General features: G+C 65.3%; 47 protein-coding genes and 1 pseudogene (1 of these 48 only partly in view). 17 read left to right on the top strand and 31 right to left on the bottom strand.

Annotation, left to right across the window (positions count from 1 at the left end):
- Positions 1 to 472 precede the first annotated feature (472 nt).
- Both FAS41_RS04665 and FAS41_RS04660 read left to right on the top strand, forming a co-directional pair.
- On the top strand, positions 473 to 634 hold the full coding sequence (locus tag FAS41_RS04665; RefSeq protein ID WP_081754002.1) for a DUF1427 family protein: 162 nt from the start codon (positions 473 to 475) through the stop codon (positions 632 to 634).
- Positions 635 to 671: 37 nt separating this feature from the next.
- Complete coding sequence (locus tag FAS41_RS04660) at positions 672 to 1,628, top strand: quinone oxidoreductase family protein (RefSeq protein WP_138520463.1); 957 nt, start codon at positions 672 to 674, stop codon at positions 1,626 to 1,628.
- Positions 1,629 to 1,740: 112 nt separating this feature from the next.
- On the opposite strand, the gene FAS41_RS04655 is transcribed toward FAS41_RS04660, so the two are convergent.
- Entirely contained in the window at positions 1,741 to 2,529 is a 789-nt protein-coding gene (locus FAS41_RS04655; protein WP_138520462.1) for an iron-containing redox enzyme family protein, read from the bottom strand.
- A 76-nt stretch (positions 2,530 to 2,605) separates the two neighbouring features.
- The gene (locus tag FAS41_RS04650; protein WP_138520604.1) at positions 2,606 to 5,056 is read right to left on the bottom strand and encodes an EAL domain-containing protein; all 2,451 of its coding nucleotides are present in this window, start codon (positions 5,054 to 5,056) and stop codon (positions 2,606 to 2,608) included.
- Positions 5,057 to 5,420: 364 nt separating this feature from the next.
- On the opposite strand from FAS41_RS04650, the gene FAS41_RS04645 reads away from it, so the two are divergent.
- Entirely contained in the window at positions 5,421 to 6,524 is a 1,104-nt protein-coding gene (locus FAS41_RS04645; RefSeq protein WP_246084809.1) for a helix-turn-helix transcriptional regulator, read from the top strand.
- Positions 6,525 to 6,648: 124 nt separating this feature from the next.
- Positions 6,649 to 7,536: a class I SAM-dependent methyltransferase gene (locus FAS41_RS04640; protein ID WP_138520461.1), complete on the top strand. Its 888-nt coding sequence runs from the start codon at positions 6,649 to 6,651 to the stop codon at positions 7,534 to 7,536.
- On the opposite strand, the gene FAS41_RS04635 is transcribed toward FAS41_RS04640, so the two are convergent.
- From FAS41_RS04635 to FAS41_RS04615, 5 genes and pseudogenes are all read right to left on the bottom strand, one after another.
- A complete protein-coding gene (locus tag FAS41_RS04635) occupies positions 7,537 to 9,330 on the bottom strand; it encodes an ABC transporter ATP-binding protein (protein WP_138520460.1) in 1,794 nt (597 codons plus the stop codon).
- A complete protein-coding gene (locus FAS41_RS04630; RefSeq protein ID WP_138520459.1) occupies positions 9,323 to 9,958 on the bottom strand; it encodes a DsbA family protein in 636 nt (211 codons plus the stop codon). Before FAS41_RS04630 ends, FAS41_RS04635 begins: the two co-directional genes overlap by 8 nt.
- Positions 9,959 to 9,961: 3 nt before the next feature.
- On the bottom strand, positions 9,962 to 10,897 hold the full coding sequence (trhO, locus tag FAS41_RS04625; RefSeq protein WP_138520458.1) for an oxygen-dependent tRNA uridine(34) hydroxylase TrhO: 936 nt from the start codon (positions 10,895 to 10,897) through the stop codon (positions 9,962 to 9,964).
- A gap of 174 nt (positions 10,898 to 11,071) precedes the next feature.
- A complete protein-coding gene (locus tag FAS41_RS04620; RefSeq protein ID WP_138520457.1) occupies positions 11,072 to 11,380 on the bottom strand; it encodes a BolA family protein in 309 nt (102 codons plus the stop codon).
- A 52-nt stretch (positions 11,381 to 11,432) separates the two neighbouring features.
- A pseudogene (locus FAS41_RS04615) lies at positions 11,433 to 11,991 on the bottom strand (DUF2059 domain-containing protein).
- Positions 11,992 to 12,112: 121 nt separating this feature from the next.
- Between FAS41_RS04615 and FAS41_RS04610 the strand changes: the two are divergent.
- The 4 genes from FAS41_RS04610 (at position 12,113) to aqpZ (ending at position 16,115) form a co-directional block, all read left to right on the top strand.
- Positions 12,113 to 13,126 carry a DUF2804 domain-containing protein gene (locus FAS41_RS04610; RefSeq protein WP_138520455.1) on the top strand — a complete coding sequence of 338 codons (1,014 nt, stop codon included), beginning with the start codon at positions 12,113 to 12,115 and terminating at the stop codon, positions 13,124 to 13,126.
- A gap of 135 nt (positions 13,127 to 13,261) precedes the next feature.
- On the top strand, positions 13,262 to 14,656 hold the full coding sequence (locus tag FAS41_RS04605; protein ID WP_138520454.1) for a class II fumarate hydratase: 1,395 nt from the start codon (positions 13,262 to 13,264) through the stop codon (positions 14,654 to 14,656).
- Positions 14,649 to 15,272 carry an NAD(P)H-dependent oxidoreductase gene (locus FAS41_RS04600; protein ID WP_138520453.1) on the top strand — a complete coding sequence of 208 codons (624 nt, stop codon included), beginning with the start codon at positions 14,649 to 14,651 and terminating at the stop codon, positions 15,270 to 15,272. The genes FAS41_RS04605 and FAS41_RS04600 overlap by 8 nt, the downstream gene beginning before the upstream one ends.
- Positions 15,273 to 15,434: 162 nt before the next feature.
- Positions 15,435 to 16,115, top strand: coding sequence for an aquaporin Z (aqpZ, locus tag FAS41_RS04595; RefSeq protein ID WP_138520452.1), 681 nt, complete (start codon positions 15,435 to 15,437; stop codon positions 16,113 to 16,115).
- Positions 16,116 to 16,276: 161 nt separating this feature from the next.
- On the opposite strand, the gene FAS41_RS04590 is transcribed toward aqpZ, so the two are convergent.
- The 15 genes from FAS41_RS04590 to FAS41_RS04520 all read right to left on the bottom strand — a co-directional run bounded on the left by FAS41_RS04590 (position 16,277) and on the right by FAS41_RS04520 (position 31,029).
- Positions 16,277 to 18,835 (bottom strand): TonB-dependent receptor, encoded by a 2,559-nt coding sequence (locus tag FAS41_RS04590; RefSeq protein WP_138520451.1) that lies wholly within the window; start codon positions 18,833 to 18,835, stop codon positions 16,277 to 16,279.
- Positions 18,836 to 19,110: 275 nt separating this feature from the next.
- A complete protein-coding gene (locus tag FAS41_RS04585) occupies positions 19,111 to 20,061 on the bottom strand; it encodes a FecR family protein (RefSeq protein ID WP_138520450.1) in 951 nt (316 codons plus the stop codon).
- Complete coding sequence (locus FAS41_RS04580) at positions 20,058 to 20,579, bottom strand: sigma-70 family RNA polymerase sigma factor (protein ID WP_138520449.1); 522 nt, start codon at positions 20,577 to 20,579, stop codon at positions 20,058 to 20,060. Before FAS41_RS04580 ends, FAS41_RS04585 begins: the two co-directional genes overlap by 4 nt.
- Positions 20,580 to 20,767: 188 nt before the next feature.
- Positions 20,768 to 21,727 carry a DMT family transporter gene (locus tag FAS41_RS04575; RefSeq protein ID WP_138520448.1) on the bottom strand — a complete coding sequence of 320 codons (960 nt, stop codon included), beginning with the start codon at positions 21,725 to 21,727 and terminating at the stop codon, positions 20,768 to 20,770.
- Between the two features lie 117 nt (positions 21,728 to 21,844).
- Positions 21,845 to 22,264 (bottom strand): MAPEG family protein, encoded by a 420-nt coding sequence (locus FAS41_RS04570; RefSeq protein WP_138520447.1) that lies wholly within the window; start codon positions 22,262 to 22,264, stop codon positions 21,845 to 21,847.
- A gap of 260 nt (positions 22,265 to 22,524) precedes the next feature.
- Positions 22,525 to 22,740 (bottom strand): TOBE domain-containing protein, encoded by a 216-nt coding sequence (locus FAS41_RS04565; protein ID WP_017517652.1) that lies wholly within the window; start codon positions 22,738 to 22,740, stop codon positions 22,525 to 22,527.
- Between the two features lie 33 nt (positions 22,741 to 22,773).
- Positions 22,774 to 23,586: an aliphatic sulfonates ABC transporter ATP-binding protein gene (gene ssuB, locus FAS41_RS04560; protein WP_138520446.1), complete on the bottom strand. Its 813-nt coding sequence runs from the start codon at positions 23,584 to 23,586 to the stop codon at positions 22,774 to 22,776.
- Positions 23,583 to 24,371, bottom strand: coding sequence for an aliphatic sulfonate ABC transporter permease SsuC (gene ssuC, locus FAS41_RS04555; RefSeq protein ID WP_138520445.1), 789 nt, complete (start codon positions 24,369 to 24,371; stop codon positions 23,583 to 23,585). The genes ssuB and ssuC overlap by 4 nt, the downstream gene beginning before the upstream one ends.
- 101 nt (positions 24,372 to 24,472) lie before the next feature.
- Positions 24,473 to 25,621 (bottom strand): FMNH2-dependent alkanesulfonate monooxygenase, encoded by a 1,149-nt coding sequence (ssuD, locus tag FAS41_RS04550; RefSeq protein WP_138520444.1) that lies wholly within the window; start codon positions 25,619 to 25,621, stop codon positions 24,473 to 24,475.
- A gap of 91 nt (positions 25,622 to 25,712) precedes the next feature.
- Positions 25,713 to 26,678, bottom strand: a complete 966-nt coding sequence (locus FAS41_RS04545) for a sulfonate ABC transporter substrate-binding protein (protein ID WP_138520443.1) — start codon at positions 26,676 to 26,678, stop codon at positions 25,713 to 25,715.
- 133 nt (positions 26,679 to 26,811) lie between these two features.
- Entirely contained in the window at positions 26,812 to 27,405 is a 594-nt protein-coding gene (gene ssuE, locus FAS41_RS04540) for an NADPH-dependent FMN reductase (protein ID WP_138520442.1), read from the bottom strand.
- 196 nt (positions 27,406 to 27,601) lie between these two features.
- Positions 27,602 to 28,354, bottom strand: a complete 753-nt coding sequence (locus FAS41_RS04535; protein WP_138520441.1) for an ABC transporter ATP-binding protein — start codon at positions 28,352 to 28,354, stop codon at positions 27,602 to 27,604.
- A complete protein-coding gene (locus tag FAS41_RS04530) occupies positions 28,354 to 29,175 on the bottom strand; it encodes an ABC transporter permease (protein WP_138520602.1) in 822 nt (273 codons plus the stop codon). The genes FAS41_RS04535 and FAS41_RS04530 overlap by 1 nt, the downstream gene beginning before the upstream one ends.
- An 18-nt stretch (positions 29,176 to 29,193) precedes the next feature.
- Entirely contained in the window at positions 29,194 to 30,210 is a 1,017-nt protein-coding gene (locus tag FAS41_RS04525; protein ID WP_138520440.1) for an aliphatic sulfonate ABC transporter substrate-binding protein, read from the bottom strand.
- Between the two features lie 180 nt (positions 30,211 to 30,390).
- Positions 30,391 to 31,029 (bottom strand): peroxiredoxin, encoded by a 639-nt coding sequence (locus FAS41_RS04520; protein ID WP_045212297.1) that lies wholly within the window; start codon positions 31,027 to 31,029, stop codon positions 30,391 to 30,393.
- A gap of 293 nt (positions 31,030 to 31,322) precedes the next feature.
- On the opposite strand from FAS41_RS04520, the gene FAS41_RS04515 reads away from it, so the two are divergent.
- Positions 31,323 to 31,532, top strand: a complete 210-nt coding sequence (locus FAS41_RS04515; RefSeq protein WP_138520439.1) for a DUF6316 family protein — start codon at positions 31,323 to 31,325, stop codon at positions 31,530 to 31,532.
- A 67-nt stretch (positions 31,533 to 31,599) separates the two neighbouring features.
- Here the strand turns inward: FAS41_RS04515 and FAS41_RS04510 are convergent, their stop codons facing one another.
- From FAS41_RS04510 to FAS41_RS04495, 4 genes are all read right to left on the bottom strand, one after another.
- Positions 31,600 to 31,887: a HigA family addiction module antitoxin gene (locus FAS41_RS04510; RefSeq protein ID WP_138520438.1), complete on the bottom strand. Its 288-nt coding sequence runs from the start codon at positions 31,885 to 31,887 to the stop codon at positions 31,600 to 31,602.
- 29 nt (positions 31,888 to 31,916) lie between these two features.
- Entirely contained in the window at positions 31,917 to 32,195 is a 279-nt protein-coding gene (locus tag FAS41_RS04505) for a type II toxin-antitoxin system RelE/ParE family toxin (RefSeq protein WP_138520437.1), read from the bottom strand.
- A 204-nt stretch (positions 32,196 to 32,399) separates the two neighbouring features.
- Positions 32,400 to 33,584: a thiolase family protein gene (locus FAS41_RS04500; protein ID WP_138520436.1), complete on the bottom strand. Its 1,185-nt coding sequence runs from the start codon at positions 33,582 to 33,584 to the stop codon at positions 32,400 to 32,402.
- A 179-nt stretch (positions 33,585 to 33,763) separates the two neighbouring features.
- Positions 33,764 to 42,892, bottom strand: a complete 9,129-nt coding sequence (locus FAS41_RS04495; RefSeq protein ID WP_138520435.1) for a retention module-containing protein — start codon at positions 42,890 to 42,892, stop codon at positions 33,764 to 33,766.
- Positions 42,893 to 43,441: 549 nt separating this feature from the next.
- Here FAS41_RS04495 and FAS41_RS04490 point away from each other — a divergent pair.
- The 3 genes from FAS41_RS04490 (at position 43,442) to FAS41_RS04480 (ending at position 48,430) form a co-directional block, all read left to right on the top strand.
- Positions 43,442 to 44,731, top strand: coding sequence for a TolC family outer membrane protein (locus FAS41_RS04490; RefSeq protein ID WP_425049028.1), 1,290 nt, complete (start codon positions 43,442 to 43,444; stop codon positions 44,729 to 44,731).
- A 178-nt stretch (positions 44,732 to 44,909) separates the two neighbouring features.
- Entirely contained in the window at positions 44,910 to 47,072 is a 2,163-nt protein-coding gene (locus FAS41_RS04485) for a type I secretion system permease/ATPase (RefSeq protein WP_138520601.1), read from the top strand.
- A gap of 5 nt (positions 47,073 to 47,077) precedes the next feature.
- On the top strand, positions 47,078 to 48,430 hold the full coding sequence (locus tag FAS41_RS04480) for an HlyD family type I secretion periplasmic adaptor subunit (protein ID WP_138520433.1): 1,353 nt from the start codon (positions 47,078 to 47,080) through the stop codon (positions 48,428 to 48,430).
- A gap of 79 nt (positions 48,431 to 48,509) precedes the next feature.
- On the opposite strand, the gene soxR is transcribed toward FAS41_RS04480, so the two are convergent.
- Positions 48,510 to 48,971 carry a redox-sensitive transcriptional activator SoxR gene (soxR, locus tag FAS41_RS04475; RefSeq protein ID WP_138520432.1) on the bottom strand — a complete coding sequence of 154 codons (462 nt, stop codon included), beginning with the start codon at positions 48,969 to 48,971 and terminating at the stop codon, positions 48,510 to 48,512.
- 74 nt (positions 48,972 to 49,045) lie between these two features.
- On the opposite strand from soxR, the gene FAS41_RS04470 reads away from it, so the two are divergent.
- A complete protein-coding gene (locus FAS41_RS04470) occupies positions 49,046 to 49,393 on the top strand; it encodes an antibiotic biosynthesis monooxygenase (protein ID WP_138520431.1) in 348 nt (115 codons plus the stop codon).
- 164 nt (positions 49,394 to 49,557) lie between these two features.
- Here FAS41_RS04470 and FAS41_RS04465 read toward each other — a convergent pair whose 3' ends face one another.
- Together FAS41_RS04465 and FAS41_RS04460 are read right to left on the bottom strand one after the other, a co-directional pair.
- Positions 49,558 to 50,001 (bottom strand): acetyltransferase, encoded by a 444-nt coding sequence (locus FAS41_RS04465; RefSeq protein WP_138520600.1) that lies wholly within the window; start codon positions 49,999 to 50,001, stop codon positions 49,558 to 49,560.
- Positions 50,002 to 50,180: 179 nt separating this feature from the next.
- A complete protein-coding gene (locus FAS41_RS04460) occupies positions 50,181 to 51,791 on the bottom strand; it encodes an ABC-F family ATP-binding cassette domain-containing protein (protein ID WP_138520430.1) in 1,611 nt (536 codons plus the stop codon).
- Positions 51,792 to 52,059: 268 nt separating this feature from the next.
- Here FAS41_RS04460 and FAS41_RS04455 point away from each other — a divergent pair, with 268 nt between their 5' ends.
- Complete coding sequence (locus FAS41_RS04455) at positions 52,060 to 52,383, top strand: hypothetical protein (protein ID WP_138520429.1); 324 nt, start codon at positions 52,060 to 52,062, stop codon at positions 52,381 to 52,383.
- Positions 52,384 to 52,539: 156 nt separating this feature from the next.
- Here FAS41_RS04455 and FAS41_RS04450 read toward each other — a convergent pair whose 3' ends face one another.
- Both FAS41_RS04450 and FAS41_RS04445 read right to left on the bottom strand, forming a co-directional pair.
- Positions 52,540 to 53,133 (bottom strand): tRNA-uridine aminocarboxypropyltransferase, encoded by a 594-nt coding sequence (locus FAS41_RS04450; protein ID WP_138520428.1) that lies wholly within the window; start codon positions 53,131 to 53,133, stop codon positions 52,540 to 52,542.
- Positions 53,130 to 54,026, bottom strand: a complete 897-nt coding sequence (locus tag FAS41_RS04445; RefSeq protein WP_024765259.1) for a LysR family transcriptional regulator — start codon at positions 54,024 to 54,026, stop codon at positions 53,130 to 53,132. Before FAS41_RS04445 ends, FAS41_RS04450 begins: the two co-directional genes overlap by 4 nt.
- Positions 54,027 to 54,314: 288 nt before the next feature.
- On the opposite strand from FAS41_RS04445, the gene speB reads away from it, so the two are divergent.
- The 3 genes in view from speB to FAS41_RS04430 are tightly spaced (at most 25 nt apart) and all read left to right on the top strand, a layout consistent with a single transcriptional unit that may run on beyond the window.
- The gene (gene speB / locus FAS41_RS04440) at positions 54,315 to 55,274 is read left to right on the top strand and encodes an agmatinase (RefSeq protein ID WP_015476374.1); all 960 of its coding nucleotides are present in this window, start codon (positions 54,315 to 54,317) and stop codon (positions 55,272 to 55,274) included.
- A gap of 16 nt (positions 55,275 to 55,290) precedes the next feature.
- Entirely contained in the window at positions 55,291 to 55,701 is a 411-nt protein-coding gene (locus FAS41_RS04435; protein WP_138520427.1) for a YybH family protein, read from the top strand.
- A gap of 25 nt (positions 55,702 to 55,726) precedes the next feature.
- On the top strand, positions 55,727 to 56,425 hold the 5' portion of the coding sequence (locus FAS41_RS04430; RefSeq protein ID WP_138520426.1) for a purine-cytosine permease family protein. Its footprint extends 816 nt past the window's final position; only the first 699 of its 1,515 coding nucleotides appear in the window; the start codon lies at positions 55,727 to 55,729; its stop codon lies beyond the right edge, outside the window.

The raw sequence follows: 56,425 nt of genomic DNA, 5'->3' as shown, positions 1-56,425 counted from the left end.
AGGGGTTGAGCGACATGGATGTCGCGAGAGCTGCGATGGGCCAGGGATGGCCCTTCGCAGCGTGCCCCTGAAACTTCGATTCAACGAGGGGATTTTTCGCCTAAGCGAAAAACCGGATGTCCGGGGCAAGACCTTTGCCTTCTTTGGGGCGTTTGCCAAAGAAGGTCGCCCGAGGGGGCGAAACACTGAATTTGCGCGCAAGCCGTCGCGGCGCTGAAAACCTCAAGCCAACGCAGGACCGTAGGCCGCATTACCCGGAACGGGTTATGCGCTGATTACCTCGCGGCGGATAACGCTGGCGCGTTATGCACCCTACGATCGGGCCTCAGCCTTCTCGGGGGCCGGCACGCTCCTCCAATACCCTGTCCATCATCTGTCCGATATTCCGAAGCCAATGACCGGCGGCACCAAGGCGCGGCTCCTAGACTGGCTCCATTCCCGCCAGCCGCCGGAACCATCCACGGAGGACACCATGAGCTACCTGATCTCCCTGGCCATCGGCATCGCCGTCGGCCTCGCCTACCACTTCCTCGACTTCCGCTCGCCAGCGCCACCGCTGGTGGCGCTGGTCGGCCTGCTGGGCATGCAGATCGGCGAGAACGCCCTGCCGCTGCTGACCCGCTGGTTCCACTGATTTCCTCATCTACCACTGATTGCCAAGGACCCGAACCATGAAAGCCCTGCAATTCGACCGCACCGGCGACCTCGCCGCCCTGAGCTTCACAGACATCGCCGACCCGCTGCCCGCCACCGACGAAGTGCTGGTGGAAGTCCACGCCGCCGGCCTGAACCCCAGCGACGTGAAGAACGTCCTTGGCCGCTTCCCCTACACCACCCTGCCGCGCGTGCCGGGCCGCGACTTCGCCGGCACCGTGGTGAAAGGTCCGGCCGAACTGCTGGGCAAATCTGTCTGGGGCACCGGCAAGGGCCTGGGCTTCACCCGCAACGGCAGCCACGCCCAGCTGATGAGCGTGCCGGTCGGCGGTGTGGCGCTGATGCCCGAGCGCATGAGCTTCGCCCAGGCCGCCAGCTGCGGCGTGCCTTTCACCACCGCCTGGGACGCGCTTGAGCGCAGCCAGGTCGGTGCTGGTACCCGCCTGCTGGTGATCGGTTCCGGTGCCGTCGGCGCGGCGGCCATTTCCCTGGCCAAGGCCCGTGGCGCCCAGGTGCTGGGCGCGGTACGTCGTGCCGAATCGCAGGTGGAATTGCAGGCCCAGGGCGTGCCGAGCATTCTGCTGGGCTCGGCGGACACTCTGGCGGCGCAGGTGGAAGAGCACTTCGCCGGCGGCGCCGAGGTGATCTTCGATACCACCGGTTTCTGGCTGCCCGCCGCCGTCTCCGCCTTGGCCACCTTCGGCCGCATCGCCATCATTGCCGCGCCGGTGGACGGCCACGTGCAACTGCCGGCCCTGGCGCTGTATCGCCGTGGCGGTTCGGTGGTGGGGGTGAATTCGCTGCTGTACGACACAGTCGCCTGCGCCGCGATGCTGCGCCAGTTCGGCCAGTGGTTCGACGACGGCAGGCTGCCGCTGCCCACCGGCCTGCGCGAAGTGCCGCTGAGCGAGGGCGTGCAGCGCTACCGCGAGATCAATGAAGGCAGCAGCGAGAAGATCATTCTCGTGCCTTGAGGCTGATTTTGACTTCGGTGAAGAGCCCTCACCCCGGCCCTCTCCCTTCAGGGAGAGGATTGGGGAGAGGGCGCACCCCGCGCCAAATCGTCAGGCAAGCCCCGCGAAACCCCTACCCCGCCACCTGCATCGACGTCCTGCGCGCCCCACCCTGTGCCTGCTCCAGCGCCAGGCACTGGTCGAGGAACATGCGCATGTAGCCGTAGCTCTTGCAGATCGCCTCGCGCAGCGCCAGGCAGCGCGGCATGGCGAGCTGCGGACCGCAGAGGGTGCAGATGATCTCCAGGGCTTCCCAGGGATGATCGTCGTCATAGCGGGCGTGCATCTTCAGCCAGCGCATGGCGTCCTTGCGGGTGCCAGCCGGCAGCGTGCGTTCGTAGGTATCCGTGGAGCACACCAGCGCCGACCAGTCGCCAGTCGCACCTTCGATGGCGTAGTTGGTGGCCGCCATGGCCAGGGCCAGTTCCTCGGTAGCGCAGCTGTGCCAGCACCAGTGGCCAAGGGCATGGAGTTCGGCGGGCACCAGCTGGGCCTTGAGTTCGGCCAGGGTCACACCATAGGCCTCGGCCCAGCGCACCCAGTAGTCGGCGTGATTCAGCTCGACGCGGATATTGCGCATCAGCCAGCGTCGCGCCATGTCTTCGCCGGGGCTACGGCCGAAACGGGTCTTGAGCAGGTTGTGGGACATGTACAGGGGGAACTGCTCCACCACCTGCCAGCCGCCAATGAGGAAGGCACGCAGGGTCTGCCGGCTCAGCTGGCCGTCGCGCATGCGCGCATAGAAGGGATGCTCGACCACCGACAGACGGCTGGTTTCGCACTCCTGCACCAGGCGCTGGGCCCAGTGTGGATAGCTGGAAAGCTCCTTGAGCGGCCCACTACGAACAAAGGTGTCGTTCATCCAAGGCTCCGTTGCTGGTCAATCCATGCAAGCACCGGTAATTCAGGCCTCAGGTTAGTCCTGTCCTGGCGGCACGTCACCGTCCGGAGGTTGTGTCGGATGCTACGGCTGCGACGTGCGTCTCACGCAGGAAGCTCCGATTGAAGGGTTGCGGCCGGGCCAAACCGTAACCCTGGGCGTAATCGATGCCGATTTCCCGCAGCACTTCGAGGATTTCCTGCGTCTCGACGAACTCCGCCACCGTGCGCTTGCCCATCACGTGGCCGATCTGGTTGATCACCTGAACCATGGCGCGGTCGATGGGGTCTTCGAGCATGTCCTTGATGAAGCTGCCGTCGATCTTCAGGTAGTCCACCGGCAGGTGCTTGAGGTAGACGAAGGAGGACATGCCGGCACAGAAGTCGTCCAGCGAGAAGCGATAACCCAGCGCCTTGAGCTCCTGAATGAAGCGCGTGGCGTTGACCAGGTTGGCGATGGCGCTGGTCTCGGTGATCTCGAAGCACACGCTCGAAGGTTCGATGCCGTAGCGCGGCTGCACTTCGCGGAGGAAGTCGAGGAAGGTGTCGTCACCGATGGTCGCGCCAGAGAGGTTGATGGCGCAGGTATGGATCGGTTCGTAACCACCCTCGGCATTGCGCTCGGCCAGGGTCCGGAAGGCATTCTCGACCACCCAGCGGTCGATTTCCGGCATCAGCCCGTAGCGCTCGGCGGCGGGGATGAAGTTGATCGGCGCCACCAACCGGCCGCACTCGTCGTTCAGACGCAGCAGCAACTCGACGTGGGCGCCCTCCCTCACGCGGTCGTCGACCGGGAAGATCGATTGGGCATAGAGACAGAAACGCTCCTCCTCCAGCCCCTGGCGGATACGTTGCACCCAGGCCATCTCGCCGACGCGGTTGGACAACTCGGTATCATCCGGACGAAACACCTGGGCCCGATTGCGACCCTTCTCCTTGGCCATGTAGCACGCCATGTCGGCGCAGCGTAGCGCCTCCTCCACCGACACCAGCATGGCGGAAATATGCACCACACCGATGCTGACGGTGATGTTGAAGCCACGACCTTCCCACATGAAGTGCAGTGCCTGCACGGTCAGGCGGATGCGTTCGGCGATCTGCACCGCCATGTCCGGCGGACAGTGTTCCAGGAGGATGCCGAACTCGTCGCCACCCAGGCGCGCCAGGGTGTCGCCATCACGCAGGCACTGCTGCAGCACGGAACAGACCTGGCGCAGCAGCTCATCGCCGGCGGCATGGCCACAGGTGTCGTTGACCAGCTTGAACTGGTCCAGGTCCAGGTACATCAGCGAGTGCTGGTCGTGGGAGTCGGCCGAACTCTCCAGTGCCTGCTTGAGGCGGAATTCGAATTCACGGCGATTGGTCAGGCCGGTCAGGGCATCGTGTGTGGCCTGCCACGACAGGCTGGCCATGTACTGGCGCTCGCGGGTCATGTCGTGCAGCACCAGCACCACGCCGACCACGCGGCCTTCGGCGTGGATGGGCGTGGCCACCAGCGTCACCGCAACGCTGGTGCCGTCCAGGCGCTGGATGAGCTTGCTGGTCTCGCTGCCGCCATCCACTTCGCCGCGCAGGATCTGCCCCACCAGCGGCAGGCCCTCGGTCTGTGAGTTCTCGTCGAGTATCCGCAGCAGCGAACGCAGCGGCAGGCCGACAGCCATTGAGTTGTCCCACCCGATCAGGCGTTCCGCTGCCGGGTTGAAGTAGGCAATGCACTCGTGTTCGTCGAGGGTGACCACACCGTCGCCGATGGCCGCCAGGGTGGTCTGCGCACGCTCCCTCTCGGTGTCCAGGGCACTTTCGAAGGCGCGCTGCTGGTGCAGCAGCTTGCGCGTGCGCCAGACCGCCAGGAGTATCAGTGCCAGGCCGGTCAACCCGTTGGCCGCCAGCAGCACCCACATGATCATCCGCGAGCCCTGCCCCAGTGCGGCGGAGAAGGCCATGGCGGCCGGCGTAACGCCGTCATTGATGGCCTGGATGCGGCTGTTCCAGTAGCTCAGGTCGCCCGGGCGGACGTCGTTGGCGCGGATCTTCGCGCTCATCTCGTCGGCCAGATGCTCCAGCTGGTCGAGGTAGGCGTCACCGATGATCCACATCTTCACGGCCTGGTCGAAGTAGCTGTACTCGTGGAAATAGCGGTACAGCCAGATCAGCGCGCCGACATCATCGGGATGAATTCCGCCCTGCAGCGCGCCGGCGCGGGCCAGTTCCAGGTCGGGTTGGCTGAGGTCGAGGGCGGCGCGGAAGGTACGGTCGCCCTGGGGAATCGCAATGGCGGTGCGGTAACGCTCGTAATCCGCCGCGTCACGGCTCTGTCCGTAGAGTTGCAGGTAGTGGATGGCGTCCTTCTGGCCCTTGGACCAGAGGCTCTCGCCGCCGACATAGGCGCGCACCCCCGAGAGGATAAAGAAGCTGCCACTGCCAATCAGCGTCTGTAGCAGGACCACGACCATGAATGGCCAGACCAGCTTGAGCAGGCGCGTCGTACGCCGGGTCGGCAACAGCCCCATTGCATCCATAACCAGTTTCGACTTCCTTCTTCTGATCCCTGCCAGGCCACAGGGGAGCAGCTACCACTCCACCTCGGGGACTTCTCTGTCAGGCCGCCCCTTCCTTAACTTCTAGCCGATCACAGGAAATCCTCAAACCGAAGGGCATGACGCTTGGTCGGCTGGAGGCTCACCGTCCGGCGGAAAGATGAGGACCGAGGAGCGCTAAGCACCTTCCGTCGCCTGCCTGCCTTACCCGCCCGGCAGCCGATTAGTGGCCTTGCGACAGCGAAGGCCATGTGCCATACCTCAGCCGATCGTGCATTCTGCAAAGTGCAATCTGCATGATGAAAAGTGCCATCCGCAAACAACCGATGGAGCGACCATGCCACGGCGGGATATGGACAGGCGGTACGACCAGCTGGTGGGCCTGACCTACGAGTGTGTGCTCGACGAGGGCAACTGGCTGCCACTGCTGACCGAGCTGATCTGCGCCAGCGGCCGCCAGCAGGGCGCCCTGCTGTTCTGGGACCAGACCGAGAGCGGTGCGCTGGCCAGCGAGATCAACCTCTGCGATCCCGGCGCCATCGAGACCTACAACCGCGAGTTCTGCACCATCGACCCGTCCAAGGGTTTCATGCTGCACCGCCCGGTCGGCCACTGGTATCACGACCGCGAGGAGTACGGCCCGCAGCGAATGGCCCGCGACCCTTATTACCAGGAATTCCAGCGCCCCAACGGCATGCACAACGTGTCCTGCCTGAAGCTCAGCGAGGAGGCCAATTCCGGCGTCTACCTGTCAGTGCTGACCAGTCTCGGCGCACGCTACCCCGACCCGCAGGAGCAGACCCTGCTGGCCCGCCTGAGCGAGCACCTGACTCGCGCCGCGCGGATGTTCGGGCGCATCGACGAGATGCGCCAGCAACTGGCCCACCGCGACCTGCTGCTGGACCAGCACCCCACGCCGTTGTGGCTGCTCGAAGGCAACGCCCGCGTGCTCTACGCCAACCAGGCCGCGCAGCAGCGGCTCGGGCTGCGTGCGGGCCTGTTCCATGAAATCTTCGGCCGCCTGCACTGCCGCCAGCACGACGCGAAACTCCAGGCCCTGGTACGCCACGCTGCGCCTCGCACCGGCAAAGGCAAGGCCGGCTGGCTGCCACTGGGCGATGGCAGCGGGCAGGAACTGCTGGTCACCCCAGTGCCTGCCGAAGCGAACTTCAACCACCCCTTCCAGCGCCCGCTGGTGCTGCTGGCGCTGCTCGATGCGCATCGCCAGAGCCGCCTGCTGGGCGAACTGTTCGGCCTCACTCCGGCCGAGCAGCGCCTGGGCGACCTGCTGGTACGGGGGCTGATGCCCGAACAATGCGCCGACCAGCTCGGCACTTCGATCAATACGGTGCGCAGCCAGCTGCGTGCGTTGTTCCGCAAGACCCACACCAGCCGCCAGGCCGAACTGGTCAGCCTGCTGGTGCGGCTCGGGCAACGCTGAATTTTCGCGGCCGTCATTCATTCAGATGATGGCCCGGGGCCAACCGCCCCCTAAGGTGTTGGACGGATCACCGGCCAGGCCGGTGGCGCTTTCTTCTCACTGAGCGGTATCCCAGGTGGACGGCATGGACAACGGCACCCAGCAGAATCCGAACTCGCTAACCGAAGCCATCGAGCAACTCGAACAGCAGCTGCGTCACCTCAGGGATGACGAGACGGGCCTGCTGGCGCTCGCCACCGGCAGCGCACCGCCGGGCGAAGCCCCGCGCGTAGTGCCCTTCCCCCGGCGTCGCGAACGACCGATGGGTGAAGGCGCCGGCAATGCCGTGCTGATGGACTACCTCTACGGCATCGACAGCACCCTGCGCTCGCTGCTGCCCGACGGGCCTACCGAGGAGTTGTTCCGCTACGCCAGCTCCGCCCCCGCCTCCCGCGCACTGCGCTCGCGCCGCCAGTTGCTGGCAAGGGAGATCGACCGCTGCTGCGACCAGCTCAGCGGCCAGGCGCGCATCCTCTGCGTGGGCTGCGGGCACCTGCGCGAGGTCGAGCTGGCGCGCTCGTTGCGCCATGGCCAGTTCCGCCAGTTCACCGCGCTGGATGCGCAGGCGCTGTCCCTGCAGACGGTGGAAGCCAGCTACGCCGCGCTCGGCATCCAGACACAGCAGTGCAACCTCGATGACCTGTTCTACGGACGCCAGGATCTCAGCCATTTCGACCTGATCTACTCGCCGGGCCTGTACGAGGTGCTGGACGACCACGACGCCCGCGACCTGACCCGCAACCTCTTCGCCCGCCTGCTGCCCGGCGGACGCCTGCTGATGGGCAACTTCCTCCCCGGCGTGCCGGACATCGCCTACCTCGAAGGCCTGCTGGACTGGCACCCACACTACCGCAGCGACGCCTGCCTGCTCGACCTGCTGCTGGGCATTCCCTACAACGACATCGGCAGCGCGCGGGTCTTCCACGACCTGGGCAATTGCGTGGCCTTCCTCGAAGTCACCCGCTACGGCTGATCAGCTCTGCTGCAGGTACCCATACAGGCGCGCGTAGAGCCCGCCTTCGGCGATGAGTTGCTGGTGGTCGCCATCCTCGGCAATACGCCCGCCGTCGAATACCAGCACGCGGTCGGCCTGTTTCACCGCGGACAGGCGGTGGGCGATGATCAGCGTGGTGCGACCTTCGAGGAAGCGCTCCAATGCCTGGTGCAAGGCGTATTCGGTGGCGGCGTCGAGGGCGGAGGTCGCCTCGTCGAGGATCACCACCTTGGGTTCGGCAAGTACCATGCGCGCAATCGCCAGGCGCTGGCGCTGGCCACCGGAGAGCCGCACACCGGAGCGCCCAACCACACTGTCCAGCCCCTGCGGCAGGGCACGGATGGTGTCTGCCAGCTGTGCCACTTCCAGCGCACGCCAGCAGGCTTCGTCACCGCGCTCCCGGCCCATGGTCAGGTTGGCGCGCACCGTGTCGTTGAACAATGCCGGGTGCTGCAGCACAACCGCCACCTGCTCGCGCACGCAATCCAGACCGATCTCTTCCAGCGCCGCGCCACCGTAGCGGATGCAGCCGGACTGAGGCTGGTAGAGGCCCAGCAGCAGCTGCACCAGGGTGCTCTTGCCGCCGCCACTGGCACCGACGATGGCGACCTTCTCGCCGGGGGCGATATCCAGGTCAAGGCCATCCAGCACGCGTTCGTCGCGGTAGGCGAAGCTCAGGTCGCGCACCTGGATACCAACGCTGGTGTGCCCGGCGAACGGATCACGGCGGTGCTCGTAATGCGGCTCGTCGGCGCGCGCCAGCAACTCGTTGATGCGGGTCAGCGCGCCGCCGGCGGCGTAATAGGCGTACTGCAGGCTGAGCAGCTGCTCCACCGGGCCGATCATGAACCAGAGGTAGCTGAACACCGCGAGCATCTGGCCGATGGACAGGTCGGAAAACAATACGGTGACCATCGCTGCGGCACGGAACAGGTCGATACCGAACTGGAACAGCAGGCCGCTGGCACGCCCGGCGGCGTCGCTCTTCCACTGCGAGGCAACGGCGTAGTCGCGCACCTCGCGGGCACGCACACCCAGGCGGCCGAGGAAGAAGCCCTGGCGGTTGCCGGCACGCACTTCCTGGATGGCTTCGAGGGTTTCGGTCAGTGCCTGGGTGAAGCGCGAGGTGCTGTCGTTCTCCAGCTTCTTCAGGTGCTTCACGCGCTTGCCCAGCTGCACCGTGGCGAAGATCACCAGCGGGTTGAACAACAGGATCAGCAGCGCCAGTTTCCAGTGCATCCAGATCAGGATGCCGGCGGTGCCGCAGAGGGTCAGCAGCGCCACCAGGAAGCGGCTCAGGGTGTCGCCGACGAACTTGTCGAGGGTATCGAGATCGGTCACCAGATGCGCGCTGACCGAGCCACCGCCGAGGGTCTCGTACTCGACCAGGGCGATGCGTTTCAGCCGCTCGATCAGGCGCAGGCGGATGCGGTACACCACGTCCTTTGACAGCCGCGCGAACAGCTTGGCCTGCAGCACGTTGAACACCAGCGCGCAGCTGCGCAGCACGAGGGTCACCAGCAGCATCAGGCCGATATAGCCGACCGGTTTGTGCCAGCCGTCAGGCAGCCAGTGGTTCATCACCTGCAGGGCGGCATCACCCTTGCCCAACAGCACCTCATCGACCAGCAGCGGCAGCAGCAGCGGGATCGGTACGCTGCAGGCGGTCGCCAGTACGGCGACCAGGTTGGCGAGGATCAGAGCCTTGCGATGACGGAACGCGAGCCGGCGAATCTCCGCCCAGCTCAGGCGGTCAGCGGACAGCTCAGGCATGCCGCCCGCGCTCCAGCCAACGATCCAGCAGCGGCGCCAGTTCGCTCAGCGGCTGGTAGCCGTTGGTCAGCAGGGCCAACTGGCCATCGCGTTCGGCCAACACTGTGGGAAAGCCGGCGATACCCAGGTCGCGTGCCCAGGAAAAATCGGCCAGGGTCGCCAGGTGGTTGTCCTGGCTGTCGAAGGCTTCGGCAAACTCGATGCGCGGCAGGCCGACCTGTTCGGCCAGCTCGGTGAGCACGCTGGCCTGGGTGACGTCGCGGCCTTCGGCGTAGAAGGCGCGCTGGATTTCGCCAACCAGCGCCCAGGCGCAGTCCTCGTCCAGGCGGCGTGCGGTGACCACCGCCCGGCAGGCCGGCTCGGTGTCGTAGACGAAACCCTCAGGCAGGGCGTTTTCGAAGCGGAACGGCTGGCCGGTGGCTTCATGCACCGCCTGCCAGTGTTCGAGGATGTAGCGCTTGGTGGTCGGTTCCAGCGCGGCGCCCTGCCCCGTGCGCAGCCCGCCCATCACCAGCGCCAGCGGCACGCCCGCGGCGCGCGCCTGCTCCACCAGCTTCCCGGCGACCGGAGCGAAGCCCCAGCACCAGGAGCACATCGGGTCCATCACGTAGAGCAGGCGGCTGGTCATGGATCAGCTCTCCGCACGGGGATCACGGCCAATGGGGTGCGGCTGGTTGCGCTCGCGCGCCAGCTCGATCTGCTTCTGCCGCTCGCGGGCACTGGCGCGGGTCTTCTCCGACAGCGAGTCCCAGCAGTGCGGGCAGCTGATGCCGGGCGCGTAATGTTCCGAGGCGCGATCCTCGACCGAGATCGGGTTGCGGCAGGCATGGCACTGATCGTAGTCGCCTTCGGTCAGGTCATGGCGCACGGTCACGCGGTTGTCGAACACGAAGCAGTCGCCGCGCCAGAGGGTCTCGGCCTCGGGCACTTCCTCCAGGTACTTGAGGATGCCGCCCTTGAGATGGAACACCTCTTCGAAGCCTTCGTTGAGCATGTAGCTCGAGGCCTTCTCGCAGCGGATGCCGCCGGTGCAGAACATCGCGACCTTCTTGTGCTTCGCCGGGTCGTAATGCTCGCGGATGTAGTCGGGAAACTCGCGGAACGACTTGGTCTTCGGGTCGATGGCGCCCTCGAAGGTGCCGATGGCCACTTCGTAGTCATTACGGGTATCGATCAGCAGGACTTCCGGATCGGAGATCAGCGCGTTCCAGTCCCTGGGCTCGACGTAGGTACCGACCTGCGCGTTCGGGTCCACGCCCGGCACGCCAAGGGTGACGATTTCCTTCTTCAGCTTGACCTTGGTGCGGTAGAAGGGCTGTTCGTCGCAGTAGGACTCCTTGTGGTCCACGTCGGCCAGGCGCGGGTCGGTGCGCAGCCAGGCGAGCAGGCCGTCGATGCCGGCGCGGGTGCCGGAGACGGTGCCGTTGATGCCTTCCTCGGCGAGCAGCAGAGTGCCCTTCACGCCGTTATCCAGCAGGGTCTGCAGCAGGGGTTCGCGCAGGGCGACGTAATCGGGCAGGGAGACGAACTTGTACAACGCCGCGACGACGATTCTTTCGGTGGTCATGCATCACTCCAGTGGTCGCCCGCGTAATGGGCGGACCGGGCTCTTTGGATCGACAGCCTGAAACGACAGCGGAATCAGAAGCTGAAAATGACAGCGCCGGCCAAAGGCCGGCGCTGGGTATCGCATTCTACACGGAGCGGGGCCAGGCCCGCACGCGCTTGGTCAGCTCGCCAATCAATGCTGATCGTGCTTGCTGCCGCCGCGGCAGGTCGGTGAATCCGGCGCCGCGCCCTGCTGCGCCCACTCCTCGGGGGTGTAGGTGTGCATGGCCAGGGCGTGGAACTGGCTCATCAGATCGCCGAGGGTGGCGTAGACCTTCTGATGCCGCTTCACCGCGTTCAGCCCGGCGAACACCGGGCTGACGATCACGGCCTTGTAGTGCGTTTCCTGTCCGCGGCTGTGCATGTGGCTCTCGTCCAGTACGTCAAGGTGCTGGGGTTCGAGGGCGCTCAGGGCGGTCTGGATACGGTCACGCATGCTCATGTCGGGTCTCGCTGGCAGTCAGTACGGTTCAGGCGGGTGGAAATCAGGACGATCAGGGCTTCTTGGCGGGAGCGGCCGGGGCCTTCACGCCCAGTTCCTTGTCCATGTCAGCCATCAGCTTGTTCACCGGCTCGACTGCGGTCTGCAGTTTGGCCTGGGTCAGCTGGGCGGATTCGGCGGTCAGGCGCGGCATCTTCTCCAGGACCTTGCGGCCCAGGGGCGATGCGTAGAAGTCGTTCAGCTGCTTGAGCTCGGACTCGCTGAAGTTGGCGGTGTAGAGCTTGACCAGTTCAGGCTTGAGCTTGTCCCAGCCCACGGCGCGGTCCAGTTCGGCGTTGGCCTTGGCCTGGTAACGGTCGAGCACGGCCTTCTTGCTGTCCGGCGCCTTGGCCTGGGCGAAGCGCTGGGCGAGCATCTGCTGGACTTGCGCGTAGACCGGCACGGTCAGCTTGTCGGCATGGACCTGCTTGAGGAATTTCTCCGCCTCGGCGTTGGCGTCAGCCAGTGCCACGGAACTGAAGCCAACCAGAAGTGCTGCGGTGCAGAGGGAACGAAGAACGGTCATGGGGCAGTCCTGTGAGTCTGAAGGGTGTCCGGGTGGGACCCGCCATTCTGCGCCTAAGTTCGGAATGTGCTCAAGAGAGTGCCAAATGGCCTGGAAGTGACCGGCTTCTCTTGTCGTACAGTTCCCGAAACGGCATGCTGCGGCGCGTTGCCACACGGATGTGACCGATGAACACCCTCACCCACCCGCCGACGCTCGTCGCCGCGCCGCCCCTGTGCGATGCGCGTGGCCGCCTGAACAGCGCGGCCGTGGGCTGGTCGTCGCGGCCACAGACGCTCTGCCAGCTCTCCGGCAACGCCGGCCGGCGCAAGCGCTGGAACCACTGGTGCATCAACGCGCCGGGCTGGATGCTCTCTATCACCATCGCCGACCTCGACTACCTGGGCTACGGCGCCGTGTACTTCCTCGACCTGGAAACCGGACAGTCGGTGCACCGCACCCAGTTCAGCCCCTTCGGCCTGGGATGCCACCTGCCGGACACGCCGAACCAGAGCCACCGCTTCGAACACGGCCAGCTGTGCCTGGGCTTCGACGAGCAGCCCGGCCAGCTGCGCATCACCGCCTGCGCGCCGAACCTGGGCGGCCAGCCGCTGAACCTCTCCCTGGAAGTACAGCGCCCGGCTCACCTGGAGTCAGTCAACCTGGTGGTGCCCATGGGCGGCAAGTGCTTCCATGCCTGCAGCCGGCAGATGGGCTTGCCGATCAGTGGCAGCCTGACCCTCGGCCACAAGACCTACCGCTGCACCGACGGCCAGAGCTTCGCCGCGCTGGATTTCGGCCGGGGCGTCTGGCCGTTCAATACTCAATGGACCCGCGCCGCCTTTGCCGCGCCCGGGGGCATCGCCGGCAACTTCGGCGCTGGCTGGACGGAAAACAGCCACCTGAGCGAGAACGCCCTGTGGTTCGGCGGCGAGTTGCAGGCGCTGGGCGGCCCTGTGGATATCCGCCAGGTGCCGCACGACCCGTTGTCGCCCTGGCAATTGCACGGCAGCGACGATCGCGTCGACCTCACCTTCACGCCGCGCAAGCTGCACCGCGCCTGCCCGCGGCTGGGCCCGCTGTTCGCCGAGACCTGCCAGTGGTTCGGCCGTTTCGACGGATCCCTGCGCAGCGCCGAGGGCGACCTGGTGCCGGTCAATGGCGCACTGGGCTGGGTCGGTTCGACGCACGCTCGCTGGTGACGGCCTTCGGGACCCTGCTTGTCGCTGAGCCTCACACGCCACTGCAACCGCTCTATCACGGCCATTGAGCCAGAGTGGAACCCGGAAGCCCCGTAGCGGCCTAAACTGGCCGAGACCCTTTTCCGGAGAAGCACCATGAGCCGCACCGAAACCGACAGCCTTGGTCCCATCGAGGTCCCCGAAGACGCCTACTGGGGCGCGCAGACCCAGCGCTCGCTGGAGAACTTCGCCATCGGCGGGCAGCGCATGCCGCTGGCCGTGGTGCATGCCCTGGCGCTGATCAAGAAAGCCGCCGCGCGGGTCAACGCGCAATTGGGCGAGTTACCGGAGAACATCACCAGCCTGATCGAGGAAGCCGCCGACGAAGTGCTCGCGGGCGAGCACGACGACCAGTTCCCCCTCGTCGTCTGGCAGACCGGCAGCGGTACCCAGAGCAACATGAACGTCAATGAGGTGATCGCCGGGCGCGCCAACGAGATCGCCGGCAACGGCCGCGGCGGCAAGAAGCCGGTGCACCCCAACGACCACGTCAACCGCGCGCAGAGCTCCAACGACAGTTTCCCCACCGCCATGCACATCGCCGCCGCGCAAGCGGTGCAGAACGACCTGCTGCCGGCCATTGCCGAGCTCAGCGGTGGCCTCGCCCAGCAGGCCGCGCGCCACGCCAATCTGGTGAAGACCGGGCGCACCCACCTGATGGACGCCACACCGGTCACCTTCGGCCAGGAACTCTCTGCCTTCGTCGCCCAGTTGGACTACGCCGAGCGCGCCCTTCGCTCGGCGCTACCGGCGGTCTACGAGCTGGCCCAGGGCGGCACTGCCGTCGGCACCGGGCTGAACGCCCCCAAGGAATTCGCCGACGCCATTGCCGCCGAGCTGGCCGACCTTTCCGGCCTGCCCTTCGTTTCCGCACCGAACAAGTTCGCCGCCCTCGCCGGCCACGAACCGCTGGTGACCCTGGCCGGGGCCATGAAGACCCTCGCCGTGGCCCTGATGAAGATCGCCAACGACCTGCGCCTGCTCGGCTCCGGCCCCCGCGCGGGATTCGCCGAGGTGAAGCTGCCGGCCAACGAACCGGGCTCCTCGATCATGCCCGGCAAGGTCAACCCGACCCAGTGCGAGGCGTTGTCGATGCTCGCCTGCCAGGTCTTCGGCAACGATGCCGCCATCACCTTCGCCGCCAGCCAGGGCCACCTGCAGCTCAACGTCTACAAGCCGGTGATCATCCACAACCTGCTGGAATCCGCGCGCCTGCTGGCCGACGGTTGCCGCAACTTCAACACCCACTGCATCGCCGGCATGGAGCCGGACGCAGCGAAGATGCGCGAGCACCTTGACCGCGGCCTGATGCTGGTGACCGCGCTGAACCCGCACATCGGTTACGACAAGGCCGCCGAGATCGCCAAGAAGGCCTACGCCGAAGGCAAGACCTTGCGCGAAGCCGCACTGGAGCTGGGCTACCTGACCGACGCCGAGTTCGACCAGTGGGTGCGCCCGGAAACCATGCTGGAGGCAGGCCAGAATGGCTGAAGCGGCCAAGCATGGCGCCACGCCCTTCGAGGGTGACGGCAAGCGCGTGCTGCTGGTGCTGGGCTCGCCCAAACCCGGCGGCTTCTGCCACGCGGTGGCCGACGCCTATGCCCATGGCGCCCGCGCCAAGGGCCATGTGGTGCACACGCTCAAGCTCGGCGAGATGAACTTCGACCCGGTGCTGCGCGGCGGCTACGAACTGGGGCAGACGTTGGAGCCGGATGTGCTCGAAGCCCAGCGACAGATCCACTGGGCGCAACACATCGCCTTCGTCTACCCGGTCTGGTGGGGCGGCCTGCCGGCGCTGCTGCAGGGGTTCTTCGATCGCGTACTGCAGCCAGGCTTCGCCTTCCGCTACCGCTCGATGGAGTCCCGCGAGTTCGAGCCACTGCTGGGCGGGCGCAGCGCCGACCTGCTGGTCAGCCATGACCAGACCCACTGGCACTATCGCCTGCGCCAGGGTGCCCCGGCCCACCGGCAGATGACCCGCTGCATCCTCGCGCCCTGCGGCATCGCCCTGCACCACCTGGAGGAGTTCAGCCCGGTACGCGGCTCCGGCGAGGAGCAGCGGCAAGGCTGGCTGCGGCGGGCGGAACAACTGGGCACGCAGGTGTAATGGGATGGTGGATAGCGCGTGAGGCGCTATCCACCCTACCGTCGGCACTCCATTCGGAAGGCACTCCCTACGCCTTGGGAATTCCCCTACACCGCGCCAACCCTCGACTTCCCTAGCATGCGCTCGCCCCAATTCGGGGTTCCTCTTGCCCCTGGAGGCAGCATGCTTCGCAAACTTTCCGCCGAAATGATCGGCACGTTCTGGCTGGTGTTCGGTGGTTGCGGCAGCGCCATCTTCGCCGCCCACGCCATTGGCGTCCTGGGTGTCGCCCTCGCCTTCGGCCTGACCGTGGTCACCATGGCCTATGCCATCGGCCCGATCTCCGGTTGCCACCTGAACCCCGCCGTCACCCTTGGCCTGTGGGCCGGCGGCCGCGTCCGCACACTGGATGTGGTGCCGTACATCGTCGCCCAGTGCATCGGCGGCGTGATCGCCGGTGCCGTCCTGTTCTACATCGCCTCCGGCAAACCGGGCTTCGATGCGCTGGCCGGCTTTGCCGCCAACGGTTATGAGGCCCTGTCGCCGACTGGCTACAGCCTGCACTCGGCGATGGCCATCGAAGTGCTGCTGACCGCGTTCTTCCTGTTCGTGATCATGGGCGCCACCGACAGCAAGCTGGCCCCGGCCGGTTTCGCGCCGATCGCCATCGGCCTGACGCTGACCCTGATCCACCTGATCAGCATCCCGATCGACAACACCTCGGTGAACCCGGCGCGCAGCCTGGGCGTGGCGCTGTTCGCCGACCCGCTGTTCATGAAGCAGCTGTGGCTGTTCTGGGTCGGCCCGCTGGTGGGCGGCGTGATCGGTGCCCTGGTGTACCGCGTGGTACGTCCGACGGCCTGAGCCTGCTACCTGCTACAAAAAACGGGCGCCTTCGGGCGCCCGTTTTCGTTGTTGCTCGGCCTGTCTGTAGGAGCGAGCTTGCTCGCGAACCCGCCCCGCTCCGCTGCTGCCGGGAAATTCGTTCGCGAGCAAGCTCGCTCCTACAGCCGACAGGGAGCATCTCAGAAGTACTGGGTCAGGCTGAACTTGGCGTTGCGGCCCTGGCTGTAGACGCTGTCACCGGCCAGCGCGGGGTGATAGTCGCGGTTGAACAGGTTGTCCACGGTGAAGTTCAGCTCGGTGTTCTCCAGGCCCAGGCGGCGCGGCTTCCAGCTGGCGAAGAGTCGATGGGTGTCGTAGCTGTCGTTGACGGTCTGGTCCCAGAAGATGTCGCCGACGCTGGTGCCCATGCCACCGGAGTACTTGTCGCTGGGCAGGCGGTCGGTCTTGCGGACGAACTCACCCTGCCAGCCGATCTGCGCATCCCAGGACGGGATCTTGGTGCCCAGGGTGGCGACCCACTTGGCCGGCGGCACGTCGCGCGCCCACACATTCGGGCCCCAGGGGTTGCTGTAGGCGCCGTCGTGCTTGCCGGTCACCCACGAATACGACAGCCCGCCGAACAGCCAGGGGCTGTCGTAGAAGCTCTCGATCTCGAAGCCCTTGTAGGTCACACCCGGCAGGTTGCGGTAGTTGGACAGCGGCAGGTCGTCGCCGCAGCTGCCGGAGATGGTGCCGTTGTCGATGGCCTGCTGCTCGCAACCGACGCTGCGGGTGCGAAAGATTTCGTCCTTGATCTTGTTCTGGAACAGCGTGGTCCGCACCTGCAGGTTGTCGCCGTTGATGAACAGGTCCGGCAGGTTGACCAGCGAGCCGAAGCGCAGCGCGTGGATGCGTTCGGGGTCGAGGTCACGGCTGGTGGCGCTGACGGTGCTGCTGTTCTGCACCTCGTACATCTCGTCGATCACCGGCGCGCGCCAGGTGCGGCTGTAGTCGGCGAAGAAGCCCAGGCGCTCGGTGGCGGTCCAGAACAGCGACAGGCGCGGCGACCAGCCACTGTAAGTCTGCGAGCTGTAGTCGTGGCCCTGGGCGGCATTGTTGTAGAGCGGCGCGTCGTTGTCCTTGCCCTGGTTGCGCACGTGGTCGAAGCGTAGCGACGGCGTGATGGTCACGCTGCCCAGGGTCAGCGCATCCTGGATATAGGCGCTGTTGGTGTTCTGCTTGCCGCTGGGCATGAAGGTCGGCTGGAAGTGGCCGTAGTTGTAGCGCGCGGTGTCGTAGGTGGAGCCGGGGATATACATGTCGGTGGTGCGGGTGTGGCGGTGGAACTGCGTACCCACGGTAAAGGCATGCTGCACCGGGCCGGTGGCGAACAGGCTGGTGTTGCGCAGCTCGAGCACCTTGTCCTTGTAGTCGGTGTCCATCTTGCGGCCACCGGTGGAGACCTGGAAGAAGGCGTCCGGGTTGCGCTCGTCGGTCTGGTCGATGTGCGACTCGGAGTACTGCACCATCAGGTCGATCAGCGGGTTGTCGATGGGGTGGTATTCGTACTTGCCGGACCAGGTGGTGTCGGTGGTGTCGCGATGCGCCAGCAGACGCTTGAGCGCGGCCTCGTAGCCGTAGCGGTCGATGCTCGACTGGGTCGGCGGCGTCGGGTAGGAAGCCGAGGAGAACGGCGTCCAGCGAGTACTGTGGGAGCGGCTGTAGGCCAGACTGATGTCGTTGTCGAGGTTGGGGTGCAGGTTCAGCTTGAACAGCCCGGCGTCCAGGTCCTGGGCGCTGTTGGGCAGGCGACTGGGGTTGATCGGATAGCTGTTGTTCGGATCGGGGATGTGCCCGGCGAGCTTGATGTCGCGGCCATCGCGCGCGGTGAGGTAGGCCAGCGCATCGACCTTGCGGTCCTCGGTGCGGCCGTAGACAGCGCCGCTGTAGATCTTCTGCTGGTCGTTGGAGTGGTAGCCGTACTTGAGCATGGCGCCGACGTTCTGGTCATCGCGCAGCATGTCCGGAGCGTCCTTGGTCTCCATGTGCACGGTGCCGCCGAAGCCGCCGTTGCCGTTGTAGACCGAGTGCGGGCCCTTCTCCACTTCGATGCGTTTGATCAGCTCCGGCTCGATGAACACGGTGCCCTGCTGGTAGCGCTCGAAGCCGCTCTTGGGCGCGCCATCGAGGGTGAAGGGCACGTCCTCGGCATCGCCCAGGCCCCAGATGTTCACAGTCTGCCCGCCCGGCTTGGGCGAGCCGCCCATGGTCACGCCAGGCAGGGTCTGCAAGAGGCTGGGAATGTTGTCGGCCTGGATGCGCTCGATGTCCTTGCGGGTCAGGGTCGAACGGCCGACGTTGCTGGAGTCCACGGACAGGCCGCTGCCAACGATGGTCTGCGAATCCAGTTCGATGGCGTTGTCGCTGAACTTGTCGACCTTGCCCGAACGTCGCACGACGAAGCCGTCACCCGCCTCCACCAGCTCCAGCGAAGAGCCCTTGAGCAGATGCTCCAGCGCTTCCCGCACGCTGTAGCGACCGCTCACCGCTGGCGCCTTGAGACCATCCAATTGGGAGGCGTCGTAGAGCACCTGCACGCCGGCCTGCTGTGACAGGCTGCCGATGGATTCACTCAGCGCCTGCGCCGGCAGGTCGACCTGCCAGTCGGCGGCGCGGCTGTACTCGGCCATCATCAGGCTGCCGAGCAGCACGGCGCAGCCCATCGGGCGCGCGAACGGGAAGTTGAATCGAAACTGCATGCAAGGCCCTCCCCAGGGTCGAAAAGCGCTGCGCGTTTCGCAGCGAATGACGGGGAAGACCCTCATTCGAGAAAAACCCACACCTGCAAATAAAAATATTTCTCAAAAAAGATTCCGAGCACGTGCGAGCGGAAACGGATTCGGGATTCGGGATTCGGGATTCGGGATTCGGGATTCGGGATTTTCGTAGGAGCGAGCTTGCTCGCGAACCGGCCCAGCTCGGGTGCTGCCGGGAAACACATTCGCGAGCAAGCTCGCTCCTACAAAAAAAGCGATCAGCGCGGCAGGATGACGGCGCTGCCGTCGGCCTTGCGCTGCACGCGCACGTCCAGCAGCACCGGCAGGGCAGCGAGGAAGTCGTCCGGGTGGGCCAGGCGCACGTTGCCGGAGATGGGCTTGTTCGCCAGGCGCTCATCGCCCAGGCGGATGGGCGCTGCGCGGTACTGCGACAGCTCGTCGACCAACGCACCCAGCGGCTGGTTGCGGAAGGCGAGCATGCCGTCACGCCAGGCGGCGATGGAGGCGACGGGCACACGGTCCACTTGCGCCTCCCCTGCTCCGCTCGACAACCGGGCGCGGTCGCCCGCCGTCAGCGTCTGCTCGCCCGACACACCGAGCTGCGCCTGCAACGCCACCTTGCCGTGGCGCACGGCGACGCTCAGCCCATCGCTCTCGCGATGCACATCGAAGCCGGTGCCGAGCACCCGCACTCGACTATCGCCGGCGGTCACGCGGAAAGGCCGGTCAGCCTCGTGGATCACTTCGAAATAGGCTTCGCCGCGCAGCAGCTGCACATCGCGGAAACGGGTGGAGTAATCCACCCTCAGTGCCGAATCCGCCGCCAGGAATACTCGTGTGCCGTCGTTCAGCGTTACCTCACGCTGTTCGCCTGGCGCAGTGGATTGCACCTGCTGCGGATCGGCCAGCCGACCGCCACTGAAGTCGTTGGCCAACAACAATGCGCCGAGGAACAGACTGGCGGCGGCGAGCCCGCGCCAGGGCAGCGCAGGCCGGCGAGTCGGTGCGAGCGCGGGCCGACGAACCTGGTCGAGGTCAGTCCACAGTTGTTCGATTTCACGGTAAGCACACTCATGGGCAGCGTCTTCCGCCAACCAGTCGGAAAAGGCCTGGCGCTCGCGGGCATCCCAGGCTCCCGAGCGCTGGCGGCTGAACCACTTGGCGGCCAGTTCGTCGATCACTCGCTGGCGCTCTTCTAGCGGCGTCATGCTTCGCCCTCCCCCTGAACCTGACGCTTGCAATGCAGAAGCGCACTGGCGACGTGCTTCTCCACCATGCTCAATGAAATCCCCATGCGCCTGGCCACCTCGGGCTGCGAGAGGCCATCGAACTTGTGCAGGATGAACGCCTCGCGACGCCGTGGCGGCAAGCTTTCCAGTGCCCTGGAAAGCTCGCGAAGATACCGTTGTCGCTCGAACTGCACCACGGGTTCGCCCCCTTCGGCGGCCGGTTGCTGGTCGGTGTCGCTGGCCGTTTCCGGCTCGCTGGTGAAACGCCGGGAGCGCTGCCAGTGATCGCGCAGCAGGTTGCGCGCGACCTGGAACAGGAAGGCGCGCGGCTGCTCCACTTCATGCCGCGAGGAGGACTTGAGCCACTGGGCGAAGGCGTCCTGGGCGAGGTCCGCGGCGTCCGCCGAGCTGCCCAGCTGCTTGCGCAGGAAGCGCAGCAACTCGCCGTGGAAGGAGCGATAGGCCTGGGATACCGAACGGGAAAAGCGCTCATCCATCGACGCACGCCTCCCGGCGTCGCCGCCCTGCCCTGCTGTTGCCCGCTGCCACTTCGCCCCCGAACCGAGGCCCTGGGCCCCGACAACCATCGAATAACACAAATGATAATACATATCATTTGCGAAAATGAAGTCGAACGCGAGCGATGGATGGCAGAAGGCCGCCCCACGGCGGCCTTTCCTCGGAATCAGACGTTGGCGATACGCGCCCTTCGCGCCCGGTAGCTGCGCAACAGCGAAGGCGCCAGCGCGGTCAGCGCCGAGCCACTGACCACCAGCAGTGCGCCGACATAGGCCAGGCCGTTGAGGTCTTCCGGCAGTACGAACTCCGGCCAGATGGAAGCGGCAAGCGCCACCGAGGCGAAGGTCACGAGCGGCGTGATCGCCAGGGTCGCGCTGACCCGCGAGGCTTCCCAGTGCGCCAGCGCCTCGGCAAAGGCGCCGTAGGCCACCAGGGTGTTCAGGCAGCAGGCCAGCAGCAGCCAGCCCTGTAGCGGCGACAGGTCCAGCGCCTCCAGCGGATGCGCCCAGGGCGTGAGCAGCGCGCCGCAGCCCAGGTAGATCACCATCATCACCTGCACCGAGGTCCACTGGGTCAGCAGCTGTTTTTGTGCGAGACCATAGAAGGTCCAGATGAAGGCGGCGAAGACCACGATCAGCACGCCAGTGGTGTACTCACCGAGCGAGCCGAACAGCTCGGTCAGGCGCTGGTTGAAGAACAGCCCGAAGCCGAAGATCAGCACCGCCAGACCCAGCGCCTGGCCGATGCTGAAGCTCTCCTTGAAGACGAACAGGCTGCCCAGCAGCAGGAGGATCGGCGCGATCTGGATCACCAGTTGCGTGGTCCCCGGCGTCAGCATGCGCAGGCCGATGAGGTAGCAGACGTAGTTGCCGGTGAGACCGAGAATGGCAACCAGCACCAACCCCTTGCCGCGCTTTCCCAGCGGCGAGAAGCGCGGCAACTGGCGCGTGAAACCCAGGTAGATCAACAACAGTCCACCCGACACCACCAGGCGAAACCAGGTGACGGTGATCGGGTCCATGACCTTCAGGACTTCCTTGAGCTTGATCGGCAGGATGCCCCAGAGGACGGCGGTGACCAGAGCCAGGAACAGGCCGAATTGCCAGCGGCCGGATGAAACGTGCATGAGTGCCTCGACGCGTGTGCGGTCCGCCATGCTAAGTCATGGCGGTATCGCCCCATAGGAACAGTTGCGCGGTGCAACTGTTCCGGTCGCCGGTCGACAACGGCGCGTCGCTGACAGTCAGACCAGCGTGGAGAGGCGCAGCAGCCACCAGATCAGGATGATCAGCTGGACGAAGAAGGCAGCAAAGCGCACCCACACCGCCAGCGCCGAAGTACTGAGCAGGTGCACCACCGACTGGACGATGCGCGCCACCAGCAGGGCCGGCGCCAGCGGGTCGGTAATCACCGTCTGCTGGGTGACCATCGCATAGAGCAGCACCGCGCAGAACAGCGGCACGTTCTCCACACAGTTGGCGTGGGCGCGCACCAGGCGCTGGCCGAAGGTGCCGGGGGTGTTGCTGCCGTCGGCGGCGAAGACGTTGACCTTCATGCGGCCGGACATCACCAGCAGGCCGCGCTGGTTGACCAGTAGCAGGACCAGCAGCACGGTCCAGGCAACCAGGCCGAGCAACGCGAAGGCAGAGGGACTCAGGGACATGCGGGACTCCTTTCTCTTGTTGGTTTGAGCGGAGTCTAGGGGAAATAGAGCAATTGCTCTAGCCGCTGATTACCGGCACAAAGGTGGGCTCTTCGCAGGACGGGTGGGGCTTGCGATACCCATCGAGCCCAGCGCCGACAGCATGGGTATCGCTGCGCTCCACCCATCCTACAGAAGCGCCCGGTCCATCCCGGAAGCAGGCGTGCAAAAGAAAACGGGCAGCCCGTTTCCGGCCTGCCCGTTGGGTTCCAGCGCCGCACTCACAGCTTGGCGATGGAGACCTCGGTGGACTTCACGAAGGCGATCACTTCACTGCCAATGGCCAGTTCCAGCTCTTTCACGGAACGGGTGGTGATCACCGAGGTGACGATGCCGGCGGCAGTCTGCACGTCGATTTCCGACAGCACATCGCCTTCGACGATTTCCTTGATGGTGCCTTTGAACTGGTTGCGGACGTTGATGGCTTTGATGGTCATGGCGTAGCTCCTTGGGAGAATGCGAACGTTGGATCAGAGCGCCCAGCGCAGTTGCGTGGGCAGTGGGGATACGGGCTCCGGCTCGGGTGGCTGGGCCGGCAGCGAAAGCACACGCTCGAGCACTTCGGCTTCCAGCGTGGCCAGGCGTGCCGAACCACGGGCGCGCGGCCGGTGCAGGTCGACGTTGAGGTCCAGGCCGATCTCGCCGTCCTCGATGAGGATCACCCGGTCGGCGATGGCCACGGCCTCGGCGACGTCGTGGGTGACCAGCAGCACCGTGAAGCCATGCTGCTGCCAGAGACCTTCGATCAGCTGTTGCATCTCGATGCGGGTCAGGGCATCCAGCGCACCCAGTGGCTCGTCGAGCAACAGCAGGCGCGGCTGGTGGATCAGCGCACGGGCCAGTGCCACGCGCTGCTTCTGGCCACCGGACAGACCCGCCGGCCATTCGTTGGCACGGTCGGACAGGCCCACCGCCGCCAACGCTTCCAGCGCCTTGGGACGCCAGTCGCCTTTCAGGCCGAGGCCGACGTTGTCGATCACCCGCTTCCAGGGCAGCAAGCGCGAATCCTGGAACATCAGGCGAGTCTCTTCGCGGGCGCTTTCCAGCGGCGCGGAGCCGGCCAGCAACTGGCCGTCGCTGGCTTCATCCAGCCCGGCTAGCAGACGCAGCAGGGTGCTCTTGCCGCAACCGCTGCGGCCGACGATGGCGACGAACTGGCCGGCGGGAATCCGCAGGTCGATGCCCTTGAGCACCTCACGCTCGCCGAAGCGCTTGCGCACGTTTTCCAGCGCCAGCGGGATGCCTTTCTTGAGTTGTTGCGGCAACTGATTCACTGCGTTCATGCCGCACCTCCTTTCACCTGATAGGCCGGGTGCCAGCGCAGCCAGATGCGTTCCAATCCACGGGCTGCCAGGTCAGCCAGCTTGCCAAGCACGGCGTAGAGCAGAATCGCCAGCACCACCACATCGGTCTGCAGGAATTCACGGGCGTTCATTGCCAGGTAACCGATGCCGGAGTTGGCGGAGATGGTCTCGGCGACGATCAGGGTCAGCCACATGAAGCCCAGGGCGAAGCGCACGCCGACCAGGATCGAGGGCAGCGCGCCGGGCAGGATCACCTGGCGGAACAGGGCGAAGCCGGACAGCCCGTAGCTGCGCGACATTTCCAGCAGGCCCGGATCAATGTTGCGGATGCCGTGGTAGGTGTTGAGGTAGATCGGGAACAGGGTGCCGAGGGCAACCAGGAAGATCTTCGCCGACTCGTCGATGCCGAACCACAGGATCACCAGCGGGATCAGCGCCAGGTGCGGTACGTTGCGGATCATCTGCACGGAGCTGTCGAGGAAGCGCTCGCCCCATTTCGACAGGCCGGTGATCAGCCCCAGCACCAGGCCGATACTGCCACCGATGACAAAGCCGACAGCGGCGCGCCAGGTGCTGATCGCCAGGTGCTGCCAGAGCTCGCCGCTGACCACCAGGTGGTAGCCGGCCTCGGCCACGGCACTGGGTGCCGGCAGGATTCGGCTGGACAGCCAGCCGAATTCCACAGCCAGTTGCCAGATGACCACCAGGCCCACCGGCAGGGCCCAGGGCGCGAGGCGCTGGGCAAGGTTGTTGGAAACGCTCATCTCTTCTCTCCGGATTCTTCGGTCGCTACGTAGGGCGCATAACGCGCCAGCGTTATCCGCCACGGCGGATGAAGCGTTCCGCTTCATTCGCCCTACGGGTGTCAACTCGCCGATGCCGCCTTGGGCAGGATGTCGTTGGCCACCATCTCGCCGAACGGGCTGACATAGCCACGCGCCTGCGGTGCCTGCGCCTGAGCCAGTTCCAGGTGCGGGAAGAGCAGTTCGGCGACCCGGTAGGACTCTTCCAGGTGCGGGTAGCCGGAGAAGATGAAGGTGTCGATGCCGAGGTCCGCGTACTCCTTCACACGGGCCGCCACGGTCGGGCCATCGCCCACCAGCGCGGTACCGGCGCCGCCACGCACCAGGCCGACACCGGCCCAGAGGTTGGGGCTGACTTCCAGCTTGTCCTTGCTGCCACCGTGCAGGGCGGCCATGCGTTGCTGGCCGACGGAATCGAAGCGCGCCAGGGACGCCTGGGCGCGGTCGATGGTGTCCTGGTCGAGGTGCGAAATCAGGCGGTCGGCGGCCTGCCAGGCTTCCTCGTTGGTCTCGCGGACGATCACGTGCAGGCGAATACCGAAGCGCACGCTGCGGCCCTGCTTGGCGGCCTTCTCGCGCACCTGGGCGATCTTCTCGGCGACGGCGGCCGGCGGCTCGCCCCAGGTCAGGTACAGCTCGACCTGCTCGGCGGCGAGGTCCTGGGCGGCATCGGAGGATCCACCGAAGTACAGCGGCGGGCGCGGTTGCTGGATCGGCGGATAGAGCAGCTTGGCGCCCTTCACCTGCAGGTGCTTGCCGTCGTAGTCGACGGTCTCGCCTTCCAGTACGCGACGCCAGATGCGGGTGAACTCGACCGAGGCTTCATAGCGCTCGGCATGGCTCAGATGCAGGCCGTCACCGGCCAGTTCGTCCGGGTCGCCGCCGGTCACCAGGTTGAACAGCGCGCGCCCCCCGGAGAGCCGGTCGAGGGTGGCGGCCTGGCGGGCGGCCACGGTCGGGGAAATGATGCCCGGACGCAGGGCGACCAGGAATTTCAGGCGCTGGGTCACCGGAATCAGCGAGGCGGCGACCAGCCAGGAGTCCTCGCAGGAACGGCCGGTGGGGATCAGCACGCCGCCGAAACCAAGACGGTCAGCGGCCTGGGCGACCTGTTGCAGATAACCGTGGTCCACGGCACGGGCGCCTTCGGCGGTGCCCAGGTAATGGCCGTCGCCGTGGGTCGGCAGGAACCAGAAGATGTTGAGACTCATCGCAGTAACTCCAGATAAGCGCGCCGGCGTGGCGTAGCCGCGCGATGATGGGATGGGTGTACGTGGTGCTGCTGTTCTTCGTAGGAGCGTGTCACTGGGCCGCAGCCACCTTGGCTGGCGCGGTCCACACCACATCCTTGATGCTCAGTTGCTTGGGAATGAGCTTCAGCTGAGTGAAGGTGTCGGCGATCTTCTGCTGCGCCGCGGTGACTTCCGGGGTGATCGGCTGGGCGCCGTAGCCCTGGCGTTTCACGGCGGTGAAGGTGATGTCCGCCGGCAGGCCGAGCAGCGGCGCAACCTGGTCGGTCACCTGCTGCGGGTTCTGCTGCGACCACTCGCCCACCGAGCGCACTTCGTCGATCAGGGTGGTGATCACCTGCGGGTGGTTGGTCGCGTAGGGGCGGGTCGCCAGGTAGAACTGGTGGTTATCCACAAGGCCGGTGCCATCCACCAGGGTGCGGGCGGAAAGCTGCTTCTCGGCGGCGGCCTGGTACGGGTCCCAGATCACCCAGGCATCCACGCTGCCACGCTCGAAGGCAGCGCGGGCGTCGGCCGGCGGCAGGTAGACGGGCTGGATGTCGGTGTATTTCAGGCCGGCTTTCTCCAGGGCGCGTACCAGCAGGTAGTGCACGTTGGAGCCTTTATTCAGGGCGACCTTCTTGCCCTTGAGTTCGGCGACGGATTTGATCGGCGAGTCCTTCGGCAGGAGGATCGCCTCGCTGGTCGGCGCCGGCGGCTCATGAGCGACGTAGACGAGATCGGCGCCGGCGGCCTGGGCAAATACCGGTGGAGTTTCGCCGGTGACGCCGAAGTCGATGCTGCCGACGTTCAGGCCTTCCAGCAGCTGCGGGCCGCCGGGGAATTCGGTCCACTGCACCTTGACGCCCTGCTCGGCCAGGCGCTTCTCCAGCGTGCCGCGGGCCTTGAGCAGCACCAGGGTGCCGTACTTCTGGTAACCGATACGCAGGGTGCCGGGCTGTTCGTCCGCCTGCGCGTTGTAGGACAGGGCCGCGATCAGCAGGGCCGCCAGTCCACTACGCAAAGTGAGAGTCCGCATGGGAGTGATCCTTCGTCGAGTGTGATTGCCGGACCTGCGGTCCCGTTGTCGGGACGGTGAGGGCCTTTTATTTTTGACGCAGTGGGCGCCTGCCGGGTCGGGGCTTGGCGTTCACCTGCGTGGGTTTTATCGGTCAGATGCTCCAGCGGGCGTTGATCAGCCGTTCATTGAGCAGGTTGGGGTCGATGGGTTTCGGTCGGCGCGCGAGGGCGCCGTGGAACTGTTCCAGCGATTCCAGCAGTCGGTGTTCGAGGGTCGACTCCAGGCGCGCCGGGGTAGTGCCCTCGGGGTATTGCACCTGGCTCTCCTCGGCGAACACGCCGTGCAGGGTTTCCTGAGCTTTCAATGCAGCGAGGACCGGCTTGAGCGCGTAATCCACTGCCAGCATGTGGGCGTTGCTGCCACCGGTGGCCAGGGGCAGCACCACCTTGTGCGCCAGCGCCCGCTCCGGCAGCAGGTCGAGAATGACCTTCAGCGCACCGGCGATGGACGCCTTGTACACCGGGGTAGAAATCACCAAGCCGTCGGCACGCAGGACTTGCTCGATCAACTCGACCACCCGAGGGCTGTCGAAGCGCGCGTGCAGCAGGTCCTCGGCCGGGAAGTCGTGCACGCTGTAGGAGCGCACCTCGGCGCCGTGGGCGTGCAGCCAGTTCCGCGCGATGTCCAGGAGGACACCGGAACGGGAACGCTGGCTCGGGCTGCCGGCAAGGGTGACTACATACATCTGCACGCTTCCTTATAACGATCAGACCGGTACAAATGCCGGCCTGCTAACCAATGTGCATAGACCTTAACAGCCCTTCGCATATTCCAATAAATGTTATTTATTCATTTAGTTATGCTTTTTTGTTAGATAAACAGACACACACCCTGCGCGCGAAGCGCGGGCAGGGTGCGTCGAACAAGGAAAATGGCGGGCGTCAGATGACGTGGGACTGGTGCAACTCGGTCAGCGCTTCGCCGCGCAGGAAGGCCAGTTCCACGGCGCGACGGTCGCGCGGGCGCGGCAGCGGAACGGGGAATTTGCGGCGCAGGCGGCTGGGCGTGCCGCCCAGAAGCAGGACGCGATCACTGAGGTAGAAGGCTTCGTCGAGGTCGTGGGTGACCAGCAGGATGCTGATGTCATATTCCAGCGCCAGTTGCTGGATCAGGTCCTGCAGGCGGATGCGGGTGAAGGCGTCCACCGCGCTGAACGGTTCGTCCAGCAGCAACACCTGCGGGCGGCCGTAGAGGCCACGGGCGATGGCAGCACGCTGGGCCATGCCGCCGGAGAGCTGCTTGGGCAGCAGGTCGCCCTTGCCATCCAGCCCCACGTCGCGCAGCAGGTGCTCGATGCGATTATCGTCCGCCAGCCAGCCGTCGGCGAAGCCGATGTTCTGCGCCACGGTGAGCCAGGGCAGCAGGCGCGGCTCCTGGAACACCACGCCAACGCCACCACCGCCCCGGCCGCTGTCGCCGTCCGGGCCGAAGCCCAGCAGCGGATTGCGTTCCAGGCTGCCGGCGAACTCATCGTCAAGCCCGGCGGCGATGCGCAGCAGGGTGCTTTTTCCACAGCCGCTGGGGCCGAGCAGGCTGACCACTTCGCCCGGCGCCAGACTCAGGCTGACGTCGTCCAATACCTTCACGCCGGAGAAGCTCTTGCGGATATCACGCAGTTCGAGCAGAGCGCTCATCAGCTGTCTCCATTACCAAGGAAGGTGTCGCGCCAGGCCAGCGCGCGCTGCTCCAGCGCCTTCAGCAGACCGTCGCTGAGCTTGCCCAGCACCGCCAGCACCAGGATGGCGGCGATGACGATGTCCGGCCGCGAGGTTTCCCGGCCGTCGCTGAGCAGGTAGCCCAGGCCGCGGGTGGCAGCGATCAGTTCGGCGGCAACGAGGAACATCCAGCTCAGGCTCAGCGCGCCGCGCAGCCCGGTGAACAGGCTCGGTAGCGCCGCCGGCAGGAGGATGCGCCGTACCAGCGCAAACGGCGACAGGTGATACAACCGGCCCAGCTCCACCCACTTGCGGTCGACATTGCGCACGCCGGCCACCAGCGAGAGGTACACGGGGAAGAACGCGCCGAGGGCGATCAGTACGATCTTCGGGGTTTCATCGATACCCAGCCAGAGCAGCAGCAAGGGTACCCAGGCCAGGCTGGGTATGGCCCGCAGCGCCTGGAAGGTCGGTTCGAGATAGGCTTCGGCGCGCTGGCTGAGCCCCACCCAGGTTCCAATCAGGACGGCAGCGGTCGAACCGATGAAGAATCCGGCAGCAACCCGCGCCAGGCTCGCCGCGACGTGCTTCCAGAGCTCACCCTGGGCCAGTTGCCAGAGGGTCAGCGCGACGCTGCTGGGTGCCGGCATCTGGTGCTCGGCCAGCCAGCCGAAGCGCACCGACAGCTCCAGTACCGCGCACAACAGCAACGGCACCAGCCACGCACGCCAGCTCAGCCGCGGCCAGCGCAGCTTCTGCGCGCGACGTTGGCGAGCCACACGCAGGCCCTGGGATGGCAAGCTCTGGGGGGGCATCGGTTATGGCTCCGCCTTGGCGACGGCACCGGCCTTGCCGATCACTTCACCGGCCAGTTGCGGCGCGATCAGCTGATCGACCACGGCAGTGACGTCGGTCCCCGGACGCACCAGTTGCTCGTCCAGCAGGATCGGTGCAGCCGCCTTCAATGCGGCGATCTGTTCGGCGCCCGGCAGCGGTCTGCTGAAGTCAGTGCGCGAGAGTTGCAGCTTGGCCACTTCCAGCGGCAACTTGGCTTCCTCGGCGAGCAGTTTCGCAGTCTCTTCTGGGTGCGCCACGGCCCACTGACGCGCCTCTTCATAGGCGGCGATGACCTGTTTGATCAGCTCCGGCTGCTCCTTCTCGAACTTCTCGGTGACGCTGAGCACGCCGTAGCTGTTGAAGTCGACATTGCGGTACAGCAGCCGCGAGCCGGCCTGCAGTTCGCTGGCGGCCATGTGTGGGTCGAGACCGGCCCACGCGTCCACCCGGCCCTGCTCCAGCGCCGCGCGGCCGTCCGGGTGCTGTAGGTGGACGATCTCCACGTCGCTCTTGTCCAGCCCCGCCTGTTGCAGGCTGCGCAGGAGGAACAGGTAGGGATCGGTACCCTTGGTGGCGGCGATCTTCTTGCCTTTCAGGTCGGCAACGGATTTCAGCGGCGATTCCTTGGGCACCACCAGCGCGGTCCATTCCGGGCGACTGGCGATGTAGACGGTCTTCAGCGGGCTGCCGTTGGCGCGGCTGAGCACGGCGGCAAGGCCTGCAGTGGAGGCGAAGTCGGTGCTGCCGGCGTTGAGGTATTCCAGCGAACGGTTGCTGCCCTGGCTGAACACCCAGCGCACTTCGGTGCCTTGCGGCTTGAGGGATTTCTCCAGCCAGCCGAAATGCTTGAGCACAAGGCTGGTGGGCGCGTAGTAGGCGTAGTCCAGGCGCACCTCTTTCGGTGCGTCGGCGGCTTGGGCGGGGCTGTTGTAGGCGCCGATCGGCAGGCTCGCGAGAAGAGCGACGGCCAGGCTGCGGCGCCAGGTGGAATGACCCATGGTCTTCTCCTTGGCGTGGGGCTGACGTCTTCTTCCCGTTTGGCGGGCAAGTCAGAGCGGATGGACTAGCGAATAAAAAAGCGCGGCGTGGTCCGCGCATGAAGGATAAAAAAGGGGCCGGCTAACCGGCCCGATTTCCCGCTCGAGGCATCAGTGATTCCCCGGATGGGGAGCGGAGAATCACTTGTTCGGTTGAGGGGTGAGGCGCAGATACGGCTTGATCGCGCGGTAGCCCTTGGGGAAACGCTGCTTGATCTCTTCCTCGTCCTTGAGCGAGGGCACGATCACCACGTCGTCGCCGTCCTGCCAGTTGCCCGGTGTGGCGACCTTGTGGTTGTCGGTGAGCTGCAACGAGTCGATGACGCGCAGGATCTCGTTGAAGTTGCGCCCGGTGCTCGCCGGGTAGGTGATGGTCAGGCGCACCTTCTTGTTCGGGTCGATGACGAACAGCGAACGCACGGTGAGGGTGTCGTTGGCGTTCGGGTGGATCAGGTCGTACAGCTCGGACACCTTGCGGTCGGCGTCGGCGATGATCGGGAAGTTGACCACGGTGTTCTGGGTCTCGTTGATGTCTTCGATCCACTTCACGTGGGAGTCCACCGGGTCGACGGACAGGGCGATCACCTTCACGCCCTTGGCGGCGAACTGGTCCTTGAGCTTGGCGGTCAGGCCCAGCTCGGTGGTGCACACCGGGGTGAAGTCGGCCGGGTGGGAGAACAGAACGCCCCAGCTGTTGCCGAGCCATTCATGGAAACGGATGCGGCCTTCGCTGGATTCCTGTTCGAAGTCGGGGGCGATGTCGCCGAGTCGCAAGCTCATGGGTCTCTCCTTGTTCGTGTTGGTAACCACTATGCACAAGGTCTTTACGCATTAAAAAGAATATATTTTGATTTTCTTATAACCAAAAACAACCATTCTTACCGACCCTGTTCCAGCGGCATCGGCCGCCGGAGCTCAAGCATAGTCAAGGGAATGTGAAGACCCTGCAGCCAAGTGTTTCACCGCTGAGACGAAATCCCGCCGTTCGTCGCCAATCGCCGGCAGCCCAGGCACGACGGGGCCTTGCGGCATACACTCGAATCAATTAATCCTTTCGTTCGGGAGGTCAGCTCATGTTGGGACAACGCGTCGGCGACGGCCAGGCGGCCACCCATTACCGCAGCGACCGCATCAGTGCGGTCAATGGCCAGTACTTCTTCTCCACCCGCGAGGGCACCCTCGAAGGCCCCTATTTCACCCGCTTCGATGCCGAGCGCGAGGTGATGCTGTACATCACCCGGATGCAGCAGGCATCCGACCTGTACGCCCGCGTCGGACGCTGATCTCCCAAGCGGTACGCACCACGGAAACCCCGGCCCGTCGGCCGGGGTTTTCATTGCGGGGAGAACATCAGGCGCTACTGGCCAGTCGCTCGATCGGCGGGTGTTCGCGGTGCTGCGCCTGCCACAGATCGTAATCAACCTGCACTCCGAGCCAGACGCGCGCGCTGCCAATTCCAGCCAGTTCCAGGCGCCACGCGAGGTCAGGACCAACAGGAGCGTGCCCATGCAGGACACGTGACAATGTTTCGCGCGCATAGCCCAAGTGCCGCGCCAGCGCTGTCACGCTCAAGCCCAGTTCGGGGAGAACGTCTTCCAGCAGCGTTTCACCTGGATGCGGGGGGTTGGCCATTGCCATGAATGCGCCTCCTCTTCGAGCCTGCATGCTCAGTGGTAATCGAGGTAGTCGAGCAGTTCGACGTCGCTACCGATAAAGCGGAAGACCAGCCGCCAATTGCCGCTGACCGACAACGACCAGCATCCCTCCAGATCGCCCTTCAGCGGGTGCAGGCGCCAGCCGGGTATGGCGAGATCCGCCGCCCCTGCTGCGTTGTCCAGAAACGGCAGCATGCGCGCCAGGCGACGTGCATGGTCGGCGCGAATCCCTCGCGTCGTCCCCGTTTCGTAAAAGGCCTGCAGACCCTTGTGGCGGAAGCTGATAATCATCGTGCAAGTGTGATGTCATGCATCACACTTGCACGATGATACCATTCCGGCGCATGGCGTCGACCCTGCCTTGTGTCGCGCAGGAAAAGTCCGTGAATGAAAAACCCCCGGCGTCACCGCCGGGGGCTCTTCATCGACACCGGACCGCTTGCGTGGAGCGGTCGGTGCCAACCAGGCAAGGGCCTGCGCCCTCGCCCGCCGTGCTCAGCGAACGGCCTCGAACAGACCGGTGGCACCCATGCCGCCACCCACGCACATGGTGACGATGCCGTAGCGCAGGTTGCGGCGCTGCAGTTCGCGCACCAGGTGGCCGACCTGGCGCGACCCGGTCATGCCAAAGGGGTGGCCGATGGAGATGGAGCCACCGTTGACGTTGTACTTGTCGTTATCGATGCCCAGGTGGTCGCGGGCGTACAGGCACTGCGAGGCGAAGGCTTCGTTGAGCTCCCAGAGGTCGATGTCGGCGACCTGCAGGCCCTTGGCCTTGAGCAGCTTGGGTACCGAGAACACCGGGCCGATGCCCATCTCGTCCGGTTCGCAGCCGGCGACGGTGAAGCCGCGGAAGAAGGCCTTCGGCTTGAGGCCCAGTTCCAGGGCCTTGTCCAGGCTCATGATCAGGGTCATCGAGGCGCCGTCGGAGAGTTGCGAAGCGTTGCCGGCGGTGACCGAACCGTCTTCGGCGAACACCGGCTTGAGGGAGTTCAGGCCTTCGAGGGTGGTGTCCGGGCGGTTGCAGTCGTCGCGATCGACCACACCGTCGAGTACTTTCTTCTCGCCGGTGGCCTTGTCTTCAACCAGGTACTTCACGCTCATCGGCACGATTTCATCGTCGAACAGGCCTTCTGCCTGGGCGCGGGCGGTACGCTGCTGGCTCTGCAGGGAATACAGGTCCTGCTGCTCGCGGGTGACGTTGTAGCGACGGGCGACGATCTCGGCAGTCTGGCCCATGGGGTAGTAGATACCGGGGAACTCGTCCTTCAGGCGCGGGTTCACGAAATTGTCGAGGTTCTGCTTGCCCATGGTCAGGGTGATGGACTCGACACCGCCGGCCACCAGGATGTCACTGCAGCCCGAAGCCACCTGGTTGGCAGCAATGGCAATGGCCTGCAGGCCCGAGGAGCAGTAACGGTTCAGGGTCATGCCGGCGACATGAGTGCCCAGGCGCGACAGCACCGCTGCGTTGCGACCGATGTTGTGGCCCTGGGCGCCTTCGTTGGAGCCGGCGCCGACCACGCAGTCGTCCACCAGCAGCGGATCCAGGTTGTTGCGCGCCAGCAGCGCGTCGATGCAATGGGCGACCATGTCGTCCGGACGGGTCATGTTGAATTTGCCACGGAAGGACTTGGCCAGGCCGGTACGGACGCTGTCGACGATCACCACTTCGCGCATGGGAAACCTCGTTGCTTGTTGTTCGTTGGGGAGGATGGTGTGGCCCCGAGCATAGGCGCCAGTGAGGACACAGGGCGACGATCATTCACCAGCCGTATAGCCGTGCCCCCACCCTCGTTGGGCGGGCCACAGACGAAACCGCCGCCCGAAGGCGGCGGTTTCAACCGGTATTGCGCCGGTCAGACGGTGTCGGTCTTGATCGCGTGATCGCCCAGCAGGCCGTTGAGCACGGTCTGGGTATCCCCCGCCGAGAGCACGCCGTTGCCGGCATGGCCCGCATACTTGGCGGCGAGGTCGACGTTGGCCAGGTCGACGGTCTGGGTAACGGTGCCACCACTGGTGGGGCTGACGCCGATAGTGGTGGTGCCGGCGGCAACCGAGAAGGTCAGGTAATGCGCCAGCGACGAGGCCGTGGCGGCCTCCCCTTGCAGCAGGTCGGCGAAGTTCAGTACGTCATGCTCGGCGATGTTGAAGTCCTTGATCACATCGTGGCCGGTGTCGCCGGACTTCCAGATGAACTCGTCCGCGCCGGTACCGCCGTACATGATGTCGTCACCGGGCCCACCGATCAGCTTGTCGTTGCCGCCCTGGCCGAACATCAGGTCATTGCCGGCGCCGCCTTCGAGGATGTCGTCGCCACCGCGGGTGTCACCGGCGACGTTGAGCTGATCCGCATGCTGGATGATGTAGTTGCTGATCGTCGCCGCCGTCGGCGCCGTACCATTGGTAGCAGTCAGGTAGTCCACCAGTCCCTGGAAGCCCTGGCCGTTGTGTGTGCCGGCAGCATGCCCGGCCCAGGCCAGCTGGTCGGTGTTGATGACATCACCGAACAGGATGTCGTTGCCCGCGCCACCGACCAGATGATCGTTGCCCACGGTCACTGGAGTGCTGGTGCTGAAGCCTTCCTGCAAGGCCGCCTGCAACTGCTCGGCGGTGTTGATGATTTGCGGCTGGCCAACGGTGTTGGTGATGTTCTGACCGTCAACGGTCACCGAACCGGACCCGGTGGTGTCGGTGTTGTCGAAGAACTTCAGGTAGTTGCTGTTGATGCCGCTGCCGATGCCGATGGCGTTGACGTCCACCGCATTGGCGCCGCTGAGAACACCGGCACCATGGAGCATGTCATTACCGGAAGTCAGCGCGGCGTTGATGTCGTTGTAGTTGGTGGTATCGCCACTGCCGTTGTAGCCGTTCCACACGGTCGGGTTGCCATCGGTGAGGAAGAAGGCCAGGTTGACGTAGCCATGGGCCGCGTCCGCATGGTTGGTGCTGACCTGGCTGTTGAACCAGGACGAGGCCTTCTGCATGGCGTCATCGTAGTTGGTCGCCCCGTTGGCGCTGAGCGCGTTGATGGCGGCGATCAGTGCCGTCACGTTAGCGGCACTCAGGCCATTGAAGGTGGTGATGTGGGCGTTGTCGCTGAAGGACACCAGGCTGACATTGATCACCCCGTCGTGGCCCTTGATGGTGTTCACCAGGTTGACCAGCGCGTTCTTGGCCAGGGCCATGCGTGACATGTTGCTGCCCGACGGATCGGCCATGCTGCCGGAGGTATCGACGATCAGCGAGATGTTGTAGTTCTTGCCCGGCTGGGTATAGACCGACACCCCACCCGGATCGCCGATCAGCACGTCGCTGCCAGCGCCGCCGCTGATGGTCCCGGCCTTGTCCACATCCTGCGGGTTGGGCAAGGTGTGCTGGGTGCTCGAACCATCGACATCACCGCTGTTGCTGCCGACTACCAGCAGGGGTTGCGGTGCGCTCAGGTCCACGCACAGGTTCAGCCCGGTACTGTCACCATCGCCGTCGGTGATGCCGACGTGGAAGTTGAGGTCGATATCCTCGGGCAGAACCGACTGCCCGGCGGAGACGGTGACAACACGGTAATCACCGCTATTGCTGCTCAGCACCACGCTGTTGAAGCCACCTTCGGACAGCTGGAAGGCCGAGCCGGTAGTGAAGTGCCCGTCGGTGAGCAGGTTGAAGGACACCGAGCTGTTCTCGCCATTGCCGGCCGGCGGCGAGTAGGTGCCGGTCGCCAGCACCACGCCGCCTTCACCCAGCACTTTCCAGCTCAGCACATCACTGCTGGAGAGTTTCTGCACGTCGAAGCTGGCGTCGTAGATCTTCTCGCTGAACGCGATGTTGAGAGACTCCCCGGGGGTGATCAGGTTGTTGCCACCCACGCCCATGCCATTGTCGGAGGGGTTCACGTTGCCGTTGGGGCTACTGAAGACCACCGACAGGCCATCGGCCGTCAGGGTGATCGAAGGACGCGGACCGCCGGCGGAAACCTGGGTGAGGTCATACTCCACCTCGGAGATCGGCCGCGAATTGAGCACCTCGAAGCTGTAGGTGCCATCGGCGTTGACCTTGAGGACGAAGAAGGCCTCGTTGTTACCGTCGTAGGCAGTCAGTTGCGAGCCACCACCCGCCAGTTGGGTGACCACATAGGTCAGGCCATCCGGCGCGGTATTGCCACTGAGATCGAAGGCTCCCAGGCCATCACCGCCGAAGCTCACATCGAGCGTGCCACCCAGCACGAAACCGGGGACTTCGGCCACGTCCTGGCACGGTGGTTCGCTGTGCACTACCGGCAGGTCGTCCTGCACGTTGATCACCAGCGAGCCGCTGCCCAGGCTGACCGGGTCGCCGTCGCCGTCGGAGGCCTTGATCACTCCGCCAAGGTTGAGCGAGAGCTGCTCCGTGTCACTGCCATTGTGCAGCGGATGGTCCAGCGGGCCGGACAGCTTGAACTCGTAGTTGCCCGCCGCATCCACCGACAGAGTGAAGACGGTCTTGGAGCCCGCCATAGCGGTCAGCACGTTGCCGACCACGCTGTAGGCCAGAGCCACACCGCCGGAGGTCAGGTGCTGCGAGGTCAGCGAGGAGTAGTCGCCGGTCAGCGAAAAGGCGCCGGGGCCGTCCGCACCAAAGTTCACCAGGCCGGCGAGCGTGCCCTTGGCCACGGTGGTGTCGGCGGCTCCATCGGGGTTGCCGCTGGGCAGGGCATCTTCCATGACCTGGCCGGTCACGTTGCCACCGGCGATGAGCACGGGGCCATCGTCCTTGAAGACCAGCTTGTCGCCCAGGTCGATGCTGGCGGACTTGTGGTCGCCATCGCCATCGGTGATGGTCGCCACCAGGGAGACCTTGCTGCCCGGCAGATTGACCGAATCGTTGGGGTTGGTGGTGTCCGCGTGCTTGAGCGCCAGTTGCTGGTCGAGCTTGAGCTCGCCGGTGACGCTGTTAAGGGTCAGGCTGAAGGCAGTCGCGCCATTGACGCCGCCAACGCGGCCCTCCACCACGGTGTCGCTGACCTTGACCAGCACGATGCTCTGCCCGCTGGTGGTCTGCAGCCCGCTGGCCGTGCCGTTGGTGGCGGCCAGGCTGTAGGCGACGCTGCCGCCATCGGCACCGCCGCTGGAGGTGAAGGCGCCACTGAAGTTGCCAGTGGCGTCGGTGGCCAGCGCAGTCTCGTCCACCGTCAGGGTCGGCGCCTGGCCGGCGTTGGCGCTGATGCTCGGCGCATCGTCATGGAACACCAGCTTGCTGCCCAGGTCGATGGAGGCGTTGTCGCTGTCACCGTCCTTGTCGGTGATGGTCGCAGTCAGGGTGATCTTGCCCTCGGCGATGCTCAAGCCCTCATTGTCGCTGAGCTTGTCGGGATGGATGAAAGCCACGCGCTGATCCAGCGTGAGTGCGCCGCCGTCGGGGCGCACCACGAAGGCCACGGCGCCGGTGCCTTCGACCTTGCCGACCACGCCGTTACCGTCGTTGAACAGCAGGATGCGCGCGCCGCCGGCGCTTTCGCGCAGGCCGCTGTCGGTCCCATCCACGGTCGTGACCTTGTAGGCGACCGAACCGGCTCCGTCAGCGCCGAAGCTGGTGGTGAACAGCTCCGACACCAACGGGGCTTCGACACGTGCATCGCTGGCCAGGTTGGTCTCGTCCACTTCCAGGCGAATGTCGGCGTCGGTGCATGGCTCGATGTGCGGCCCATCGTCGAGGAAGGTCAGCTTGCCGCCCAGGTCGATGCTGGCCGAAGCGTGGTCGCCGTCGCCATCGGTAATGGTGGCGGTGAGGCTGATCTTGTCAGTGCCAAGACTCAGTGGATCGTTGGCATCGGTGTCAATCGGGTGCACCAGCGCCCGTTGCTGGTCGAGGGTGATCACGCCGTTGTGCTGGGTCACGCTGAAGGCCACCAGGTTGGTGCCCTCCACTCGGCCTTCGACGCCATTGGCGGTGTTGTAGAGGAAGATCTTGCTACCGGTGGCGGTGTCCTTCAGGCCGCTGTCGGTGCCATCGGTGGTAGTGACCTTGTAGGTGATGGAGCCTGCGCCGTCGTTGCCGAAGTGGGCAGTGAACAGCGCGGAAACATCACCTGCCGAGGCCTGCGCGTCGACACCCAGCCTGGTCTCGTCCACGGTCAGCCTGATATCGGCATCGGTGCACGGCTCGATCTGCGGGCCATCGTCGTAGAACACCATCTTGCTGCCCAGGTCGACATGGGCCGAAGCCTTGTCGCCATCACCATCGGTGATGGTGGCGGTGAGGGTGATCTTGCCGGTGTCCAGGCGCAGCGGATCATCGGAATCATTTGCGTCGGGATGCTTGAGCGCCAGGCGCTGGTCGAGCATGAGCGCACCCTGGTCCTCGCTGACCACGAAGGCGATCGCACCGCTGCCCTGCACCTTGCCGACCACCGTGCCATCCACGTTGTACAGCAGGATGGAGTCGCCCTGGGTCGTCTTCAGGCCACTGTCGGTACCATCCACCGTGCTGACCTTGTAGGTGATGCTGCCCGGACCATCGGCGCCGAAGTGCGACTCGAACAGCAACGAGACCAGGCTGGACTCGACGCGGGCGTCATTGGAGAGATCGGACTCGTCCACCTCCAGGCTGATGTCATAGATGCTCGACGGAGCGATGCTCGGGCCGTCATCGAGGAAGGTCAGCTTGCTGCCCAGGTCGACATGGGCACTGGCGCTGTCGCCATCCTTGTCAGTGATGGTGGCGGTCAGGGTGACCTGGCCGCTGAGGTTGAGCGCATCGTCGGCGTCATGGGTATCGGGGTGCGCCAGAGCGCGCAACTGCTCCAGGCTGACCTTGCCATCACCGTCGATGGACACGCGGAAGGCCACGGTGCTGGTGCCCTCCAGGCGCCCTTCGATACCGTTGGCGGTGTTGTAGAGGAAGATCTTGCTGCCGGTGGCGGTGTCCTTCAGTCCGGTGTCGGTGTTGTCGGCCCCGGCCAGTTTGTAGGTGATCGTGCCGGCGCCATCGGCACCGAAGTGGATGGTGAACAGGTCGGCCACCGAGGCCGTGCTGGTGTCCGGCACGCCCAGGTGAGTCTCGTCCACGGTCAGCTTGATATCGGCGTCCTGGCACGGCGTGATGCTCGGGCCGTCGTCGAGGAAGGTCAGCTTGCCGCTCAGGTCGATGTGGGCCTGGGCGCTGTCGCCGTCCTTGTCCGTGATGGTCGCCGTCAGGGTCACACTGTTCGGGTCGAGGCTGACACCCTCGTTGGCATCGGCTGTTGGATGAACCACAGCGCGCACCTGGTCGAGGGTGATCTTGCCGTCTGCGCCGAGGGTTACGCGGAAGGCCACGTCAGCGCTGTCACCGACCCGCCCTTCCACGCCATTGGCGGTGTTGTAGAGGAAGATCTTCTCACCCGTGGCGGTATCGGTCAGGCCGCTGTCCTTGCCGTCTTCGGTGGTGAGCTTGTAGGTGATGTCGCCCGCGCCATCCGCGCCGAAGTGCGAGGTGAACAGGTCGGACACCGTGATCGTGCTGGTGTCGTTCACGTTCAGGTGGGTCTCATCCACCGTCAGCTTGATGTCGGCGTCCGTACAAGGCTCGATGCTCGGGCCGTCGTCGAGGAAGGTCAGCTTGCCGCTCAGGTCGATGTGGGCCTGGGCGCTGTCGCCGTCCTTGTCGGTGATGGTCGCCGTCAGGGTCACACTGTTCGGGTCGAGGCTGACACCCTCGTTGGCATCGGCTGTTGGATGAACCACAGCGCGCACCTGGTCGAGGGTGATCTTGCCGTCTGCGCCGAGGGTCACGCGGAAGGCCACGTCAGCGCTGTCACCGACCCGCCCTTCCACGCCGTTGGCGGTGTTGTAGAGGAAGATCTTCTCGCCCGTGGCGGTATCGGTCAGGCCGCTGTCCTTGCCGTCTTCGGTGGTCAGCTTGTAGGTGATCTGCCCCGGACCGTCGGCACCGAAATGCGAGGTGAACAGGTCGGATACCGTGACCGAACTGGTGTCGTTCACGTTCAGGTGGGTCTCATCCACCGTCAGCTTGATGTCGGCGTCCGTGGAGGGCGCGATGCTCGGGCCGTCATCAAGGAAGGTCAGCTTGCCACCCAGGTCGATCTGGGCCTGGGCGCTGTCGCCGTCCTTGTCGGTGATGGTCGCGGTGAGGGTGATCTTGCCGGCCAGGGTCAGCGCGTCATCGGCGTCGCTGGTGTCCGGATGCGCCAGCGCACGCAGCTGCTCCAGGGTGACCTTGCCGTCCGCATCGATGCTCACGCGGAAAGCCGTCTGGCCACCGATCTCCAGGCGCCCCTCCACACCGCTGGCGGTATTGAAGAGGAAGATCCGCTGCCCGGTGGCCGTGTCGGTCAGCCCACTGTCGGTGTTGTTGGCGGCTTCGAGCTTGTAGCTGATCGAGCCAGCGCCGTCAGCGCCGTACTGGCCGTTGAACAGATCGGCCACCGAGCTGGAGCTGGTGGCGGCCTGGCCAAGGGTAGTTTCGTCCACGCTCAGGTGCAGGTCGCTGCCCTCGATCGGCGAGATGCGCGGGCCATCGTCGAGGAAAGTCAGCTTGCTGCCCAGGTCGAGCCCGGCGCTCTGATGGTCACCATCGGCGTCCGTCACGGTGGCGGTCAGGCTGATCTTGCCTTCGCCAAGACTCAGCGGTTCGTTGTTGCTGGTGTCGTCCGGATGCACCAGGGCGCGGACCTGATCAAGAGTGATCTTGCCGTCCTGCCCGAGCGTCACGCGGAACGCGACTTCGCCGTTCACACCGCCTACGCGACCTTCCACACCGCTAGCAGTATTGAACAGGAATATCTGGCTGCCGGTGGCGGTGTCTTTCAGGCCGCTGTCGGTGTTGTCCTGGGTTTCGATCCTGTAGGTGATCGAGCCGGCACCATCCGCGCCGAACTGGGCATTGAACAGGTCGCCTGTCGATACGCTGCTGGTGGCATCCTGGCCGAGGTTCGACTCGTCCACCGTCAGGTGCAGGCCTTCGGTGCTGCCCACGGAAATGCTCGGGCCGTCGTCGAGGAAGGTCAGCTTGCTGCCCAGGTCGAGCCCGGCGCTCTGATGATCGCCATCGGCATCGGTCACGGTAGCGGTCAGCGTAATCTTGCCTTCACCGAGGCTGAGTGGATCGTTGGCGTCGGTGCTGTCCGGATGCACCAGGGCGCGGACCTGGTCGAGGGTGATCTTGCCATCCTGTCCGAGGGTCACGCGGAACGCGACTTCACCGTTCGCACCACCCACACGGCCTTCCACACCGTTGGCGGTGTTGAACAGGAAGATCGAATTGCCAGTGGCGCTGTCCTTCAGGCCGCTGTCGGTGTTGTCCTGGGTCTCGACCTTGTAGGTGATCGAGCCGGCGCCATCTGCGCCGAACTGGGCATTGAACAGATCGCCTGCCGAGACGCTGCTGGTGGCGTCGGTACCCAGGGAGGACTCGTCCACCGTCAGGTGCAGGCCTTCGGTATCACCCACGGCAATGGTCGGGCCGTCGTCGGTGAAGCTCACCCGGCCGCCGAGGTCGATGGAGCTGCTGGAAGAAACGCTGTCGCCATCACGGTCGGTAACCGTCAGGTTGCCCTGCAGTTGCACCAGGCCGGAATCAAGCGCCACGCTTTGACTGGCATAACCACTTTCACTGCCCGGCAAGGCATGGTCGATGGCACTGTACTGGGTCAGGGTGACCACCCCGCTGCTGCCGTTCACCGACAGACTGAAGATGGTGTTCTCGCCAGTGATACCGGCAGCACTGGCCGAGGTGGACGCGACGATGGCGCCGCCCACGCTGTACAGGTAGATGGTGGCACCGCCACTGGTCAAGCCCGAGTTGGCGCCATTTCCGCCCACCAGGTTCAGGCTGTAGCTCAGCTGAGTGGTGCCGGCGCCATCGCCGCCGTAGTTGGCAGTCACCTGGAAAGCCGAGCTGTAATCGGCGGTGGACGTGTCGAAGGCCGCCCCGGCGGTGTTGGCGTCGTGGGTCTGCAGCAGCACGTCCACGCCGTTATCGGCGGACAGGCTGGCCTGCGGCGCATCGTCGACGATGCCCACGGTGAGACTGCCGTTGGCGGGTGTGCCGTTGCCGTCGGTGATGGTGTAGGGAATATCGAAGGTCAGGGTATCTTCGCTGCCCTTCACCGGATGGTCCACCGGCTGCAGCAGGGTGACTTCGAAGGCGCCAGTGTTGATATCGGTGAGGGTCACGGTAAAGACCGGCGTGCCATTGGCGCTGCCGGTGAGGACGTGACCGTCCGGGCTGACGCTGTAGGTGATGGCGACGCCACCGGAGGTCAGGCTAGGCAGCCCGACGGTGCCCCAGGAGAAGCTGCCAACACCATCGCTGCCGAAGTCATAGCCCAGGTTGCCGGAGAGGGTCGCCCCCTCGCCGGCACCATCGGGAATGCCGCCGGGCAGGCCGGCCTCGAACACACTGGAGGCGCCAGGTCCGCTGGGGCCAGCGGTCGGCTGGCCATCCGGCGGAACCACGGGAGGTTCAGCCTCGGGGCGTACATCCGGGGTGCCGTCGAACTCGCGCAGAGGCAAGGGACCGGAACCGATTGGCCCAGTGGGGAAGCCGATGACCGGGTCGATGTGCCCACCGACTTCCGTCAGTAGAACGAAGGAGTGCCCGCCACCGGGCTTGCCATTGGCAGCGCCCGCAGCGCTCGGGCCGGCGGCAGTGGCTTCTGCAGCCTGGGTCGGGTCGACGCCCGCGGCAATGGCGGCCTGCAAGGCCTTCACATCCGTGACGTCCTGATGGGTCGGCGTCGCCGGCTGCTGCTGGGCAACCGCCTGGTCCCCCTGTTCCGCCTGGTGTGCAGCGGCAAGCATCTGTGAGGTCAGCGGCAGGGCGCTGTCGCGGCCCAGCGTGATCTCGCCGCCGCCGGCGACCTTCAGCGCGACTGCGCCATTGGCGCCGGTGACCAGTTGCTCACCGACAAAAACCTTGTCTCCCTGTTCCAAAGGACGACGCGATCCATCGGCGGCTACCGCAAACACTTCGCCGATTACCTTGCTGACGACACCCATCAAAGTAGCCATGAGTCCTTCCTCCGCTGCACATCCAGCGGCCGGTTCCACCGGCACGCAATTGACCGAAACAGGCCATGGCACGCTTGTATCCGGATGCTGCGAAGTAAGTTGCGAAGGGAGCAAAAAGGACTGCTAGCGTTTTTGCATCAAAAAGCCAGCGACAATTTTTTGTCATGCTGGCCACGCATTTCTTGTCCTTCTGCGGTGGTCCCCGCCCTAACTGCTACAAACCGTACCTGGCTTCTTCTGCAAGCGCCTTATCCGGCCCATACCCAGGAAACACGAGGGCTTGCACGTTCAAACAATGTGCGGTTTTTCACAGGGCTCATAAGATTTTTTCCGAATAACCCATGTGAAAAATTCTTCTGAGGTTTTCGAAAAGTTGTTCTTAGCTCTGATGTTACAGGCGTGAAACGCTTGATAAGAGAAAAAAGCCAATAAATTGGCGATCCGAGAGCATCGAAGTACGAGAACACCAGGAGCAAAGCCATGCGCAGTCGTAACGCGGCACTATGGAGCGGTGTATTTTTGGCGGTGTCGGGGACTCATGGGCAAGCCATGACGCTGACCGAAGCTATACAAAGCACGCTGCAATACCACCCGGAAATCAGCCAGAGCGTAAACAGCCGCCTCACCGCGGATGAAGAGCTCAAATTCGCCAGGGGCGGCTACCTGCCGACTGTCGACCTTGTCGCGGGCTATGGCCGCGAGAACACCGACAGCCCCAGCACCCGTGCACTGGGCAACCACAACGATGAAACCCTGACCCGCGGTGATGCGGAAATCCGTCTGCGGCAGATGCTGTTCGACGGCTTCGGCACCCCGAACGAGGTCAAGCGCAACGAGTCCAACGTCAACTCCAAGGCCTTCCGAATTCTCGGCACCTCGGAAACCGCCGCCCTGCGCACCGTCGAGGTCTACCTCGATGTGCTCAAGCGCCGCGAGATGGTGACGCTGGCCAAGAACAACCTGCAGGCCCACGAACGTATCGGCGATCAGATCCGCCTGCGCAGCGAGCGCGGCGTCGGCTCCACTGCCGACAACGACCAGGCCATCGCGCGCCTGGCCCTGGCGCAGAACAACCTCTACACCGAGGAAGTGAACCTGGCCGACGCCGAGGCCAGCTTCTATAGCGCCACCGGCCGCATGCCGGACCAGCTGGAGGCACCCTCCACGGTCAAGGCCGAAGTCCCGCCGGACCTGCTGGTCGCCCGGCAGAACATGCTCACCGACAACCCGCTGCTGAAATCGGCCCAGGCCGACGTGAACGCCGCCGAAGCCCAGTACGAGGCCGCCAAGGCGCCCTTCTACCCGCGCTTCGACGCCGAACTGGCCAAGGCGGCCAACAACAACGTCGACGGCGACGAAGGCCACTACAACAGCTGGGAAGCCCAGGTCGTGATGCGCTACAACCTGTTCAACGGGATGCGCGACAAGGCCCACCTGAACGCCACCTCGCACCAGATCAACGAGGCCCAGGACATCCGCAACAACGCACTGCGGCTGCTCAACGAGAACCTCTCGCTGGCCTGGGATGCGATGGAAAACGCCAAGAAGCAGACCCAACCGGCCCGCGAATACGCTGACTACACCCGCAAGGTGCGCGAGGCGTACCAGCAACAGTTCACCCTTGGCCAGCGCACCCTGCTCGACCTGCTGGACAGCGAGAACGAACTGTTCACCGCCAACCGTCGCTACACCGAGGTCCGCTACACCGAGGAATACTCGATGTACCGCGTGCTCGGCAGCATGGGCTACCTGCTGAAATCGCAACATGTGGTAGCGCCGCACGAAGCGGTCGCACTGTCGGATGTGAAGAACGAGGCGCGCCTGCCTGACCTGAAATAAGAAAGTCGCACGCGTTCATCACCTTGCCTCGCGCCGCCCGGCGTCGGGGCGACGAGCGTGAAGCGATACGACGGGGCACGGAAAACCCGGCGTCCGGCAAGGACCGGCGAGCACCTGCAAGTGCTCGCCGGCGGCTGCTGGCGTGGGCTGGCCCGGCCCGGGAGGAAGTAGCGTGACCATGATCATCCAGGAGCGCGGCGCACCCGCGCCGGGCGATCCGCGCCTGAGCCATGACGATCCCCTGCTCGACGGCCTGCTGATCCTCTGCCGACTGCACGGCTGCGCGGTCAGTCGCAACAGCCTGGCCGCCGGCCTGCCGCTGCCCAATCAGCGCCTTTCCGCCAGCCTGCTGCCACGCGCTGCCGCGCGCGCCGGGCTGCAAGGCCGCCTGTTGCGCCGCGAGCTGAAAAGCATCTCCAGCCTCAACCTGCCGGTCCTGCTGCTGCTCAACGACGGTCGCAGCGCCGTGCTGCGCCAATGGCGTGACGACGGTCAGGCACTGATCCTGCCCTGCGAAACCGAAGGCGGCGAACAGGCGGTGAGCGCCGACGAACTGGCCGCCCAGTACAGTGGCCAGGCTCTCTTCGCCCGCCCGCGCCACGAGCTGGAAGCCGCGCGCAAACCCCTGGTGCCGCGCGTCGAAGCCTGGTTTCGCGACACCCTGCGACTCTCGCGCTGGCTGTACACCGATGCCCTGGTCGCCAGCCTGCTGATCAACCTGCTGGGCATGCTGGTGCCGCTGTTCGTCATGCAGACCTACGACCGCGTGGTGCCCAACCAGGCCATCTCGACGCTCTGGGTGCTCGCCGCCGGCCTGTTGCTGGGGACGCTGTTCGAGCTGTTGCTGCGCGTGCTGCGCTCCAACCTGCTGGACATGGCCGGCAAGAAGACCGACGTGGTGCTCTCCGCCACCCTCTTCGAACGCATCACGGGCATGTCGCTCAAGGCCAAGCCGGAAACCATCGGCGGCTTCGCCCAGAGCATCCATGACTTCCAGGGCCTGCGCGAATTCCTCACCGCGCTGACCCTGACCAGCCTGATCGACCTGCCCTTCTCGCTACTGATGATCCTGGTCATCGGCCTGCTCGGCGGCTGGCTGGTCGCCGTGCCGCTGCTGGCCTTCCCCATCACCATCGTCTTCGCCCTGATCATCCAGAGCCGCCTGCGCGACACCGTACAGAAGAGCCTGACCCTGGGCGCCGAGCGCCAGGCCCTGCTGATCGAAACCCTCGGCGGCCTGGAGACCCTCAAGGCCTGCGGCGCCGAAAGCGAGCGCCAGTACCGCTGGGAAGCCACCCATGGTGCCCTGGCGCGGCTGGATAACCACGCGCGCTTCCTCTCCGCGCTGGCCACCAACGGCACCCTGTTCCTGCAGCAGTTCGCCGGCATGGCGATGATCTGCGCCGGGGTCTACAGCATCCTCGACGGCAACCTCAGCGTTGGCGCACTGGTAGCCAGCTACATGCTCAACAGCCGCGTGCTCGCTCCGCTGGGACAGATCGCCGGGCTGATCACTCGCTACCAGCAGGCGCGGCTGACCATGAAGAGCACCGACGCGCTGATGGAGCTGCCGCAGGAGCGCCAGGCCCGCCAGCGCCCGCTGGAGCGCACGCAGTTGCACGGCGCGCTGGAAGTCCGCCAACTCAGCTTCAGCTACCCGGAGCAGACCACCCCGGCGCTGAACCACGTCAGCCTGCGACTCGCCCCCGGCGAGAAGATCGGCATCATCGGCAAGAGCGGCTCGGGCAAGAGCACCTTCGGCCGCCTGCTGATGGGCTTCTATCACCCCGACGAAGGGCAGATCCTGCTCGACGGCCTGGACCTGCGCCAACTCGACGTCTCCGACCTGCGCCAGCAGATCGGCTATGTGGCCCACGACCTGCCATTGCTGGCCGGTAGCCTGCGCGACAACCTGACCCTCGGAGCGCGTTACGTCAGCGATGCGCGGATGCTCGAAGTGGCCGAGCTGACCGGCGTCAGCGAACTGGCCCGGCAACACCCGGCCGGCTTCGACCGCCCGGTGGGCGAGCGCGGCCAACTGCTATCCGGCGGCCAGCGCCAGGCCGTGCTGATGGCCCGCGCCCTGCTGCTCGATCCGCCGATCCTGCTGCTGGACGAGCCCACCAGCGCCATGGACAACAGCAGCGAGGAAATCCTGCGCAAGCGCCTGCACGAGGCCTGCCGCGACAAGACCCTGCTGCTGGTCACCCACCGCACCTCGATGCTCAGCCTGGTCGACCGCCTGCTGGTGCTCGACAGTGGCCGCATCGTCGCCGACGGCCCGAAAGACGCGGTCATCGAAGCATTGCGCAAGGGCCACGTCGGCCCGGCAGCGGGGTAATGGCCATGCACTTCTCGCAATCGATCCGCGGCTACCTGGGCGGCAACGGCGCCCGCGACACCGAATTCATGCCCGAGGTCCAGGGCACCCTGCTGGAGGACTCGCCCAACGCCACCCGCATCACCCTCTGGGCAGCGCTCGGCCTGCTGGTGGTCGCCATCACCTGGGCCTACTTCGCCGACATAGAAGAAGTGACCAAGGGCGAAGGCAAGGCCATTCCGTCCTCCAAGGTGCAGACCATCCAGAACCTGGAAGGCGGCATCGTCTCGGAAATCTTCGTCCGCGAAGGCCAGGTGGTGAACAAGGGCCAGCCGTTGCTGCGCCTGGACGACACCCGCTTCTCTTCCAACAAGGGCGAGACCGAGGCCGACCGCAACTCCCTGGAAGCCCGTGTCGAACGACTCAGCGCGGAAGCCGAAGGGCGCGAGCCAGTCTTCACCGACGACCTGAAGAAGGACGCACCGCAGGTGGTGGAAGACCAGTTGGCGCTCTACCAGACCCGTATGCAGCGGCAGAACAGCGAGCTCAACATCCTCCAGGAACAGCTGCGGCAGAAGAGCCAGGAGCTGCAGGAGTTCCGCGCCAAGACCCAGCAGTACCGTTCGAGCCTGGGGCTGGTGCAGCAGGAGATCAACATGTCCGAGCCGCTGGTGAAAGCCGGCGCGGTGTCCCCTGTCGAACTGCTGCGCCTGCGTCGCAGCGCCGTGGAAATCAGTGGCGACCTGAACGCTACCAACCTTGCCATTCCCCGCGCCGAAGCGGCGGTGAACGAGATTCAGCGCAAGGTCGAGGAATCGAAACTGGGCTTCCGCAGCGACGCGCTGAAGGAGCTGAACGACGTCCGCACCGACCTCAACAAGCTCACTGCCACCAGCCGCGCCATCGACGACAAGGTCAACCGCACCCTGGTCGTCGCGCCCCTGCGCGGCATCGTCAAGCAACTCAAGGTCAACACCATCGGCGGCGTGGTACAGCCGGGCAACGACATGGTGGAAATCGTCCCACTGGAGGACAACCTGCTGGTGGAGGCGCGGGTACGCCCTCAGGACATCGCCTTCCTCCACCCCGGCCAGCCGGCCACGGTGAAGTTCACCGCCTACGACTACACCATCTACGGCGGGCTCAAGGCCAAGCTGGAAATGATCAGCGCCGACACCATCACCGACGACAAGGGCAACAGCTTCTACCTGATCCAGGTGCGCACCGACAAGAACCACCTGGGCACCGACGCCAAGCCCTTGCTGATCATCCCCGGCATGGTGGCGACGGTGGACATCATCACCGGCGAGAAGAGCGTGCTGGACTACATCCTCAAGCCGGTGCTCAAGGCGCGGTGGGAGGCCTTGCGGGAACGCTGAGTCCAGCATTCGCGAGCAAGCTCGCTCCTACAGGTACCAGGGGCTTCAGGTAGGAGCGAGCTTGCTCGCGAACAATCCCTCACTCTTCCGCTTGCCAGTGCGCCCCCGGCCCCTCCTCCGCCAACTTGTCTCCCGGATTGCGCAGTGGGCAGGCCTCCATCGACAGGCAGCCGCAGCCGATGCAGCCATCGAGCTGATCGCGCAGCAGCAGCAATTTCTCGATCCGCTCGATCAGGTCCTCCCGCCAGCGCGCCGACAAGCGTGCCCAGTCCGCCGCCGACGGGTTGTGCCCCTTCGGCAGCGAGCCCAGCGCCTCGGCGATCTCACCCAGGGGAATGCCGACCCGTTGCGCGACCTTGATCACCGCCACCCGGCGCAGCGTATCGCGCGAATAGCGGCGCTGGTTGCCGGCATTGCGCGAGCTGCTGATCAGGCCCTTGGCCTCGTAGAAGTGCAGCGCGGAAACCGCTACGCCGGCACGCTTGGCCAGCTCGCCGACGCTCAGCTCGCGGTGCATGGAGCAGGAAGAAGATTCTTTCATGGGCTATTGACCTCAACTTAAGTTGAGGTTTTACCCTCGCCAGGCATTCGGTTCAAGCCAGGGAGCCCAGGAACATGACGCAACCCGCCCCGATCACCGCCCATGCCTGCGTGGACAACCCGCACTTCATCCTGCAGATCGAGATCGACGTAACGCCCCAGCAACGCCCGCACATCGCCGCGCGCCTGTGCGATTACCTGTCGCACTTGCAGGAATTGTTCTACCGGCGCCCTGGCTACCTCGCCAGCGAGCTGCATGCCGAAGGCGAACCGCAGCGCCTGGTCGGCCGCCTGCACTGGCGCCGCCGGGAAGACTGGGAAGCCGCCTGGGACTGCCGCCAGACCGCCAGCGACCTGTTTGCCGACAGCCTGCTCAAGCTCGGTGCGCGGAGCATCCGCTTCGGCAGCGGTGAGACGGCATAGGGCGCACGACCGTCCGAAGCTATAAGGCGACATTGCGAGTCGCTTTCACGGCCGCCAGGAAGCAGACAGTAGGATGGGTGGAGCTTGCGATACCCATCAGCTTTGCCTGACGGCCTGGTGATGGGTATCGCTTCGCTCCACGCCATCCTACAAAAGCGGTTCGTTTACGCCCCGGCCGGCAAGTTCATGTGCAGCAACGGGAACGGCCGCCCTTCGCCATCGTGGGGCGAGCGCCCGGTCTGGGCGAAGCCATAGTGCAGATAAAAACCTACCGCCTGAGGATTCTGTTCGTTGACGTCGACACTCAAGGTACCGCGCGATTCGCGCACGAAGTCCAGCAGCGCGCGGCCAAGGCCCCGCCCCCGGCTATCCGGGTCGATGAAGAGCATCTCCACATGGGTATCGTTGAGACCGATGAAGCCTTGCGGACAGTCATCGGCATCGACCGCCACCCATACCTCGACAGCGGGCAGATAAAGGTCGCGGACCTGCGGCAGGAGCCCGTCGATGTCGGCGGGCTGAAGGAAGTGGTGGGTCGCGCGCACGGCGCCCAGCCAGATATCGAGCAGCCGCGGGTTGTCCGCAGCAATGCGTTGGCGAATGAGCATGAAATCATCCTGATTCAGCGGATCACAAAAGGGATAGCACGCCACGCGCGGTGACGGCCGTTGGAGCGTCGGCAGCATGAATGCCCGCTTCGCGATTCAACGCCTGGGCGGAGCACGGCAGAGGCAGCCGGAAAGAGAGGGAGGTCGATCCTACCCAGCCATTACCGGACGGTAAAGCCTCACTCGGATAGCCAGCGCCAACCGCTCTCCCCGCACTCCAGCCGCGCCTCCAGGCCCAGCCGTCCCAGAAACGCCTCGCCATGGGACACCACCAGCAGCGCACCGCGGTATTGCTGGAGCAGGTTTTCCAGCGCCTCGCGGGACGGCAGATCGAGGTGGTTGTCCGGCTCATCCAGGAGCAGCAGCTGCGCCGGCTGTTCGGCGTACAGCTCGCAGGCCAGCGCCGCTTTCAGCCGCTCGCCGCCACTGAGCAGCGCGCTGGGCAACTCGACCCGTGCCGCCGGCAACCCCAGCTGCGCCAGCCGTGTGCGCAGCACCGAAGGGTCAGCCACACGATTGCGCTCCTGTAGCAGTTCCAGCACCGAGCGCTCGGGCAACAGGGCGGTGAGATGCTGATCCAGATAAGCGCTGCGCACCTTCACTTCGCACAAGCCGGCGGCGGGGCTGAGCCCGCCCGCGATCACCTTGAGCAGGGTCGACTTGCCACTGCCGTTGCGACCGGTCACCGCCACTCGGCGCGGGCCGCACAACGACAAGTCCAACGGCGTGGCATTGCCGAACGGCAGACGTAGCGCTTCCAGCAGCAACACGCCACGGGATTCGGGCAACTCACAGTCCGGCGCGTTGAGGACCACCGCGACGTCTTCGCGCAACTGCCCGAAAGCCTCCTGTACCTCCCGTGCCAGGCGTTCCCGACGCTCATCCTGCTGCGTGGCCAGGCGCGCCATGCTGGTCTGGCTACGCTCCTTCTGCCGGTCGACGAGGATCTTCGCCTGATTGGCTTGCTTCGCGTCCTTGCGTCCCTTCGCCTGCCGGTGCTCCTGGCGCTCGCGCTGTTCCTGCATGGCGTGCTGCTGGCGATCACGCTCCAGCTTGCGCCGCTGCAACTCACGCTGGGCGGTACCCTGCTCCTGCTGGCGCATCTCTCGGTAAAAGGCATAGCCACCGGCATAACTGCGCAGGCCCGAGGCAGACAACTCGACGATGCGCTGCATGTCGTCCAGCAGCAGAGGGTCATGACTGATGAGGATCAGGCCGCCGCGCCAGCGTTGCAGTTGCTCACGCAGGGCATCACGGCCGGCCCGGTCCAGATGGTTGCTCGGTTCGTCGAGGATCAGCCAGTCCGCATCACTGAGCCAGGCGCCAAGCAACGCCACCCGCGTGCATTCGCCGCCGCTGAGGTGCGAGGCGGGCGTGTCCGGCTGCAGATGGGCGAGCCCGACGCCAGCCAGCTCGGCCTGCAGGCGGGCGCGGATATCCCAGTGGCCGTCGAGGCACTCGAAGTCTGCCGGGTCGACTCCACCGGCTTCGACACGCACCAGCGCATCCAGCAGCGGTTGTACGCCGGCCAACTCCGCGACGCGGCGGAACGCTTGCGGCGGGATATGTTGCGGCAGGTAATGCACCGGCCCGGACGCCAGGCAGCGACCCGCGCTGGCGGCCAGCTCGCCGGCCATGATCCGTGCCAGCACGGACTTGCCCGCGCCATTGCGCCCGACCAGCGCGGTGCGGCGGTCGTCGAAGGTTTCGTTAAGGTCACTCAGCAGCAGCTCGCCGCTGGGCAATTGAAAAGAGACGCCTTGCAGCGCCAGGGTGAACGGGCTCGTCATGCGCAGTACCAGATTGATGCCGGAATTCCCCCGGGAACGGGCCAGGGAAGGAAACGGGCCGTGAAACCACGGCGGCATCAATTGCGCATCGGACGAACACCTCGCGAAGGGGAATGAGCGGCGCAGTATAACGGCAGCGACGGCTCAGGCATGCCCGTCAGGCAGAAATCAGCGGACAGAGAACCTTTCCAGGCGCCCTCGCGAGCGGCGACACTGCCCTCCCCGCCAGCGCGCGGCCGTCAAGAACGCAGCACAAGGAAGTCAGCCCATGTCCCGCCCCGCCTCCGTCGCCGAACTGTTCCGCGAAGAACCCATCCAGTGGGGACTGCGCGGTGACCCGTATCTGTGGCGGGAAATGGCCGAGCACCTCGCCGATACACCCTGGCCCGTCAGCGAAGAGGAGCTGACGCAACGACTCATGCAGCTGTTCGAGCAGCTTGCCGGCATCTCGCTGGATGATCCCAGACCCGTGCACCTGCCGCGCCATGCCCATGGCGGCATGTCCAGCGGGATGATCAGCAGCACCTTCTGGCGCGAGCGGGCCATCCCTCTGCTGGTGGAGCGCTATCGGACGATGTCCCGGCAAACGTAAGTATTCACGGTACCGACACGACGTAGGATGGCGTGGAGCGCAGCGATACCCATCAAATCCTTGCGCAAACAGCATGGGTATCGCTGCGCTCCACCCATCCTACAAATGCGCCCCCGGACCACCGGGTGCGCAACAGCACCGTAGAGCGGATTCGGGTCAGCGGCGCGGCCCGTGGTTGCGCAGGAAGGTCTCCTCACCTATCGCGGCGATCTGCCCGTCGATCAGTGCATCGAACGGGCGCAACAGGTCGACGTGGGAACGCGGCGCATCCAGCGCATCGAGCGCCTGCACCACCGCCTCGATGGTCGACAGCGCGCCCTCGGCCGGCGCCTTGCGCAGGCGGTAGCGCGAGGTGAGCCCTTCCGGCAGGACGACCCGCGGCAGCAACGCGAGGTTCGGGTTGAGGTACAGCAGCTTGCGTGCCTTGCGCCAGGTGCCGTCGGGTACCACCAGCAGCCTTGGTTTATCCGCAGGCCGGGCGGCCAGTTCGGCCAGCGCCACGGCGGACTCGCCGGGGAACAGCAGCCAGGCGTCCCAGGCGGACAGATCGAGGTCGCTGAAATCCTCGCCGACCATCAGTTCCGCATTGGTCAGGCCAAGCATCGCCAGGCGCGCAGTGTTCAGCGCATGTCCGACCTCGCTCGGGTGCTGCAACAGGAGTACGCGGGTGCGGTTGTCCAGGCGCGGGATCAGCGCGCACAGGCAGTGGTTCAGCGGACGCTCGCAGCGCGGGCAACGGGCGCGGCTCATGACTGGCTCGGCTGGGTGCGCAGCAGGTCGCGGAAATTCTGGATCAGCGGCTCGCGGGAGCGGCCACGGCGCAGGATCAGCGAAAACGGCGCCTGGTAACCGAAGGTCGCCGGCAGCAACGCGCGCAGGCGGCCCTGCTCCACCCAGGGATGGGCGTAGTGCTCGGGCAGGTAGCCGATGTAGCCGCCGGAAAGAATCAGGATCAGCTGCGCCTCCATACTCTCCACGGTGCCGGCGCTATGCTTGAAACCATGCCGCGCCAGCTCCGCCTGGCTCCAGTAGCCACGGCCGACCATGCGCTGCTGGGTGATCAGCTCGGCCGGAATGCGCCGGCCGTCGAACAGCGGGTGGCGGTCGCTGCAGTACAACCAATGCTGCTCTCTATAAAGAGGCTGGTAGACCAGGCCGTTCATCCGACTGAAGAAGGAGCCGATGGCCAGATCCAGGCGGTTATCCAGCACCGCCAGTTGCAGCTCGTACGGGCTCTGCACCTGCAGGTGCAGGTGCACCGCCGGGTGCAGGCTGCTGAAGGAACCGATCACATCCGCTAGCGGCAGCGCCGGGTCGCTCACGGTGGAGTCCAGCACGCCGAGGTTCAGGGTGCCGCGCAACTCCCCTTTCAGGGTCGCCGCGTAGCGCTCGAAACCTTCCAGTTCGCCGAGAATGCGCAGGGTTTCCTGGTGGAACAGCTCACCCTTGCTGGTCAGCCCGAAACCGCCGCGGCCACGGTGGCAGAGCACGATACCCAGTTGGTTCTCCAACTGGCTCATGTAGGTACTGATTGCCGACGTCGACAGGTTCAGCTCCTGCTGGGCGGCAGCGAAGCCCTGGCTACGCACCACGCAGGCGAAAATCCGCAGCAGTTTGACGTCGGGCAGTGCGCTCGCGCTCATGAAGACTCCGCAAAACCGCGGCCGGGCCGCTCTAGTTCAGTACTTTCTGTACCTGAAAAACGGATGATAGCAAGCCAGCTATCTATTCAGGAACCGCAGGCCACAAGCCTGGCGGGCCGTCTTCTGCGGCAAGGTGGCGCAGTCTAGCGGCCCCCTTTAGTTTAGAAAACTCTGAAGTGATTATTTGTAGCCAGCGATTTTTTCCACTACCGCCCGTGACGAGAATCGACCCTCAGTATTCAACAAGCCTGTTTCCACGAAGACAGCGATCAGCCTGAGGCCCTCCCCATGGACAAGAAACTTCACCAGCCCCTGGGCGGTAACGAAATGCCGCGTTTCGGCGGCATCGCCACCATGATGCGCCTGCCGCATATCCAGTCCCCCGAAGAGCTCAACGAGCTCGATGCCGCCTTCGTCGGCGTGCCCCTGGACATCGGCACCTCCCTGCGCTCCGGCACTCGTTTCGGGCCGCGCGAAATCCGCGCCGAGTCGGTGATGATCCGTCCGTACAACATGGCCACCGGCGCTGCGCCGTTCGACTCGCTGAACATCGCCGACATCGGTGACGTGGCGATCAACACCTTCAACCTGATGGAGGCCGTACGCATCATCGAAGAGGCGTACGACAAGATCCTCGACCACGGCATCCTCCCGCTGACCCTGGGCGGCGATCACACCATCACCCTGCCGATCCTGCGTGCCATCCACAAGAAGCACGGCAAGGTCGGCCTGGTCCACATCGACGCCCACGCCGACGTGAACGACCACATGTTCGGCGAGAAGATCGCCCATGGCACCACCTTCCGCCGTGCGGTGGAAGAAGGCCTGCTGGACTGCGATCGCGTGGTGCAGATCGGCCTGCGTGCGCAGGGCTACACCGCCGAAGACTTCAACTGGAGCCGCAAACAGGGCTTCCGCGTGGTCCAGGCCGAAGAGTGCTGGCACAAGTCGCTGGAACCGCTGATGGCCGAAGTCCGCGAGAAAGTCGGCGGCGGCCCGGTGTACCTGTCCTTCGACATCGACGGCATCGACCCGGCCTGGGCGCCCGGTACCGGTACCCCGGAAATCGGCGGTCTGACCACCATCCAGGCGATCGAGATCGTCCGTGGCTGCCAGGGCCTGGACATCATCGGCTGCGACCTGGTCGAGGTCTCCCCGCCCTACGACACCACCGGCAACACCTCGTTGCTCGGCGCCAACCTGCTGTACGAAATGCTCTGCATCCTCCCGGGCGTAGAGCGCCGCTGAGCGCACGAGCACACACATGAATAACGACGCCTGCGTAGCACAGGTGCTGGAGGCTGCCCGCGATCTCGTGGCAGCCTTCTCGCGCACCGACACCGAAGCCTACTTCGCCGCGTTCAGCGAAGACGCCTCCTTCATTTTCCACACCTGGCCGGTGCCGCTGCTCTCGCGTGCGGCCTACCGCGAGGTGTGGGAAGGCTGGCTGCGTGACGATGGCTTCGAAGTCCTTGACTGCCTTTCGAGCAACACCTTTGTGAGCCTGCAGGGCGAAGACGTGGCGGTGTTCTGCCACGACGTCGCCACGCGGCTGCGCATCCAGGGAGAGGAAAGCCTGAACCACGAACGGGAGACCATCGTCTTCCGCCGTGATCCGAAACAGGGCCGCTGGCTGGCCACACACGAGCACCTGTCACCGTCTCCGACGCCATAAAGACAGGGCTCCCCGGGAGGAAGTCATGGATAACAAGAACAACGCACACGCAATCACAACGATCGAGACATTCGGGGTCGAACAGATCCCGGACAACGAACGCAACGCCACGCCCACCGACCTGTTCCGCATGATCTTCGGTGGTGCCAACACCTTCGCCACCGCCGTGCTCGGCAGCTTCCCGGTTCTGTTCGGGCTGTCGTTCCAGGCCGGCGTCTGGGCCATCGTTCTCGGCGTGCTGGTCGGCTCGCTGATCCTCGCACCGATGGGCCTGTTCGGCCCACTCAACGGCACCAACAACGCGGTCTCCTCGGGCGCCCACTTCGGCGTGCACGGGCGGATCGTCGGTTCGTTCCTGTCGCTGCTCACCGCCGTCGCCTTCTTCTCCCTCTCCGTGTGGAGCTCGGGCGATGCGCTGATCGGTGGTGCCAAGCGCTTGTTCGACCTGCCGGAAACCGACCTGACCCTGGGCCTGGCCTACGGTCTGTTCGCCGTGCTGGTGCTGATCGTCTGCATCTACGGCTTCCGCTTCATGCTGATGGTCAACAAGATCGCCGTCTGGGCCGCCAGCCTGCTGTTCCTGCTCGGCCTGTTCGCCTTCTCCGGCCCGTTCGATGCGGGCTACGCCGGCACCGTGCAGATGGGTAGCGAAGGTTTCTGGGCCGCCTTCATCGGCGCAGCCCTGCTGGCCATGAGCAACCCGGTATCGTTCGGCGCCTTCCTC

It is taken from the genome of Pseudomonas nicosulfuronedens (genome assembly GCF_005877905.1).
GTDB lineage: Bacteria > Pseudomonadota > Gammaproteobacteria > Pseudomonadales > Pseudomonadaceae > Pseudomonas > Pseudomonas nicosulfuronedens.
Note: the sequence above shows the minus strand (reverse complement) of the source record. Positions and strands in the feature narration are given on the sequence as shown.

What these genes read in the sequence shown, in the direction of transcription:
- FAS41_RS04525 (WP_138520440.1), bottom strand. Translation starts at nt 30,210, where the DNA reads ATGGGTCATTCCACCTGGCGCCGCAGCCTGGCCGTCGCTCTTCTCGCG.
- FAS41_RS04655 (WP_138520462.1), bottom strand. Translation starts at nt 2,529, where the DNA reads ATGAACGACACCTTTGTTCGTAGTGGGCCGCTCAAGGAGCTTTCCAGC.
- FAS41_RS04545 (WP_138520443.1), bottom strand. Translation starts at nt 26,678, where the DNA reads ATGCGGACTCTCACTTTGCGTAGTGGACTGGCGGCCCTGCTGATCGCG.
- FAS41_RS04495 (WP_138520435.1), bottom strand. Translation starts at nt 42,892, where the DNA reads ATGGCTACTTTGATGGGTGTCGTCAGCAAGGTAATCGGCGAAGTGTTT.
- FAS41_RS04455 (WP_138520429.1), top strand. Translation starts at nt 52,060, where the DNA reads ATGTCCCGCCCCGCCTCCGTCGCCGAACTGTTCCGCGAAGAACCCATC.
- FAS41_RS04510 (WP_138520438.1), bottom strand. Translation starts at nt 31,887, where the DNA reads ATGGCAATGGCCAACCCCCCGCATCCAGGTGAAACGCTGCTGGAAGAC.
- FAS41_RS04480 (WP_138520433.1), top strand. Translation starts at nt 47,078, where the DNA reads ATGCACTTCTCGCAATCGATCCGCGGCTACCTGGGCGGCAACGGCGCC.
- FAS41_RS04505 (WP_138520437.1), bottom strand. Translation starts at nt 32,195, where the DNA reads ATGATTATCAGCTTCCGCCACAAGGGTCTGCAGGCCTTTTACGAAACG.
- FAS41_RS04630 (WP_138520459.1), bottom strand. Translation starts at nt 9,958, where the DNA reads ATGACCAGCCGCCTGCTCTACGTGATGGACCCGATGTGCTCCTGGTGC.
- FAS41_RS04650 (WP_138520604.1), bottom strand. Translation starts at nt 5,056, where the DNA reads ATGGGGCTGTTGCCGACCCGGCGTACGACGCGCCTGCTCAAGCTGGTC.
- FAS41_RS04490 (WP_425049028.1), top strand. Translation starts at nt 43,442, where the DNA reads ATGACGCTGACCGAAGCTATACAAAGCACGCTGCAATACCACCCGGAA.
- trhO (WP_138520458.1), bottom strand. Translation starts at nt 10,897, where the DNA reads ATGACCACCGAAAGAATCGTCGTCGCGGCGTTGTACAAGTTCGTCTCC.
- FAS41_RS04460 (WP_138520430.1), bottom strand. Translation starts at nt 51,791, where the DNA reads ATGACGAGCCCGTTCACCCTGGCGCTGCAAGGCGTCTCTTTTCAATTG.
- FAS41_RS04590 (WP_138520451.1), bottom strand. Translation starts at nt 18,835, where the DNA reads ATGCAGTTTCGATTCAACTTCCCGTTCGCGCGCCCGATGGGCTGCGCC.
- FAS41_RS04565 (WP_017517652.1), bottom strand. Translation starts at nt 22,740, where the DNA reads ATGACCATCAAAGCCATCAACGTCCGCAACCAGTTCAAAGGCACCATC.
- FAS41_RS04600 (WP_138520453.1), top strand. Translation starts at nt 14,649, where the DNA reads ATGGCTGAAGCGGCCAAGCATGGCGCCACGCCCTTCGAGGGTGACGGC.
- FAS41_RS04500 (WP_138520436.1), bottom strand. Translation starts at nt 33,584, where the DNA reads ATGCGCGAAGTGGTGATCGTCGACAGCGTCCGTACCGGCCTGGCCAAG.
- FAS41_RS04635 (WP_138520460.1), bottom strand. Translation starts at nt 9,330, where the DNA reads ATGCCTGAGCTGTCCGCTGACCGCCTGAGCTGGGCGGAGATTCGCCGG.
- FAS41_RS04645 (WP_246084809.1), top strand. Translation starts at nt 5,421, where the DNA reads ATGCCACGGCGGGATATGGACAGGCGGTACGACCAGCTGGTGGGCCTG.
- FAS41_RS04445 (WP_024765259.1), bottom strand. Translation starts at nt 54,026, where the DNA reads ATGAGCGCGAGCGCACTGCCCGACGTCAAACTGCTGCGGATTTTCGCC.
- ssuC (WP_138520445.1), bottom strand. Translation starts at nt 24,371, where the DNA reads ATGAGCGTTTCCAACAACCTTGCCCAGCGCCTCGCGCCCTGGGCCCTG.
- FAS41_RS04575 (WP_138520448.1), bottom strand. Translation starts at nt 21,727, where the DNA reads ATGCACGTTTCATCCGGCCGCTGGCAATTCGGCCTGTTCCTGGCTCTG.
- FAS41_RS04435 (WP_138520427.1), top strand. Translation starts at nt 55,291, where the DNA reads ATGAATAACGACGCCTGCGTAGCACAGGTGCTGGAGGCTGCCCGCGAT.
- FAS41_RS04620 (WP_138520457.1), bottom strand. Translation starts at nt 11,380, where the DNA reads ATGAGCATGCGTGACCGTATCCAGACCGCCCTGAGCGCCCTCGAACCC.
- FAS41_RS04585 (WP_138520450.1), bottom strand. Translation starts at nt 20,061, where the DNA reads ATGACGCCGCTAGAAGAGCGCCAGCGAGTGATCGACGAACTGGCCGCC.
- ssuB (WP_138520446.1), bottom strand. Translation starts at nt 23,586, where the DNA reads ATGAACGCAGTGAATCAGTTGCCGCAACAACTCAAGAAAGGCATCCCG.
- FAS41_RS04465 (WP_138520600.1), bottom strand. Translation starts at nt 50,001, where the DNA reads ATGCTCATTCGCCAACGCATTGCTGCGGACAACCCGCGGCTGCTCGAT.
- FAS41_RS04515 (WP_138520439.1), top strand. Translation starts at nt 31,323, where the DNA reads ATGTTGGGACAACGCGTCGGCGACGGCCAGGCGGCCACCCATTACCGC.
- FAS41_RS04485 (WP_138520601.1), top strand. Translation starts at nt 44,910, where the DNA reads ATGATCATCCAGGAGCGCGGCGCACCCGCGCCGGGCGATCCGCGCCTG.
- FAS41_RS04610 (WP_138520455.1), top strand. Translation starts at nt 12,113, where the DNA reads ATGAACACCCTCACCCACCCGCCGACGCTCGTCGCCGCGCCGCCCCTG.
- FAS41_RS04580 (WP_138520449.1), bottom strand. Translation starts at nt 20,579, where the DNA reads ATGGATGAGCGCTTTTCCCGTTCGGTATCCCAGGCCTATCGCTCCTTC.
- FAS41_RS04665 (WP_081754002.1), top strand. Translation starts at nt 473, where the DNA reads ATGAGCTACCTGATCTCCCTGGCCATCGGCATCGCCGTCGGCCTCGCC.
- ssuE (WP_138520442.1), bottom strand. Translation starts at nt 27,405, where the DNA reads ATGTATGTAGTCACCCTTGCCGGCAGCCCGAGCCAGCGTTCCCGTTCC.
- FAS41_RS04520 (WP_045212297.1), bottom strand. Translation starts at nt 31,029, where the DNA reads ATGAGCTTGCGACTCGGCGACATCGCCCCCGACTTCGAACAGGAATCC.
- FAS41_RS04450 (WP_138520428.1), bottom strand. Translation starts at nt 53,133, where the DNA reads ATGAGCCGCGCCCGTTGCCCGCGCTGCGAGCGTCCGCTGAACCACTGC.
- FAS41_RS04470 (WP_138520431.1), top strand. Translation starts at nt 49,046, where the DNA reads ATGACGCAACCCGCCCCGATCACCGCCCATGCCTGCGTGGACAACCCG.
- FAS41_RS04535 (WP_138520441.1), bottom strand. Translation starts at nt 28,354, where the DNA reads ATGAGCGCTCTGCTCGAACTGCGTGATATCCGCAAGAGCTTCTCCGGC.
- FAS41_RS04640 (WP_138520461.1), top strand. Translation starts at nt 6,649, where the DNA reads ATGGACAACGGCACCCAGCAGAATCCGAACTCGCTAACCGAAGCCATC.
- FAS41_RS04660 (WP_138520463.1), top strand. Translation starts at nt 672, where the DNA reads ATGAAAGCCCTGCAATTCGACCGCACCGGCGACCTCGCCGCCCTGAGC.
- ssuD (WP_138520444.1), bottom strand. Translation starts at nt 25,621, where the DNA reads ATGAGTCTCAACATCTTCTGGTTCCTGCCGACCCACGGCGACGGCCAT.
- speB (WP_015476374.1), top strand. Translation starts at nt 54,315, where the DNA reads ATGGACAAGAAACTTCACCAGCCCCTGGGCGGTAACGAAATGCCGCGT.
- aqpZ (WP_138520452.1), top strand. Translation starts at nt 15,435, where the DNA reads ATGCTTCGCAAACTTTCCGCCGAAATGATCGGCACGTTCTGGCTGGTG.
- soxR (WP_138520432.1), bottom strand. Translation starts at nt 48,971, where the DNA reads ATGAAAGAATCTTCTTCCTGCTCCATGCACCGCGAGCTGAGCGTCGGC.
- FAS41_RS04605 (WP_138520454.1), top strand. Translation starts at nt 13,262, where the DNA reads ATGAGCCGCACCGAAACCGACAGCCTTGGTCCCATCGAGGTCCCCGAA.
- FAS41_RS04570 (WP_138520447.1), bottom strand. Translation starts at nt 22,264, where the DNA reads ATGTCCCTGAGTCCCTCTGCCTTCGCGTTGCTCGGCCTGGTTGCCTGG.